48 protein-coding genes, 2 tRNA genes, 3 rRNA genes and 1 pseudogene (2 of these 54 only partly in view) are annotated in these 57671 nt (G+C 39.0%); 38 read left to right on the top strand and 16 right to left on the bottom strand.

Going from position 1 to position 57671, the window contains the following annotated elements; genetic code table 11:
- The 3 genes and pseudogenes from ACN19N_RS02765 to trxA all read right to left on the bottom strand — a co-directional run.
- Positions 1-106, bottom strand: a pseudogene (locus tag ACN19N_RS02765) (hypothetical protein) (its annotated part extends 95 nt beyond the left edge of the window); the annotation flags it as partial.
- A gap of 392 nt (positions 107-498) precedes the next feature.
- The gene (rho, locus tag ACN19N_RS02770) at positions 499-1767 is read right to left on the bottom strand and encodes a transcription termination factor Rho (protein ID WP_269229623.1); all 1269 of its coding nucleotides are present in this window, start codon (positions 1765-1767) and stop codon (positions 499-501) included.
- Positions 1768-2093: 326 nt separating this feature from the next.
- A complete protein-coding gene (gene trxA, locus ACN19N_RS02775; RefSeq protein ID WP_004675702.1) occupies positions 2094-2420 on the bottom strand; it encodes a thioredoxin in 327 nt (108 codons plus the stop codon).
- Positions 2421-2693: 273 nt separating this feature from the next.
- Here trxA and ppx point away from each other — a divergent pair, with 273 nt between their 5' ends.
- From ppx to ACN19N_RS02800, 5 genes are read left to right on the top strand one after another with little or no spacing between them, the layout of a single operon-like run.
- Positions 2694-4214: an exopolyphosphatase gene (gene ppx, locus ACN19N_RS02780; RefSeq protein ID WP_005214561.1), complete on the top strand. Its 1521-nt coding sequence runs from the start codon at positions 2694-2696 to the stop codon at positions 4212-4214.
- Between the two features lie 33 nt (positions 4215-4247).
- Positions 4248-5072 (top strand): acetyl-CoA carboxylase carboxyltransferase subunit alpha, encoded by an 825-nt coding sequence (locus tag ACN19N_RS02785; protein ID WP_269229625.1) that lies wholly within the window; start codon positions 4248-4250, stop codon positions 5070-5072.
- 56 nt (positions 5073-5128) lie between these two features.
- Positions 5129-6400: a tRNA lysidine(34) synthetase TilS gene (gene tilS / locus ACN19N_RS02790; protein ID WP_269230398.1), complete on the top strand. Its 1272-nt coding sequence runs from the start codon at positions 5129-5131 to the stop codon at positions 6398-6400.
- 3 nt (positions 6401-6403) lie between these two features.
- Positions 6404-7243, top strand: a complete 840-nt coding sequence (gene proC, locus ACN19N_RS02795; protein ID WP_269229626.1) for a pyrroline-5-carboxylate reductase — start codon at positions 6404-6406, stop codon at positions 7241-7243.
- 16 nt (positions 7244-7259) lie between these two features.
- Positions 7260-7829: a YggT family protein gene (locus ACN19N_RS02800; RefSeq protein ID WP_004664238.1), complete on the top strand. Its 570-nt coding sequence runs from the start codon at positions 7260-7262 to the stop codon at positions 7827-7829.
- A gap of 61 nt (positions 7830-7890) precedes the next feature.
- Here ACN19N_RS02800 and polA read toward each other — a convergent pair whose 3' ends face one another.
- On the bottom strand, positions 7891-10656 hold the full coding sequence (polA, locus tag ACN19N_RS02805) for a DNA polymerase I (RefSeq protein ID WP_420001926.1): 2766 nt from the start codon (positions 10654-10656) through the stop codon (positions 7891-7893).
- A gap of 189 nt (positions 10657-10845) precedes the next feature.
- Here polA and ACN19N_RS02810 point away from each other — a divergent pair, with 189 nt between their 5' ends.
- Positions 10846-13722 carry a DUF2339 domain-containing protein gene (locus ACN19N_RS02810; protein ID WP_420001927.1) on the top strand — a complete coding sequence of 959 codons (2877 nt, stop codon included), beginning with the start codon at positions 10846-10848 and terminating at the stop codon, positions 13720-13722.
- On the opposite strand, the gene ACN19N_RS02815 is transcribed toward ACN19N_RS02810, so the two are convergent.
- Positions 13723-14640: a mechanosensitive ion channel family protein gene (locus ACN19N_RS02815; protein ID WP_269229629.1), complete on the bottom strand. Its 918-nt coding sequence runs from the start codon at positions 14638-14640 to the stop codon at positions 13723-13725.
- Positions 14641-14649: 9 nt separating this feature from the next.
- Positions 14650-15471: a hypothetical protein gene (locus ACN19N_RS02820; protein WP_269238503.1), complete on the bottom strand. Its 822-nt coding sequence runs from the start codon at positions 15469-15471 to the stop codon at positions 14650-14652.
- Between the two features lie 93 nt (positions 15472-15564).
- Here ACN19N_RS02820 and gspE point away from each other — a divergent pair, with 93 nt between their 5' ends.
- Positions 15565-17055, top strand: a complete 1491-nt coding sequence (gene gspE, locus ACN19N_RS02825; RefSeq protein ID WP_420001928.1) for a type II secretion system ATPase GspE — start codon at positions 15565-15567, stop codon at positions 17053-17055.
- A 64-nt stretch (positions 17056-17119) separates the two neighbouring features.
- On the opposite strand, the gene ACN19N_RS02830 is transcribed toward gspE, so the two are convergent.
- The 7 genes from ACN19N_RS02830 to ACN19N_RS02860 form a co-directional block, all read right to left on the bottom strand.
- A complete protein-coding gene (locus ACN19N_RS02830) occupies positions 17120-17554 on the bottom strand; it encodes an organic hydroperoxide resistance protein (protein WP_420001929.1) in 435 nt (144 codons plus the stop codon).
- Between the two features lie 88 nt (positions 17555-17642).
- Positions 17643-18080 carry a MarR family winged helix-turn-helix transcriptional regulator gene (locus ACN19N_RS02835; protein ID WP_420001930.1) on the bottom strand — a complete coding sequence of 146 codons (438 nt, stop codon included), beginning with the start codon at positions 18078-18080 and terminating at the stop codon, positions 17643-17645.
- Between the two features lie 80 nt (positions 18081-18160).
- Positions 18161-18514 (bottom strand): DUF4951 domain-containing protein, encoded by a 354-nt coding sequence (locus tag ACN19N_RS02840; RefSeq protein WP_269238501.1) that lies wholly within the window; start codon positions 18512-18514, stop codon positions 18161-18163.
- Between the two features lie 202 nt (positions 18515-18716).
- Positions 18717-19541 carry a carbon-nitrogen hydrolase family protein gene (locus ACN19N_RS02845; RefSeq protein WP_293739776.1) on the bottom strand — a complete coding sequence of 275 codons (825 nt, stop codon included), beginning with the start codon at positions 19539-19541 and terminating at the stop codon, positions 18717-18719.
- A gap of 28 nt (positions 19542-19569) precedes the next feature.
- Positions 19570-20091 (bottom strand): STAS domain-containing protein, encoded by a 522-nt coding sequence (gigB, locus tag ACN19N_RS02850; RefSeq protein WP_241336410.1) that lies wholly within the window; start codon positions 20089-20091, stop codon positions 19570-19572.
- A 102-nt stretch (positions 20092-20193) separates the two neighbouring features.
- Complete coding sequence (gigA, locus tag ACN19N_RS02855; protein ID WP_269230399.1) at positions 20194-21162, bottom strand: RsbU family protein phosphatase GigA; 969 nt, start codon at positions 21160-21162, stop codon at positions 20194-20196.
- Positions 21163-21293: 131 nt separating this feature from the next.
- Positions 21294-22178, bottom strand: a complete 885-nt coding sequence (locus ACN19N_RS02860; protein ID WP_269229636.1) for a VacJ family lipoprotein — start codon at positions 22176-22178, stop codon at positions 21294-21296.
- 562 nt (positions 22179-22740) lie between these two features.
- Here ACN19N_RS02860 and ACN19N_RS02865 point away from each other — a divergent pair.
- The 14 genes from ACN19N_RS02865 (at position 22741) to hisC (ending at position 36799) form a co-directional block, all read left to right on the top strand.
- A 16S ribosomal RNA gene (locus ACN19N_RS02865) occupies positions 22741-24278 on the top strand.
- 59 nt (positions 24279-24337) lie between these two features.
- Positions 24338-24414, top strand: a tRNA-Ile gene (locus ACN19N_RS02870).
- 36 nt (positions 24415-24450) lie between these two features.
- A tRNA-Ala gene (locus tag ACN19N_RS02875) sits at positions 24451-24526 on the top strand.
- Between the two features lie 367 nt (positions 24527-24893).
- Positions 24894-27784: ribosomal RNA gene (locus ACN19N_RS02880) — 23S ribosomal RNA — on the top strand.
- Positions 27785-27958: 174 nt separating this feature from the next.
- Positions 27959-28073 (top strand): 5S ribosomal RNA (gene rrf / locus ACN19N_RS02885).
- The 16S, 23S and 5S rRNA genes sit together here with 2 tRNA genes alongside, the layout of an rRNA operon.
- Before the next feature lie 146 nt (positions 28074-28219).
- Positions 28220-28837, top strand: a complete 618-nt coding sequence (locus ACN19N_RS02890; RefSeq protein ID WP_269229637.1) for a hypothetical protein — start codon at positions 28220-28222, stop codon at positions 28835-28837.
- A 292-nt stretch (positions 28838-29129) separates the two neighbouring features.
- A complete protein-coding gene (locus ACN19N_RS02895; RefSeq protein ID WP_420001931.1) occupies positions 29130-30578 on the top strand; it encodes an RNA polymerase factor sigma-54 in 1449 nt (482 codons plus the stop codon).
- Positions 30579-30744: 166 nt separating this feature from the next.
- Entirely contained in the window at positions 30745-31086 is a 342-nt protein-coding gene (hpf, locus tag ACN19N_RS02900) for a ribosome hibernation-promoting factor, HPF/YfiA family (protein WP_005158799.1), read from the top strand.
- Between the two features lie 135 nt (positions 31087-31221).
- Positions 31222-31473, top strand: coding sequence for a BolA family iron metabolism protein IbaG (ibaG, locus tag ACN19N_RS02905; RefSeq protein WP_004663844.1), 252 nt, complete (start codon positions 31222-31224; stop codon positions 31471-31473).
- Between the two features lie 6 nt (positions 31474-31479).
- Positions 31480-32739: a UDP-N-acetylglucosamine 1-carboxyvinyltransferase gene (murA, locus tag ACN19N_RS02910; RefSeq protein WP_269229639.1), complete on the top strand. Its 1260-nt coding sequence runs from the start codon at positions 31480-31482 to the stop codon at positions 32737-32739.
- On the top strand, positions 32736-33425 hold the full coding sequence (gene hisG / locus ACN19N_RS02915; RefSeq protein WP_004663840.1) for an ATP phosphoribosyltransferase: 690 nt from the start codon (positions 32736-32738) through the stop codon (positions 33423-33425). Before murA ends, hisG begins: the two co-directional genes overlap by 4 nt.
- A 140-nt stretch (positions 33426-33565) precedes the next feature.
- A complete protein-coding gene (locus ACN19N_RS02920; protein WP_420001932.1) occupies positions 33566-34228 on the top strand; it encodes a DUF4272 domain-containing protein in 663 nt (220 codons plus the stop codon).
- Between the two features lie 131 nt (positions 34229-34359).
- Positions 34360-35649 carry a histidinol dehydrogenase gene (gene hisD / locus ACN19N_RS02925; protein WP_420001933.1) on the top strand — a complete coding sequence of 430 codons (1290 nt, stop codon included), beginning with the start codon at positions 34360-34362 and terminating at the stop codon, positions 35647-35649.
- A gap of 64 nt (positions 35650-35713) precedes the next feature.
- Positions 35714-36799 (top strand): histidinol-phosphate transaminase, encoded by a 1086-nt coding sequence (gene hisC / locus ACN19N_RS02930; protein WP_420001934.1) that lies wholly within the window; start codon positions 35714-35716, stop codon positions 36797-36799.
- 13 nt (positions 36800-36812) lie between these two features.
- Here the strand turns inward: hisC and pabB are convergent, their stop codons facing one another.
- Positions 36813-38162: an aminodeoxychorismate synthase component I gene (pabB, locus tag ACN19N_RS02935; protein ID WP_420001935.1), complete on the bottom strand. Its 1350-nt coding sequence runs from the start codon at positions 38160-38162 to the stop codon at positions 36813-36815.
- Positions 38163-38680: 518 nt separating this feature from the next.
- Here pabB and ACN19N_RS02940 point away from each other — a divergent pair.
- From ACN19N_RS02940 to ACN19N_RS02965, 6 genes are all read left to right on the top strand, one after another.
- Positions 38681-39670 (top strand): DUF6160 family protein, encoded by a 990-nt coding sequence (locus tag ACN19N_RS02940; protein WP_420001936.1) that lies wholly within the window; start codon positions 38681-38683, stop codon positions 39668-39670.
- Between the two features lie 271 nt (positions 39671-39941).
- Complete coding sequence (locus tag ACN19N_RS02945) at positions 39942-40775, top strand: C39 family peptidase (protein ID WP_046740010.1); 834 nt, start codon at positions 39942-39944, stop codon at positions 40773-40775.
- Positions 40776-40820: 45 nt separating this feature from the next.
- Positions 40821-41936 (top strand): hypothetical protein, encoded by a 1116-nt coding sequence (locus ACN19N_RS02950; RefSeq protein WP_269239079.1) that lies wholly within the window; start codon positions 40821-40823, stop codon positions 41934-41936.
- Between the two features lie 12 nt (positions 41937-41948).
- Positions 41949-43613 (top strand): OmpP1/FadL family transporter, encoded by a 1665-nt coding sequence (locus tag ACN19N_RS02955; protein ID WP_171249222.1) that lies wholly within the window; start codon positions 41949-41951, stop codon positions 43611-43613.
- Positions 43614-43624: 11 nt separating this feature from the next.
- On the top strand, positions 43625-44878 hold the full coding sequence (gene filE / locus ACN19N_RS02960; protein ID WP_420001937.1) for a putative pilus assembly protein FilE: 1254 nt from the start codon (positions 43625-43627) through the stop codon (positions 44876-44878).
- A gap of 19 nt (positions 44879-44897) precedes the next feature.
- Positions 44898-46910: a hypothetical protein gene (locus ACN19N_RS02965; RefSeq protein WP_420001938.1), complete on the top strand. Its 2013-nt coding sequence runs from the start codon at positions 44898-44900 to the stop codon at positions 46908-46910.
- Between the two features lie 38 nt (positions 46911-46948).
- Here the strand turns inward: ACN19N_RS02965 and ACN19N_RS02970 are convergent, their stop codons facing one another.
- A complete protein-coding gene (locus tag ACN19N_RS02970) occupies positions 46949-47497 on the bottom strand; it encodes an NUDIX hydrolase (RefSeq protein WP_269229648.1) in 549 nt (182 codons plus the stop codon).
- 120 nt (positions 47498-47617) lie between these two features.
- On the opposite strand from ACN19N_RS02970, the gene ACN19N_RS02975 reads away from it, so the two are divergent.
- From ACN19N_RS02975 to ACN19N_RS03010, 8 genes are all read left to right on the top strand, one after another.
- Positions 47618-48232: a CoA pyrophosphatase gene (locus ACN19N_RS02975; protein WP_005218190.1), complete on the top strand. Its 615-nt coding sequence runs from the start codon at positions 47618-47620 to the stop codon at positions 48230-48232.
- Positions 48233-48268: 36 nt separating this feature from the next.
- Positions 48269-48799, top strand: coding sequence for a gamma carbonic anhydrase family protein (locus ACN19N_RS02980; RefSeq protein WP_269230401.1), 531 nt, complete (start codon positions 48269-48271; stop codon positions 48797-48799).
- Positions 48800-48940: 141 nt separating this feature from the next.
- A complete protein-coding gene (gene tsaB / locus ACN19N_RS02985; protein ID WP_269239082.1) occupies positions 48941-49639 on the top strand; it encodes a tRNA (adenosine(37)-N6)-threonylcarbamoyltransferase complex dimerization subunit type 1 TsaB in 699 nt (232 codons plus the stop codon).
- Positions 49640-49647: 8 nt separating this feature from the next.
- Positions 49648-50469, top strand: coding sequence for an undecaprenyl-diphosphate phosphatase (locus ACN19N_RS02990; RefSeq protein WP_087536804.1), 822 nt, complete (start codon positions 49648-49650; stop codon positions 50467-50469).
- Positions 50469-51278, top strand: a complete 810-nt coding sequence (locus ACN19N_RS02995; RefSeq protein WP_269239083.1) for a class I SAM-dependent methyltransferase — start codon at positions 50469-50471, stop codon at positions 51276-51278. Before ACN19N_RS02990 ends, ACN19N_RS02995 begins: the two co-directional genes overlap by 1 nt.
- A gap of 202 nt (positions 51279-51480) precedes the next feature.
- Positions 51481-52926, top strand: a complete 1446-nt coding sequence (locus tag ACN19N_RS03000; protein WP_269239084.1) for a C13 family peptidase — start codon at positions 51481-51483, stop codon at positions 52924-52926.
- Positions 52895-53734 carry an S-formylglutathione hydrolase gene (fghA, locus tag ACN19N_RS03005; protein ID WP_269239085.1) on the top strand — a complete coding sequence of 280 codons (840 nt, stop codon included), beginning with the start codon at positions 52895-52897 and terminating at the stop codon, positions 53732-53734. The genes ACN19N_RS03000 and fghA overlap by 32 nt, the downstream gene beginning before the upstream one ends.
- Positions 53735-53869: 135 nt before the next feature.
- Positions 53870-54292 (top strand): hypothetical protein, encoded by a 423-nt coding sequence (locus ACN19N_RS03010; RefSeq protein ID WP_269239086.1) that lies wholly within the window; start codon positions 53870-53872, stop codon positions 54290-54292.
- A gap of 197 nt (positions 54293-54489) precedes the next feature.
- Here the strand turns inward: ACN19N_RS03010 and ACN19N_RS03015 are convergent, their stop codons facing one another.
- The gene (locus ACN19N_RS03015) at positions 54490-54765 is read right to left on the bottom strand and encodes a DUF2218 domain-containing protein (protein WP_269239087.1); all 276 of its coding nucleotides are present in this window, start codon (positions 54763-54765) and stop codon (positions 54490-54492) included.
- 186 nt (positions 54766-54951) lie between these two features.
- Between ACN19N_RS03015 and rpe the strand changes: the two genes are divergently transcribed.
- The 3 genes from rpe to ACN19N_RS03030 form a co-directional block, all read left to right on the top strand.
- Positions 54952-55638 carry a ribulose-phosphate 3-epimerase gene (gene rpe / locus ACN19N_RS03020; protein ID WP_241336964.1) on the top strand — a complete coding sequence of 229 codons (687 nt, stop codon included), beginning with the start codon at positions 54952-54954 and terminating at the stop codon, positions 55636-55638.
- Positions 55639-56005: 367 nt separating this feature from the next.
- Positions 56006-56425, top strand: a complete 420-nt coding sequence (locus ACN19N_RS03025; RefSeq protein ID WP_420001939.1) for a hypothetical protein — start codon at positions 56006-56008, stop codon at positions 56423-56425.
- A gap of 68 nt (positions 56426-56493) precedes the next feature.
- Positions 56494-57671, top strand: the 5' portion of a protein-coding gene (locus ACN19N_RS03030; RefSeq protein ID WP_420001940.1) for a copper resistance system multicopper oxidase. 712 nt of this gene lie beyond the right edge of the window; the window shows 1178 of its 1890 coding nt (coding positions 1-1178); the start codon lies at positions 56494-56496; the stop codon falls past the right edge of the window.

Genomic DNA, 57671 nt, shown 5'->3' on the forward strand with positions numbered 1-57671 from the left:
CAGCAGCGTTAGCATCAGCAGCAGGAGCTTCTTCTTTCTTAGAGCAACCAACGAAAGCTAAAGTAGTAGCAATAGCAGCAGCAACAGCGAATTTTTTGAATAACATGGCATCACTCTCATAAAATTGTGAGATTAAAAAAAACCTAGAGTTAGTCTGTTTGTGCTTTTATTATTCCTAAACGCTTTAGGTAACAACGCAGGGAGCAGCCTAACTGGTCTGTCGCTATCCTATCAAAGCAGATCATGAATTACTACTGTTCTGTCCAACAAAACAACAAAAATGGGCAGAATTTGGCTATTTTTTGATAGAAAAAAACTATGGAAATTAAGATTAAAATCGGTATTTTATGGTTTTTATCATTGTAATTAATTTTAAATTTATTAAAAACAATGGTTTATTGTTTTATTGGAATTTTAAAATAATCTGTAAATATTATGTAAGTTTGTCAACCAAATAAAAAAGGCTACCATAAAAGTAGCCTTTTTAATCCACTAATCTTATGTAGATGCTTTACGTTTCATTTGATCAAAGAAGTCATCATTAGTTTTGGTTTCCTTCATACGATCTAATAAGAATTCCATTGCAGCAAGTTCATCCATAGGGTGAAGCAATTTGCGTAAAATCCAAACTTTGCGTAAATTTTCTTCACCCATTAGGCGCTCTTCACGACGAGTTCCAGATTTTTTGATATTCATTGCAGGGAATACACGTTTCTCTGCAATACGGCGATCAAGTGTAATTTCTTGGTTACCTGTACCTTTAAATTCTTCGTAAATCACGTCATCCATTTTACTGCCTGTTTCGATCAAAGCAGTTGAAATAATGGTTAGAGAACCACCTTCTTCGATGTTACGTGCAGCACCGAAGAAACGTTTAGGGCGTTCTAATGCATGAGCATCCACACCACCGGTTAATACCTTACCTGATGATGGGATCACAGTGTTGTAGGCACGCGCAAGACGAGTAATTGAGTCAAGTAAAATCACAACGTCTTTTTTATGCTCAACTAAACGTTTTGCTTTCTCAATCACCATTTCTGCAACCTGAACATGGCGAGCAGGTGCTTCATCAAATGTTGATGCCACAACTTCACCGCGAACAGTACGTTCCATTTCTGTAACTTCTTCAGGGCGTTCATCAATCAAAAGTACGATTAAGAACACTTCGGGATTATTACGCACAATGGATTGAGCAATGTTTTGTAATAGCATTGTTTTACCCGCTTTAGGCGGTGCAACAATAATAGAACGTTGACCTTTACCAATCGGAGCAACCAAATCGACCACACGAGCTGTGAGATCTTCAGTTGTACCGTTGCCCAATTCCATAATCAGTTGTTCTGTTGGGAAGAGAGGGGTTAAGTTCTCGAATAAAATTTTATTACGCGAGTTCTCAGGTGTGTCATAGTTAATTTGATTAACTTTTAGTAATGCAAAGTAACGTTCGCCTTCTTTTGGTGGACGAATAGTACCTGTAATAGTATCGCCTGTGCGTAAGTTAAAACGGCGAATTTGAGATGGGCTGACATAGATATCATCTGGTCCTGCTAAATATGAACCAGCAGCAGAGCGTAAAAAGCCAAAACCATCTGAAAGAATTTCGAGAACACCATCACCAAAAATTTCTTCGCCATTCATGGCATGGCGTTTTAAAATGGCAAAAATAATATCTTGTTTACGGTTACGTGCCATGCCTTCAAGGCCCATAAACTCCGCAATTTTAATGAGTTCGCCAATGGGTTTTTTCTTGAGTTCAGTTAAGTTCATAAGTGGTCAGACAGAATGGAATAAGTGGAGGAGTGTTTGGAAAGAATAAAAAATCGACCGCATACATACATGCTGATGTAATTGCATAGTTACACAACCACAATTCAGTAGTCTGGTTCATTGTTTCAGAGAGAAATGTGAAAACAATTATTATTGCCGAGCGGCGATCTTATGTTTGTGTCTTGTAAGAAACGCGATGAAGTAGATTCCATTCAAAGCTTCTTGATCCAAGAATATAAGCGAAACTAAGAAATTTGTCAATTTTTACTGAGAAATACGTCGCTTAATTTAGACGTATTTCTCTTGTTTATACGGTCAAAATCTCATTAGATATTTTGATCAATAAATGCTGCAAGTTTAGAACGAGGTGCTGCGCCGACTTGTTGAGCAACAACTTCGCCATTTTTAAACATTAATAATGCTGGAATGTTACGAATGTTGTACTTCACAGCAGTGTCTTCACATGCAGTCACGTCAACTTTAACGATTTTGACTTTTCCTGCATATTCATTTGAAAGGTCTTCTAGCACTGGTGCAATGGCTTTACATGGTGCACACCAGCCAGCCCAGAAGTCAACAAGTACAGGAGTTTCAGCATCTAAAACATCTGCTTGGAAGTTTTCATCAGTTGTATTAACAATAGTCGCAGACATAAGGTTACTCCAAATTTAATAAATAAAGTGCAAATTCGTTCATCATCAGCATGAATATTACATTGCTACTTTACTCAATGTAAGGGTTTGTTCTGATTATTCAAGTTTCAAAATGAAAAGTCTAATGGATGCTCACGATGTTGATTATCGGCTTCTACAATCATTTATAGCTTAAAAGCGAAAATACGCACCTATTATTGCTTAAAATGACTTTAAAATTATTGGCGTGTGAATTACTCTAATGCGTGAATTGAGCATAGGTTTATATGAATAATGTCTGATTTTCTGATTGATGAAGAATTACTTGCTGCAATTGATATGGGATCAAATAGTTTCCACTTGGCGATTGCTCGTGTTGATCACGGTGAAGTGAAAAAAGTTGCTTCAATGTCAGAAAAAGTACAATTAGCGGCTGGACTGGATGAAAATAAAAATTTAACTGAAGCTGCGCAACAGCGTGGACTTGCGTGTTTGGCTCGTTTTGTAGGTCGTTTAAGCTCTGTTCAAGCAAATCGTCTAAGAATTGTGGCGACGAATGCTTTAAGACAAGCAAAAAATGGTCATGAATTTATTCAAAAAGCAGCTGAAATTTTACCAAAACCAATTGAAATTATTGCTGGACGTGAAGAAGCGCGTCTAATTTATTTAGGCGTTTCACACACGATGGCGAATGGTGGTCGACGTTTAGTAATTGATATTGGTGGTGGTTCAACAGAGTTCATTATCGGCGAAGAGTTTGAACCGTTACACACTGAATCTTTGCAAATGGGTTGTGTCGCTTACAGTAAAGCTTATTTTGCTGATGGTGAGATTTCAAGCAAGGCTTTTGATAAAGCTGTTGTCGCAGCGCGTAAAGAACTCTCTGCGATTGCAAATACCTATAAAGCAGAAGGTTGGGATACTGTTGTTGGCTCAAGTGGAACAATCAAAGCTTGTCGTCAAATTACTGTAAATCTTGGTTTGAGCGATGAACAAGAAAATTTAACTCGTGAAGGTTTATATAAGTTAAAAGATCGTTTGCTCAAATTTAAACATATTTCTGAAATTGATTTTGAAGGTCTACGTGAAGATCGACGAGCAGTTTTGCCAGCAGGTCTTGCGATTTTATATGCCATTTTTGAAGTTTTAGAGCTGGATAAATTGGCATATTCTGATGGTGCTTTACGTGAAGGCGTAATGTATGACTTACTTGGTCGCTTTAAACATGAAGATATTCGTGACCGAAGTGTGCAAGCTTTAATGGGACGTTATAATGCTGACCCCAAGCAAGCGGAACGTGTCGTAAATACAGCACAACAGTTATTTGATGGTGTGGCGGATGCTTTAAATTTAACGACTGAAGACAGTGACTTACTGCGTCGTGCGGCTTATTTGCATGAGATCGGCTTAGCAATTAGTCATGGTGGATACCATCGTCATGGCGCATATTTATTACAGCACTCCGATATTCCGGGTTTTTCACAAATTGATCAAAATCATCTATCTCATTTAGTTTCACATCATCGTCGTAAGTTACGTGCTGATGCAAAAAATGACGTTCTAAAAGTTGGTGGTAGTCATTTATTGTATCTGTGCTTGTTGCTTCGTCTCGCTGTTTTGCTGAACCATAGTCGTAGTGATCAGATGCTTCCTGCCATTGAACTGAGCGTTGGAAATGATCAACAATGGCAACTCAGCGTTTCTGGTGATGCTAAACAATGGCCTTTATTGGTTGCAGACTTGCATGATGAGCAAGTGCAATTTAAACATTGGGACATTGAGTTAAATATTCAGTCAGACAATTTTGTTGATTAACAATATATCCTTGTTAGGGATTATCTACGACTTATGAAAAATAAAGCGACTCAGTCCAAGGCTTGGGCTACGGTTCAAATTGCACGACATCCTGAACGTCCGCAATTTCTAGATTATGTCAGTGAAATCTTTACTGAATTTGATGCTCTTCATGGCGACCGTTTATATGGTGACGATGGTGCTATGATTGGTGGTTTAGCCCGCTTCGATGGGCAGCCAGTGATGGTGGTTGGTCAACATCGTGGTCGCAGTACGCGTGAAAAATTACAACATAACTTCGGTATGTGTAATCCAGAAGGTTATCGTAAATCACAGCGTTTACTTGATATGGCTGAACGTTTTAATCTCCCAGTATTTACTTTTGTCGATACCATGGGTGCTTATCCTGGTGTAGGTGCCGAAGAGCGTGGTCAAGCAGAAGCGATTGCAACAAGTTTAGCGCAGCTTTCTAGTTTAAAAGTACCTGTGATTGCGACTGTGCTTGGCGAAGGCGGTTCTGGCGGGGCACTTGGTATTGGTGTCGCTGACCGCGTGATTATGCTATCGCATAGTATTTACTCAGTCATTTCACCTGAAGGCTGTGCTTCGATTTTATGGAAAACTGCGGACAAAGCTGCACAAGCCAGTGAAGCGCTTGCATTAACTGCCGACAAGCTGAAAGCTTTAGGTATTGTTGAGTATGTGGTGGATGAGGGTGAGGGTGCTCACTTACAGCCTGAAAAAGTCATGCATGATTTGAAAGATGTGTTAAAACTAGCCTTAAATGAATTGCAACCGATGGATGCACAAGAACGATGCGATGCACGTTATCAACGTTTAATGAAGTTTGGCAGCAGCAATTTAGGCATCGCGTCTTAGCACAAACTCAGCATTTTTCTGAACAAACTCAATTCTTAATTGGGTGCAGCGGCGGCATGGATTCCATGCTGTTGCTGTATCTGATGTCTGAACTTTTCCCCACCCGAACCCGCGCGATATATATTGATCATCAACTTCAATCGATGAGTGAAGAATGGGGCAATTTAGTACAAAAGCACGCTGATGCGCTAAAGATTCCTTGTATTTTGCAAAAAGTCTCAGTCGAGTCAGGTAATTTAGAGCAACAAGCACGAAATGCGCGCTATCAGGCTTATTGTAGACATTTAACTGAGAATGACATTTTAGTACTCGGGCATCATCAGCAAGATCAAGCGGAAACGCTGTTATTACGATTATTTTCTGGTGCAGGTGTCAATGGTTTGGCAGCGATGCAGCAAATTGATGTTCGGCAAGATATGACCATTTGGCGACCATTTTTAGATATCAGTCGTGAGAAAATTGAGCAATGGTCACAGCAACTGGGTTTTGATTATGTGACTGATCTCACTAATTACGATACGTACTATGATCGGGCATGGTGTCGAGAAGAGTTATGGCCTGTATTAGAAAATCGCTTCCCTAAAATGCAATCAGCTATGTCACGAACGAGTTATCTGATGCAAGATGCCGCAGAAATTTTAGATGATGTGCTGCAAAGTGATTGGAAATTATGTGCAACTGAGAATGAGCTGGATTTAACTTGTCTGTTGGAATTATCGGATGCACGACAACGTCAATTACTGTCCGCTTGGGTAAAAGGTAAGGATCAATATCGCCCAAGCTACGATATGGTACAACGCTTACAACAAGAGGTTATTCTGGCAAAGCCAGATGCCCAGGCAATTTTACATATCAATCAACACTATTTTGTTCGCTATCAGAAAAAATTATATCGTTTAACTCACAACCAATTATATGCAGAAAAACAATCTACCATTCTCCCTGCATTATTAGAGCGATATGAAATGGGTGAAACGATCAAAGTTGCGGCTGGAACGTTTAAAATCGAATCTCAAGTGATTGGGTTTTCATCCCAGCTTTTAGGGCGAGAGTTAAAGCTGCTGAAACGCCTAGGGGGGGAAAAAATTCATCTCTATGGTCGTGTTGGACATTGGCCACTGAAAAAAGCCATTCAAGATGCACAGATTTTGCCTTGGTTACGTCATACAATTCAAATATTAGTCGTAGATAATGTTATGCTTGGGGTTTTTAGCCCAAAGGGTTTTTGGTTGGCGCAATCTGATTATTTAGAACAGGGCGGTTGGCAACCAAGTTTAATTTCTGACTGCAATGACTTTTTTCAGCAGTCTTTTTCATATGATGAGTAGGACATGGCGACAACATTGAATCAAAATATTTGTTTTATTGGTGGTGGTAACATGGCGCAAGCCTTGATTGGTGGGCTACTTTCTCGTGGTTTACCGACGACCCGCATTACCGTTTCTGATCCAGTCGAGCAAATTCGTCACATCTTAGAAGAAAAAAATATTCAAACCACAACAGACAATGTGGACGCAATTAAAAATGCGGACGTTGTGGTATTGGCGGTTAAACCCCAAGTTTTGGCAACGGTATTACAACCATTAAAAGACTTATTGTCAGATAAACTCGTGATTTCAATTATTGCAGGTGCTGAAATTCAAACGATTTCAGATTTAATTGGTGGTAGTCAGCGTATTGTTCGTGTAATGCCAAACACGCCAGCACTGGTACAAACGGGTGCGCATGGTATTTATGCATCTGAAGCAGTAAATGCTCAAGATCGTGAATTAACCAGTCAAATTTTGGCTGCGACAGGTTTAACCATTTGGGTAGACAATGAAGCGCAAATTGATGCAGTAACCGCAGTCTCTGGTTCTGGTCCAGCCTATTTCTTTTACTTGATGGAAAGTATGATTCGTGCAGGTAAAAACTTGGGCTTAGATGAGAAAGTCGCGACAGCATTGACCCTGCAAACAGCGTTGGGTGCGGCACAAATGGCGATTACTAGCTCAAATTCTCCAACAGAATTACGTAAAAATGTGACTTCTCCAAATGGTACAACGCAAGCAGCTCTAGAAGTGTTTGATCGTGCGCAGATTTCACAAAATATTCAAGCAGCGCTTGCAGCAGCTCAGAAGCGTAGCCAAGAGCTTGCACAAGAGTTGAGTGACAAGACTAAATCGGTTTAAGTAGGATAAGACAATTATGGGTGCAAGTTCTGCGCTAATTTTTGGTGTTTTGATCAATGTTGCAATTTTATTGGTCTTTTTCCGTTTTTTAATGCAATTAGCGGCAGTCAGTCCATACAATCCTGTGGTCCTTTCAACCGTGAAAGCGACCAAGATTGTTGATGTTTTTAGCCGTATTTTTCCCACTCTAGGCAAGGGGCGTGTTAATTTAGCCGCAGTTGCTTTGTTGGTGGTATTGTACTTACTGAAAATTTTTGGGTTGATGTATTTGTCAGGACAAATGCCACATAGCGCAGTGTATCTTGTGATCACGACATTTGTGACGATGATCCAAGATTTAATTCGTTTCTGTCGTTATTTGATTTTTGCAACAATCATTTTGAGTTGGGTGGTGATGTTTACGCAGTCACGATCACCTTATATTGAAGTGATTCAGGAGCTTGCAGAACCTTTACTTGCCCCATTTCGTCGTCTGTTACCGAATATGGGGATGATTGATTTATCTCCAATTTTGGCTTTCTTAGCTTTATATATTGCTGAGATCTTAATGAATGAAGCAGCTAAAGTTCTTTTAACAGGTCTTTAATCTGCTTCAAAAATAAAAAAAGGATTGTGTAAAACACAATCCTTTTTTTATTGCTCACGTATTAGTGAGCAGCATCCCAGTTAAGGCCCTGTCCAACTTCAACCACAAATGGCACTGAAATTTCCAATACAGACTGCATCACTTTAGTAATCTGTTTTGAAAGTTCATCCGCAATGGCGACATCTGCTTCAAATACCAATTCATCGTGAACTTGTAATAACAGCTTAGCCTGATCTTTTGGTAGGACTTTATCAACTGCAATCATGGCAAGTTTAATGATATCAGCAGCACTTCCTTGCAATGGTGCATTGATTGCTGCACGTTCAGCTGCCTGTTTGATCATTTTATTGGTTGCCATAATGTCGGGCGTATATAAACGACGACCTAAAATGGTTTCAACAAAGCCTTGTTCACGTGCGATCTGGCGAGTACGTTCCATATAGTCAAGTACACCCGGATAGCGTTGGAAATAACGTGCAATATAGCTACGAGATTCTTCGCGTGTAAAACCCAGTTGACGTGTAAGACCAAACTCAGACATTCCGTAGAGTAAACCAAAGTTAACGGCTTTGGCTTGTCGACGTTGATCATGGGTGACATCTTCAATTGCAATTCCCAATACTTCTGATGCGGTACGACGGTGTACGTCTTGACCTTGTTGGAAAGCATGGACTAAAGCATCATCCTGAGAGAAATGTGCCATTAAGCGTAGCTCAATTTGTGAATAATCGGCTGCGAGTAATACACGACCTTCAGGCGCAATAAATGCTTTACGAATCTGACGACCAATTGGTGTACGAATTGGAATATTTTGCAAATTTGGATCAGTGGAAGATAAACGCCCAGTTGCCGTGAGTGCTTGGTGATAACTAGTATGTACACGATGCGTTGCATCATGTGATTGCTCGATCAAGCGATCAGTATAAGTATTTTTGAGTTTTGCTAATCCGCGATGTTCTAAAATAACTTCAGCTAAGGGATGTTCAATTTTCTCTAAAATACTTTCACTGGTACTGTATTGACCCGTGGCAGTTTTCTTACCACCTTTAAGTCCAAGCTTATCAAATAGGACTTCACCCACTTGTTTAGGTGATGCGATATTAAATGCTTCACCTGCTAATTCCGTTGCTTGGTTTTCTAAAGTTTGAATCGTTTCAGAGAACTCAACACTGAGTTGATCCAAAAATTGATGATCCAGTTTAATTCCATCTTCTTCCATACCTGTGAGTACACGAGCAACAGGCATTTCGATGTTATGCAAAATATTGACCAGTTCAGGATGGCTTTGCAGTTTTGCTTTTAAGACCTCATAAAGACGATAAGTGACATGTGCATCTTCAGCAGCATAATGTGCCGCTATTTCTAATTCAATTTGATTAAAGGTTTTTTGCTTTACACCTTTACCTGCGATTTGTTCAAAAGTAGTGGTCAAATGGCTGAGATAAACACGTGCTACATCATCCATCCCATGACGAGTTGCCGCTGCATTGAGTACATACGAGGCAAGCATAGTATCGAAATACCAGCCTTGAATCGTGATACCGTGATTAGCAAAAATATGCGCATCATATTTTAAATGATGACCAATTTTCTTGATTTGCTCATTTTCTAAAATTGGTTTGATCTGAGCTAATAATGTTTCACGATTCAGTTGTTCAGGGGCACCTTCATAATCGTGTGCAACAGGAACGTAATAAGCATCTTTGGCATCAAATGCGACCGAGAAACCCACCAGTTCAGCGATACGATAATCTAGGTTGGTGGTTTCCGTATCAATCGCAAAATGATCGGCTTGCTGCATACGTTGTAATAATGCATCCCAATCTTGTTGGTTCAATACCGTATGATAAGTCGCATTACCGAGTTGATCATCTTGACTGGAAAGGCTGGCATGATCTTCGGCAATCACTTGCTCAATTTTCTGTTCGGCTTTGACAATACTTTGAGATGTTTGTTGGTAAGCTGAATTATTTGGATTGTTGGGATGGTCTAAAGATTGTAATTGGTTACGGAATTCTAGTTCTGTATAGAGGTCACGTAATTGATCTACATTTGGATTGGCGAGTTTAAGGTCATGCCAATCTAAAGCTAAATCTAGATCACAGACAATACTGGCCAGTTGATGGTCAATCTTAATATTCTCTAAATTGTCTTTAATATTTTGGCTGATTTTGCCTTTCAGTTGATCAACATTGGCAATAATATTATTTAATGAACCATATTCAGTCAGTAGTTTTGCGGCAGTTTTTGCGCCTACACCTGGCACTCCCATAATACCGTCAGAAGCATCTCCCATTAGGGTGAGATAATCAATAATTTGATGTGGATGCACACCGAATTTCTCAAGCACCCCCGCTTCATCCAAAACACGTTCTTTAAAACTATCTTCAAGTTTAACGTGTTCATTAACCAATTGTGCCATGTCTTTGTCACCTGTTGAGATTAAGACATGGTGACCTTCAGCCAATCCACGTTTAGTGAGTGTGCCAATAATATCATCGGCTTCTGCACCCGGAAGACTATACAGAGGAATGCCTTGAGCTTTGATCAATGCATGTAAATAGGGAATTTGTTGAGATAATTCCTCAGGCATGCTTGGGCGATCACCTTTATAAATAGGTGATAATTTGTGGCGGAAAGTTGGTTCTGGTGTATCAAAAATCACAGCCATATGAGTAGGCTGAGTACGACGCATTAACTTTTGAATTGCTGAAATTGCGCCACGGATTGCGTTGGTGTGTAAACCTGTAGAGGTTGTTAATGGCGGTAAAGCGTGAAAAGCACGAAATAAAAAATAAGACCCGTCAACCAAGACAAAAGGTGGCATTATGCAAATCCTTATGATGAACTAAATGCCATTTTACGTGAAAAAGTAGTGGCTGTCCTTGTTGTCTTCTAGAGCAGTGGCAAACTGTGTCGCGTTAAATAATTGCAGTATTTTGTATGTAAAAATGGCTGCTTATCAAGTGATCAAGTAAGATAACTTAAATGAAGGTGTCATAATTGATCTAAGTCTATGTATAAAAAAAATAAACAGGGAATTATTATCGTTTTAGTTGCTTTGACGGTGCTGCTTGCTTGCGCAATTGCATTTCAATGGCATGGAGCGATTGTTGCTGCAACAATTGGATTAACTGTTGTTATTGTGCACGTTATTTCAGAAATTCATCAGCGCTTACGCCAGCTAGAGCAGGCCGCGCCAAGTTTTTTTGCACAATCAGCGAATATAAATGGGCAAAAAATTATTATTTATGCTGCGGCACTCGTGGCACTTTTTGCTTACGCCAATACGTGGATGTGGTTAGCTGGCGGTGCATTATTGGTATTAATGCTATGTTTAATCCAAACGATCAGTGCATTTCAAACTCGACTGACTCATTTAGAACAATATGCAAATGTAGAGACTGACATAGAGGCTTTAGCTCAGCAAAAGATCAACGCCCAAAATATTGAACGGTATCTTGATGAAGCCAAGAAGACAGAAACTCAGACACCAGTTTTTGAACAACATCCTGCGTGGATGAAAGCTGATTATCAGGCGATACCAAATCAAAATAGTCAGTCACCTGTTGATTTTGAGCATCAAGCAACAACTCAAACAGTATCCTGGTGGCAACCTGCACTTGATTGGATGATGCATGGCAATCCAATTTTACGCGTTGCAGTTGCAATATTAATGGTTGGCGTGGTGTTACTGTTACGCTTTGCTAGCGAGCATTGGCAATTAAGCTTGGGTGTGAAACTGAGTTTTATTGCTGTTGCTGGTGTTATTACGACCATTGCAGGTTATTTACTACAAAAGAAAAACCAATTATTTGCTGTAGCTTTACAAGGCGTTGGTTTGGCAGTCGTTTTTTTGACCTTGATTTTCTCGCATCACTTCGCCGTGATTGCTAGCTTAAGTACAGCGAGTATTTTATTTGTAATTCTATTATTAGCGACGGTCTATCTCAGTTTAAAACAGCAAGCCTTGTATTTAGCGATGTTAGCTTTGAGCATGGCATATCTTGCACCACTGGTGATTCCACAAAATCATCCTGATGTGATTTTCTTATTTGGCTATTACTTTTTAATTAATTTAGCTGTTGCTGCGGTTAATTTTATTCAGCCGTGGAAAATTTTGCATCAAATCGCATTTTTTGCCACCATGTTTATCGGTGGCGCAACGATTGGGATCTATGCAAAAACATATCAGTTTGACACCTTGGATATGATCTTATGGCTGCATATTGCTTTATTCATTTGGTTAAGCATTCGCTATAGCCAACTAATGTTACGGACACAAACTCAAGATACAAGCATTGATCAGACAGTTCCTCAAAGTCATCAACGTTTACAGCCTATCTTAGATGTTGGGCTTATTTTTAGTGTTCCCGTACTTGGTTTTTCCTTGCATGCATATTTAATGCATAACTCGACTCAAGCATTAACTTGGGGAGCTGTTGCATTAGCCATTGTGTACATCGCATTAAATCTATGGATTAAACGTCAACATCCGCAATTATCTATCTTGGCAAAAAGTTTCTTTATTCTTGCAGTGGTTTTTACGGCATTAATTTTCCCATTGGCTAAAGGGGCACATTGGACTTCAACGGGTTGGGTGATTCAAGGTACAGCATTAATTGTCTGGGGAGTAACTGAACGTTATCGTTTAAGTCGTTATGTGGGTGTTGTATTGGTGCTTTTAAGTTCAGTGGCACTTATTTTCCAAGTTTGGTCAAATGACCACTTTCCGATACTCAGTACAGTCATCTATGCAATCGCTCAGTTTATTTCAGCTTACTATTTATTAAATTATCAACAAGTTGAAAAATATTTTAGTGCTCGAATGCTCAGTGGAATTTTTTTAGCATTGGGCATGTATGCAGGAGCGATTGCAGGCGTTGAATTGATACAGTGGCAACAATATGGACTGAGCCCATATTTAGCAATAGCAGTTTTATTATTGGCTTCTTTCAGTCTAGTCGTTCACTTCACATCAAGATTACAGTGGGACAATGTACAGCTGATCTTATTGGGGAGTTTATTATTTCTGCTTTATGGTGAAAGTTTTGCAGAGAATGTGTATTCCGTGTTGCATTGGTCGAGTAAGTTAAATCAAGTCAGCTTTGCGGTTGCTTCGGTTGTATTGGCTCTAATGTTAATCACTTTGAAGAGTACTATTTCAAAGGAAAAACTTATTATATGGTCAAGCTTATTGTGGTTAAGTTTGGCGAGTATTGGTTTGGCGGTTTTCCCAATTATGCCATTGATTGGATTAGCCCTCATTCCAGTGTTGTATGGAATATTTTTAATAACCACTAAAAATACCCAACTTCTACAACAAATACCCGTGCTTAGTTTAAGCCTAGTTTGGTTAATCCTGATTAGTTTAGATATACATTCTGCTGAACAATATTATTTTTTACCTTTATTAAATCTTACTGATATTTTCTCCTTATTGATCTTCATCGGACTGATTTGGACAATCTACCATTATAAGTTGAGTGATGAGCATTCAATAGAATGGGGCTTTAAAGTCACCACTATTTTAGTTGGCTTATTGGTTTTGAGTAGTATTGTTGTACGTGCGATGCATCATTATCTTGGGACGCCACTATGGGGTATCGAGATTTGGTCGAATGGCGATGTGCAGTTGAGTTTGACTTTGTTGTGGGTGATTTTGGCTTTTGTTCTGATGACATTTTCAAGTCGCCGTCATATTCGACAAATCTGGTTTGTTGGAGCTGCATTATTGGCAATTGTCGTCGCTAAATTATTGCTGCTTGATCTATCGCAAAGTGGCACATTGACTCGTGTCATTTCATTTATTGGTTCAGGTGCAATCATGCTTGTGATTGCTTATCTTGCACCGTTACCACCAGCACTTGAGGAATCTGAGAAAGAGAGTTGATTATTTCTCTTTCTCCGCTTTTTTCAGTTCTTTTTGATTTGCATATTGATCAACTTCGTCATCCTCTAATGGTAAAGGGCGATCAATTAAGCCCATTTTAGGTACAGGAATTTCAATTTGATTTTCTAAGAAACCATTACGGACACGTTCTTGCATTTCATCGCGAACTTTCAATGCATTTTCCTGTCTACACCATACCGCAAAAAGGAGTTCAATCGATGACTCCCTAAATGCTGTTACGGTAACGGTTGCTTTCGGATCATCCATGACCAAAGGATATTTAGCAGCAACATCTAAAAGTACTTGTCGTACTTTGATAATGTCTTCATGGAAATTGATCGCCAATGTAATTGGAATACGCCGTATTGGGTATTTTGATAAATTCATGACGGGTGTTCGAATCAATTGTTCGTTTGGTAGGCGAATATACACATTATCTAGTGTTAGTAATTTAACTGAGAGGAGGTCAATTGAAATGACTTGTCCTTCAATCGTTTGTCCGCGAATTAAGGTAATTTGAATCGTATCACCAACTTCAAATGAACCTTCTCCGATCAAAAATAAACCACTGATCAAGTTGGTTGCCGATGTTTGTGATGCAAAACCCAAAGCAACGGTCAGAATTCCTGCTGCACCCAAGAACACGCTGAGTTTAAATCCAGCCTCTCTTAAGCTGGTCATAATAAATAACAGGAAAATAAAATAAAAAATCCCTCTACGCCATAGCAAGCGTTGATGGGCATTAAAACGATTTCCAATTGTACGAATGAAGGCATTCGATACCAGTCTTGCGATTACAAAACCAATAAACGCTAAAATAATCGCAACAACGATTTCACTTAAGCGTTCGAAGTTAATATTGGTGAAAATACTGGTGAGGCTACTAGCAACATCCTTGGGAATATTTGAGTCGGGCATAGCAACCTCTTAAAAGAATGAATCAAACATATTGAATAAGGTACTGCCAGGCGCACGAGGAGGATGTACATAAATCACTTCACCCGCTTGAGTTGGGGTTTTATTCTCAATCCGAATACGTGCTGGATGATCTGTCCCTTCGTAATAGACTTTGATTTGTGAGGTCCATAAACGACCTGTACTTTCACTATAAAATAAAGGCAACGCAGGGACCGGGACATTCATACGGTCAAAACGCAATTGGTGATGACTGGTATTGTGGAACTCAATTGGAGTTACCGCACGGAAAGCACGCGGTTTGAGTAGATTCAAATCAATACGACCATCTACAGAAGTTGCGTAGCAGATCTCACCATTTTGTGGGTCTTTACCAAACCAAGTGTCTTTCGGTTGAATCACGGGAATATCAAATAAGGGCTCAGAAAGACCGTCAACCAAACCCGCAATCCACAAGGGTGTACTGATATATAAGGTTCCACGCTGGCCGGCAGGAATATAAATCGGGTCAACAGGTCGAATCACCACTGAGCGATCCGCCAAGCGAGGCATCAAATGAAAGATGCCATTGGTTTTGTGAAACATATAACGTTCAATTTTTGCAGGAGGTGGCATGGCAAATTCAATATCATTCAATATTCGCCACTGCTGCTCGTAGTCATACTGAAATTGAGGGCGATGATATTCCAAACGCCACTCTTTGATGCCGCGAGTGAGACGAAAGAGCAATGAACCGAATTGCCACGCTTTGGCCTGTTGAATTTCGAATTGTTGTTCGCCCCACCATTTCAAAGTGTCAGAATGGGGAGCTTGATATTGATTATTTTGAGACAAGATGCAAAATTCCTGTGTGAGTATGCTAAACAGACTTCACGCTGTAATCTGCTTAGAGTACACTCAATACTTTCTCTTATCATTATTTGTGTGATGCAAATACTTAAACAAATACAAATTCCTTATAGTTTTGCTAAACGACATGGCGTTTTATTACGTTATGAAGGTGACCAAATTTTTATTGTGCGACGGAAGGACACCGCGCGTATTGCTTTGCAGGAAGCACGTCGAATTTTGGGGAAATCGGCTCACGATCAATTATGTACTGATCAAGAGTTCCATGCTCTATTGAGTTCGAGTTATGCAGGGGATACAGGTGAGTCACAACAAGTGGCTGCGGGTCTAGAAGATCATCCAGATTTATTAAGTTTGGCAGACCAAGTGCCTGAAGCTGAAGACTTGATGGATCAAGAAGATGATGCACCAATTGTTCGCCTAATTAATGCCTTATTGTCTGAAGCGATTCGTGTCAGCGCATCTGATATTCATATTGAAGCCTTTGAGAAAAAACTTTCGGTACGATTACGTGTAGATGGTCAACTGCGTGAAATTGTACAGCCACGCCGTGAACTTGCGCCATTATTGGTATCACGTATTAAAGTCATGGCGAAACTGGATATTGCTGAAAAGCGAGTTCCACAAGATGGGCGTATTTCATTACGTTTAGCGGGACGTGAAGTGGATGTACGTGTATCGACTTTACCTTCTTCGCATGGTGAACGAGTGGTCATGCGTTTACTAGACAAGCAAGCTGGGCGTTTAAACATGACTCATCTTGGTTTAATGAAAAATGACTATGAGCGTTTAACGCAATTGGTACATCGCCCACATGGCATTATCTTGGTGACAGGCCCAACAGGTTCGGGTAAAACCACAACCTTGTATGCTGCATTGTCTGATCTTAATGACAATACACGTAATATTTTGACCGCCGAAGATCCGATTGAATATCAATTGGAGGGGATTGGTCAAACGCAGGTCAATACTAAAGTCGATATGACCTTTGCACGTGCATTAAAAGCGATGCTACGCCAAGATCCAGATGTGGTGATGGTGGGTGAGATTCGTGATCTTGAAACTGCTGAAATTGCGGTACAAGCCTCTTTAACGGGTCACTTAGTGCTATCAACACTGCATACCAATACGGCAATTGGTGCGGTAACACGTTTAAAAGACATGGGGATCGAACCATTCTTGTTGGCAAGTTCTTTGATAGGTGTTATTGCGCAACGTCTTGTTCGGACCTTGTGTCCACATTGCGTGACTTGGCGAAAAGCTGATGATTTTGAGCGACAAGTGTTTCAGCATCTCAAAGTTGATGAATATATGCAGTTGCCTGAACCGCATGGTTGTGAAAAATGTTCACATGTTGGCTTTAGCGGACGAACTGCAATTTATGAAATTGTGCCAGTAGATGAGTCGATGCGCCGTTTGATTCATGGTAATGCAGCTGAATTTGAGTTGGAAAATCATGCGCGTCGTCATGCAGCTTCGATTCGTGATGATGGTTTGCTCAAGGTTCTAGCAGGTAAAACCACATTAGAAGAAGTATTGCGTGTGACCAACGAAGCGGCTGAAGAATAATTAAGTTAAGCCCTTAAATAAAAAAACAGCATGGTGATCCATGCTGTTTTTCTTTGCGAAATGCTTATTCTGTGGTTACGATATTAAAATTCACATCAATATTGCCACGAGTCGCGTTTGAATATGGGCAAACAATGTGCGCTGCGGCAACCAATTGTTCAGCTTCAGCTTGTTCTATACCAATCAGATAAACATTTAAAGTGACTTCAATACCAAAGCCATTTGGAATTGGACCAATTCCCACTTCACCTTCAACATAAGCATCTTTCGTAATTTTGAATTTATCTCGATTTGCAACAAATTTCATTGCACCTAAGAAACATGCTGAATAACCCGCCGCAAAAAGCTGTTCAGGATTGGTAACTTCACCACCAGCACCGCCCATTTCTTTTGGAACACCTAATTTTACATCTAAGACACCGTCTGATGAAGTTGCACGACCATCACGACCACCTGTAGCTTTTGCTTTTGCGCGATAAACGACTTGTTCTAGAGACATGATTTTTATTCCTGAATAAATATTGTGTACAATTAAATCGTACACGATGTATTTGGGAATGCAAGTTATCGATTTGTAAACTTAGGTTCTATTGCGTGAGATGGTGACGTAATGTCGCAAGCTGATCTTTAAGCTCTGTAAGTGATGCGGTTGAACAGGCCGCTGCTTCTGAAATTTTGGATGGAATATCGACTGCTTCTAATTTTAAAGTATGACCTTGTAGTGTAAGAGAAATAATAACCTGTCTTTCATCTTCGACTGAGCGTTTGCGTGAAATTAGTTGTGAGGCTTCAAGTTTTTTTAATAATGGAGTGAGTGTGGAAGATTCTAAAAATAATCTTTCACCGATCTTAGAAACACTGAGTTGATCCCTTTCCCAAAGCACTAACATTACCAGATATTGAGGGTAAGTTAATCCGAGAGGAGAGAGCAATTGACGGTAGACTTGATTTAAGGCAAGGTTGGTTGAATAAATCAGAAAACAAAGCTGATTATCTAATCGTAATTGCTGATGTTCATCACCCATGCGCTTCTCAAACAGTATATTCATCTGATCAGTATATCGTGATCTGCTTATGATTAGTTACGCAGATTTTACATCAATAATTACCAAAGCTCAGCGATTTTTTTCATCAAACGCGCTCTATAACGTGCCGTTGGATTATTGGGATTATTGAGCGCTTCTTGTTCATAATATTGTTGCCATGCAACAATCATGTCTAAGGTTGCACCTTTTTGTTTGATAATGATGACATCCTCTCGCTGAATATTATCTAATCGTTGTCTCGCACCTTCAGCCCCAGTACCCCAACCAATCACCCATTGCCCAAAAGAATTTAGCGATAAATTTTGTGGCGTGGACAAGGTACTTTGTGAACTGGTATTGGTTTCAACTACGGCTGCATGAAGTTGTGCAATTGCCCCTATAAAAAATAAAAAAATGAAAATTACTTTAAACATAAATCAAACTTAATACGAATTAATTGAGGATATTACATCACGTATAGAATATGACCATTTGATCTTGTTCTACCATGATAAATAAAGCCTATTAAATCATGATCCTACAAAACATACATTTATGAAAATTGACTATAACAGTCAAAGTGATGCCATATGAGGATAAATTGAACAAAAGTGTGCTCAGATAAAACGATTATTTTTAATAATTGATAAGTTTACGATGCTGCATCAATGGCATTGCTAGTCGAATATTATTTTGTTCTGCTAGGTCAAATGAAGATGTAATTAAACCATGTCCTTCGGCCGTAATCATTTCTAATAGTTGCCCTCGGCTATTTGTAATTCCTGCATGACCCCAAGTTTGACGCTGTTCACCATGCCAGCCTTGCTGAGCTGCACCAAGCACATAACATTGGCTATCCATTGCACGTGCTTGTAATAGTAATTGCCAATGAAGTTGTCCTGTGGTGTAAGTAAATGCAGCAGGTGCAGTTAAAATATTTGCCCCTTGCTGACGTAACATTAGAGCAAGTTCTGGAAAGCGTAAGTCGTAACACACCATCAGACCAATATTGCCAAACGGTGTTTTGGCAACAACGACTTTATCGCCTGCTTCAAAGAATTTTGACTCTTGATAGCCACCTACAGCATCACTGACCTGAACGTCAAATAAATGGATTTTGTCATAACGCGCTTCAGTTCTTTCAGGGCTAATGCATAAACTGACGGTTCGAACTCGACCATCATCAATGATTGAACCATCAGGACGAAACGGGCAAGGGAGAGTACCCGCGATAATCCAAATTTGATAACGATGAGCGAGTTGTTCTAAACGCTGTTGAATGCTCTCGAATTGCGCAGCAGTTTCACGCTGTTTTCCTGCTGCAAAACAAACAAAATTTTCTGGAAAAACAATTAACTCCGCCGCTTGAGCCTTACTTTGCTGAATCAATGATTCAATGACAAGGAAATTTGCTTCAATGTCATTTTGAGAATTCATTTGTACAACAGAAAGTAAGGTCATATCGGCATCAAGATTGGGTTTTCAACAATTATGCATTTTGTTTTTGTGAATCAAGAGATAAGCACTCTTGTTCTTTTTGCAATTGCTTCACAAGAGGCTCAAACATATTTTGGTTGTTTTCATTTAAACGCATCAATGTTTTGTGTGCATCAAGTACAGTATTGAGCATTGCACTATGTGTTACATGCTCTTCAGTCAGTTCTAAAGTGCATACACTTGGATCACCGCAGTAATTTAAAATTACAAATACCTGACCTAGCCCCATACTATTGGCTAAGGTGGTGATATCTGGATTTGTCGAAAGCATAACAGCTTGAATATGATGAACTTGTTTAAGCTTAAGACCTAGTTTTGCAAGTACACCCAAGACCGTGCTGTCAATAAATGTAGTTTCAGTTAAATCAACAATTGCACCGACAACATTCTGTTGCTGTTCAATTTTGTTGAGTAACTTGTCTAAACTTATACAAGAGTGAGCGCGCACTTCGCCAATAAGCTTGAAAATATGCGTTCCGTTCAAACTTGCATATTCAACATGACCTGTTGACATATAAATGCCATTTTCAGAGAAAGGATATAAAATTATCCCATAGTGATATTCTAGACACAAGTGGTTGGATGCTGTGATCTAATTAAAATATTGATTTTAGGGTTAATTCATTCGGCATATGCTTAAAATAGCAATGTCATCAGCAACATGATCTGGTGCTTTGAAAGCGTCATGCTGAAGATGTTCGACCAATTGATTAAATTGATCATTCAAACCGCCATCAAATGGTTCAAGTGCACCATCAGAACATAATATAAAACGAGCATTACGACTCAATGTACAACAATGTTCTTCAACTTCTAGCTCTTCAGTAAGACCTAATGGAAAGCTACTTGTTGTAAGGATTTGTGGAGGTTGGTTGGGCTCAAAAATAATTGGAGGAGGGTAGTGACCAGCGCTAGACCAACATACTTCATGGGTTGATAAGTTTAATATTCCTGCAACCATAGTAATATGCTTTTCAATATTTTCTTGTACTAACATTGCATTTAGTTTTTGAATCAATTGACTAGGTGTTTTTGATCGGCCATGAAATGCCGCCATCCAAGATGTCAGTAAACTACTTGTTACCCCATGACCTGAAACATCTGCTAAATAAAACAAGACTTCATCATCATTTAACCTCCAGTAATCATACCAATCTCCTGACAGATAAGCGGATGGCTGAAAAAATGATTCAAATTGATAGTTTGGTAATTCGATCGGGTTTGGTAATAATCTTTTTTGTAGTTCTGCGGCAGAAGGTAAATCTCTACTATCTTGATTACGTTTATATTGAGCATCGATTTTAAACAATGAATGAACAGGATTTTTGGGTAATTCACTCCAAATCCATCCTGCCAACGCACCCATTTCCCATGCTTGAGCTAATGCAGTTCCTTCATGTTCAAAAGCAAGAACAATTGTAGGCAATTTCCATTGGTATTTTAAAAAATCTTGTACATCGGCAATAGCAATTATCGTTTGATCATACAAATCTAAATCATCAATATGAATGATTTGTAAACTCGGTAACTCATTTAGTGCTTGGTCTAAATAAGATATTGAGCGTGTGGGTTGAATAAAATACATAGATAAGTAGCCGACCTTTTGTATTTGTATGATCATTTTTTAATTCATCATAGATGAAATATGATGAAAAACATAGTATTGCTAAAACTTTAAATTAATACATAAGTCTATCATTTAAAGTTCCTCAGAGATTATTTGTCATCACCTGATTGATCGTTATTGTCATTTTCGTCACTTACAAATGAAACATCTGCCGAATCTCCATGCTTTTCAGCAATTTGGAAGGCTTTACGTTGTAAGTAAAAATCACGGATCATTGAATATTTATCACCTTTTAAGCTTTCTTCAATATCCAAAATTTGTGAGCGAGCATCAATTGCTTGTAATAAATTAGTAGACCAATAAATACCTTCTTGATCATCTAATAAATATTTTTGTGGGCGACCAAAACGATCTGTTGCTAAACCAAAACCGTCACGGAATGTGCTTGGACCAAAAAATGGCAGCATCACATAAGGACCTGATGGTACACCGTAGTAACCTAAAGTGACGCCAAAACTTTCCTCTTCAGTGGTTAGGCCTAAACGACGAGCAGGATCAGAAAAACCTAGTGTTGTAAGTGTATTAATCGTGAAGCGACCTAATGTCTTGGCAGCGCGAGTTGGTCGTCCTTGGATTAATTGGTTGACTGCATTCCAAGGTTCACCTAGATTTTTTCTAAATTGGCGATAAGGGGTACGGACTTCTTCTGGAACTTTTGCTACATACTGTATTGCAATAGGTTTTAATAAATTACGATCCAAAGCATCATTTAAAGCAAAGATCTGTCTATTTAATGGTTGTAAAGGATCTTTTACAGCATCAGGTTGAGCAGCGTTTGCATTGACCTTTAAATCATTTCTAGTGATATGTTTTAAATCTTTTATGGCTTGAATAGTCGATGTCGATTGTTGATTGTTGGTATTTGCCACTGAGCTTGTTTGAATAGATGGCTCGTTTTGAACTTCTTGTGCTAATACAGGTGAGCATGCTCCAGCGGTTAACAGCCCAAGCAAGATATAATTTGAGTAATGCATATAAGTCCTTCATCGCCATTAGAGCGAAATACAGTCATTAGAATGATTGCGCTGCATGACGCAAAACATAGATATGAGGTATACAGTTTAGTTGTTCTCTTATTATTAAAACAAATTCGGTCGAAAAATATAAGAAAAATTGTGATTTTGGTTTAAAAACGTTCACTTAAATAAAAAGATTAGGAAATGGGGTTGCACCTGATGTGAAATGCTGTAGAATGCACATCCATCGGCGGTGATGCAGATAAAAACTTGTTGAGAAACAAGGATTTGGCTAGAAGGGTTAGATTCTTGGATTGATTGGTAGGTTTAAAAAATATCGAAATTACCTGTTGACTTTAGTTTAAATTAGAGTAACATAGCCGACCTAGCTTGATGATGACGAATCATCGAGAAGATCATTAAGAGAATAGAAGAACAACTTGTGTGGATTTTTACTGGTTGATCAATCGAAAATATTTCATTGATTGAATGGTAGAAATTTCTCGAAGTTTATTTGAGCGAATTTTTAGTCAGAAAATTGATGAGCCAAGATTTGTAGCCATAAGCTACTAATGATTTTAAACTGAAGAGTTTGATCATGGCTCAGATTGAACGCTGGCGGCAGGCTTAACACATGCAAGTCGAGCGGAGATGAGGTGCTTGCACCTTATCTTAGCGGCGGACGGGTGAGTAATGCTTAGGAATCTGCCATTTAGTGGGGGACAACATTCCGAAAGGAATGCTAATACCGCATACGTCCTACGGGAGAAAGCAGGGGATCTTCGGACCTTGCGCTAAATGATGAGCCTAAGTCGGATTAGCTAGTTGGTGGGGTAAAGGCCTACCAAGGCGACGATCTGTAGCGGGTCTGAGAGGATGATCCGCCACACTGGGACTGAGACACGGCCCAGACTCCTACGGGAGGCAGCAGTGGGGAATATTGGACAATGGGCGGAAGCCTGATCCAGCCATGCCGCGTGTGTGAAGAAGGCCTTTTGGTTGTAAAGCACTTTAAGCGAGGAGGAGGCTACTAGTATTAATACTACTGGATAGTGGACGTTACTCGCAGAATAAGCACCGGCTAACTCTGTGCCAGCAGCCGCGGTAATACAGAGGGTGCGAGCGTTAATCGGATTTACTGGGCGTAAAGCGTGCGTAGGCGGCTGATTAAGTCGGATGTGAAATCCCTGAGCTTAACTTAGGAATTGCATTCGATACTGGTCAGCTAGAGTATGGGAGAGGATGGTAGAATTCCAGGTGTAGCGGTGAAATGCGTAGAGATCTGGAGGAATACCGATGGCGAAGGCAGCCATCTGGCCTAATACTGACGCTGAGGTACGAAAGCATGGGGAGCAAACAGGATTAGATACCCTGGTAGTCCATGCCGTAAACGATGTCTACTAGCCGTTGGGGCCTTTGAGGCTTTAGTGGCGCAGCTAACGCGATAAGTAGACCGCCTGGGGAGTACGGTCGCAAGACTAAAACTCAAATGAATTGACGGGGGCCCGCACAAGCGGTGGAGCATGTGGTTTAATTCGATGCAACGCGAAGAACCTTACCTGGCCTTGACATACTAGAAACTTTCCAGAGATGGATTGGTGCCTTCGGGAATCTAGATACAGGTGCTGCATGGCTGTCGTCAGCTCGTGTCGTGAGATGTTGGGTTAAGTCCCGCAACGAGCGCAACCCTTTTCCTTATTTGCCAGCGAGTAATGTCGGGAACTTTAAGGATACTGCCAGTGACAAACTGGAGGAAGGCGGGGACGACGTCAAGTCATCATGGCCCTTACGGCCAGGGCTACACACGTGCTACAATGGTCGGTACAAAGGGTTGCTACCTAGCGATAGGATGCTAATCTCAAAAAGCCGATCGTAGTCCGGATTGGAGTCTGCAACTCGACTCCATGAAGTCGGAATCGCTAGTAATCGCGGATCAGAATGCCGCGGTGAATACGTTCCCGGGCCTTGTACACACCGCCCGTCACACCATGGGAGTTTGTTGCACCAGAAGTAGGTAGTCTAACCGTAAGGAGGACGCTTACCACGGTGTGGCCGATGACTGGGGTGAAGTCGTAACAAGGTAGCCGTAGGGGAACCTGCGGCTGGATCACCTCCTTAACGAAAGATTGACGATCGGTAAGAATCCACAACAAGTTGTTCTTCGAAGATGTATCTGAGGGTCTGTAGCTCAGTTGGTTAGAGCACACGCTTGATAAGCGTGGGGTCACAAGTTCAAGTCTTGTCAGACCCACCAAATCTGAAAGATATATCGTTCATTAAGTGATAAGCTGGGGACTTAGCTTAGTTGGTAGAGCGCCTGCTTTGCACGCAGGAGGTCAGGAGTTCGACTCTCCTAGTCTCCACCATGTACTTTACAGAGTACAAGCTAAGAAGATTATAGAGTTTAGTGAATACAGTCTAATTTGACTGGTTTATTAATCTCTGTGATTTATCACAGTTTACTGCAAGCTGACGAGGCTGTAGTTAATCATTAACAGATTAGAATTTGAGTCTGAAATAAATTGTTCAAACTCGATTAAATAGGAAGATAACAAGTAATTGTTAAATTAATATTTAATCTGAGAACTAGCAAAAACACTGAATCAAGCGTTTTGGTATATGAATTTAGATTGAAGCTGTATGGTGATTAAGTTCACAGACAACGAATAGTAGCAATTAAGTTTGCAACGCTAACACTGACTTGTATGTGTTAACGACTGTTTGGGGTTGTATAGTCAAGTAATTAAGTGCATGTGGTGGATGCCTTGGCAGTCAGAGGCGATGAAAGACGTAATAGCCTGCGATAAGCTCCGGGGAGGCGGCAAATATCCTTTGATCCGGAGATTTCTGAATGGGGGAACCCACCCGCTATAAGGCGGGTATCATAAGCTGAATACATAGGCTTATGAAGCGAACGAGGGGAAGTGAAACATCTCAGTACCCTTAGGAAAAGAAATCAATTGAGATTCCCTTAGTAGCGGCGAGCGAACGGGGAGCAGCCCATTAAGTTGTGTGTGTTTTAGTGGAACGCTCTGGGAAGTGCGAACGTAGAGGGTGATATTCCCGTACACGAAAGGGCACACACAATGATGACGAGTAGGGCGAGGCACGTGAAACCTTGTCTGAATATGGGGGGACCATCCTCCAAGGCTAAATACTCCTGACTGACCGATAGTGAACCAGTACCGTGAGGGAAAGGCGAAAAGAACCCCTGTGAGGGGAGTGAAATAGATCCTGAAACCGCATGCATACAAGCAGTGGGAGCCGACTAGTTCGGTGACTGCGTACCTTTTGTATAATGGGTCAGCGACTTATATTCAGTAGCAAGGTTAACCGAATAGGGGAGCCGTAGAGAAATCGAGTCTTAATAGGGCGTTTAGTTGCTGGGTATAGACCCGAAACCAGGCGATCTATCCATGAGCAGGTTGAAGGTTGGGTAACACTAACTGGAGGACCGAACCCACTGTCGTTGAAAAGCCAGGGGATGACTTGTGGATAGGGGTGAAAGGCTAATCAAGCCTGGTGATAGCTGGTTCTCCCCGAAAGCTATTTAGGTAGCGCCTCGGACGAATACCATTGGGGGTAGAGCACTGTTTCGGCTAGGGGGTCATCCCGACTTACCAAACCGATGCAAACTCCGAATACCAATGAGTACTATCCGGGAGACAGACTGCGGGTGCTAACGTCCGTAGTCAAGAGGAAAACAATCCAGACCGCCAGCTAAGGCCCCAAAATCATAGTTAAGTGGGAAACGATGTGGGAAGGCATAGACAGCTAGGAGGTTGGCTTAGAAGCAGCCACCCTTTAAAGAAAGCGTAATAGCTCACTAGTCGAGTCGGCCTGCGCGGAAGATGTAACGGGGCTAAAACTATGTGCCGAAGCTGCGGATTTGACATTAGTCAAGTGGTAGGGGAGCGTTCTGTAAGCCGATGAAGGTGTATTGAGAAGTATGCTGGAGGTATCAGAAGTGCGAATGCTGACGTGAGTAACGACAAAACGGGTGAAAAACCCGTTCGCTGAAAGACCAAGGGTTCCAGTCCAACGTTAATCGGGGCTGGGTGAGTCGACCCCTAAGGCGAGGCCGAGAGGCGTAGTCGATGGGAAATTGGTTAATATTCCAATACTTCTGTGTAATGCGATGAGAGGACGGAGAAGGTTAAGTCAGCCTGGCGTTGGTTGTCCAGGTGGAAGGTTGTAGGCATGTATCTTAGGCAAATCCGGGGTACTCTATGCTGAGAACTGATAGCAAGCTGTACTTGTACAGTGAAGTGGCTGATACCATGCTTCCAGGAAAAGTCTCTAAGCTTCAGTTACACAGGAATCGTACCCGAAACCGACACAGGTGGTCAGGTCGAGTAGACCAAAGCGCTTGAGAGAACTCTGCTGAAGGAACTAGGCAAAATGGTACCGTAACTTCGGGAGAAGGTACGCTGCTGACGGTGATGGGACTTGCTCCCTGAGCTATTGGCAGCCACAGAAACCAGGCCGCTGCAACTGTTTATTAAAAACATAGCACTCTGCAAACACGAAAGTGGACGTATAGGGTGTGATGCCTGCCCGGTGCTGGAAGGTTAATTGATGGGGTTAGCGTAAGCGAAGCTCTTGATCGAAGCCCCAGTAAACGGCGGCCGTAACTATAACGGTCCTAAGGTAGCGAAATTCCTTGTCGGGTAAGTTCCGACCTGCACGAATGGCATAATGATGGCGGCGCTGTCTCCAGCAGAGGCTCAGTGAAATCGAAATCGCTGTGAAGATGCAGTGTACCCGCGGCTAGACGGAAAGACCCCGTGAACCTTTACTGCAGCTTGACATTGAACTTTGACCTTACTTGTGTAGGATAGGTGGGAGGCTTTGAAGTTGGAACGCTAGTTCCAATGGAGCCGTCCTTGAAATACCACCCTGGTAATGTTGAGGTTCTAACTCTGCCCCGTAATCCGGGGCGAGGACCATGTCTGGTGGGTAGTTTGACTGGGGCGGTCTCCTCCTAAAGAGTAACGGAGGAGTACGAAGGTGCGCTCAGCGTGGTCGGAAATCACGCGTAGAGTATAAAGGCAAAAGCGCGCTTAACTGCGAGACCCACAAGTCGAGCAGGTACGAAAGTAGGTCTTAGTGATCCGGTGGTTCTGTATGGAAGGGCCATCGCTCAACGGATAAAAGGTACTCTGGGGATAACAGGCTGATACCGCCCAAGAGTTCATATCGACGGCGGTGTTTGGCACCTCGATGTCGGCTCATCTCATCCTGGGGCTGAAGCAGGTCCCAAGGGTATGGCTGTTCGCCATTTAAAGAGGTACGCGAGCTGGGTTTAGAACGTCGTGAGACAGTTCGGTCCCTATCTACCGTGGGCGCTGGAAATTTGAGAGGATCTGCTCCTAGTACGAGAGGACCAGAGTGGACGAACCTCTGGTGTACCGGTTGTGACGCCAGTCGCATCGCCGGGTAGCTATGTTCGGAAGGGATAACCGCTGAAAGCATCTAAGCGGGAAGCCTACCTCAAGATAAGATTTCCCTAGGAATTTATTCCTCTAAAGAGCCGTTCGAGACTAGGACGTTGATAGGTTGGGTGTGGAAGCACGGTGACGTGTGAAGCTGACCAATACTAATTGCTCGTGAGGCTTGACTATACAACACCCAAACAGTTGTTGTATTCAAGATAAATTCAATACATAACTTGATTTAGTGTGAAAACTAGTTAAAATGCTGAACACAAAGTTAGACTCAATATCTAATCCGTTAATAACTCATTTGGAAAAAGCCTTGGCATAGATAAGACCAAAGCAAGTATCCATAAACAGTTTGCTGGCGACAATAGCAAGAGTGAACCACCTGATCCCTTCCCGAACTCAGAAGTGAAACCTCTTAGCGCTGATGGTAGTGTGGCGTTTGCCATGTGAGAGTAAGTCATCGCCAGCTTTTAATTCTAAAACACCCCCTCTGCTAATGCAGAGGGGGTGTTTTTTATTGGGTGGGGAAAATAGACTAAAAAATGATAGCGTAGAAAACATCGTAAATTTAGAATTATGGTACATTTAAAAATAAGTATGAGGAAAAGTATCGACATGATGTTTTTAATTTTCACAATATTTTGTGTATGTGTTTTTTATCAAATTTGTGTTTATATTAATCGTAGAGAAAGAATAAAAACCAGAATACCACATAAAAAGAAGGTTGTATTTGAAAGAAGATCCATTCCTCCCATAGATGAAAAAATGCAGTTAGTAAATGAATCAGCAGCAATTAATAATCAAAATTATATAGAAAAAATAGATCAAGTACTTAAAGATTTGGAGGATAAAGGTGAGGTAATACTTATTTCAACTAATCCAAAATATATACCAAAATTTATATTTCATTCAATAGTTGAGGAGGTGTTGAAAGATCGGTACAGTGATTTTTTAATTGAATCTGATATACCTTATTTATTAGAAAGGGTTGCTCAAGAAGTAAGCTTAATATTCTCTGAGGATATAAAAAATGCGGAAAGAATAGCAAATGAGTTTTATCATAAATTATTATATCGCTATACTATGGTTCAGGTTGCAGAGATCATACATCATGAGACTCCTTTTGAGATAGCATTAAGAGCATTCTATAGTATAGAGTTGAAAAATATAGATAATCGAGATTTTAATTATCTGGACTGGAGAAAGCAATACTACATGAAGTTGAGGGGGTGAATCTATTCTTATGTGTCGGTGAAAAAATGTAAGAAAATTATCATTTATTAGCGTATCGATGTTAATTATAATAAATTTATCCTCTTAGCTAAAAGGAGGGTGGGAAAGATATTTATTTTTTACGTTAATTTTAACAATTAAGACACTTTTTGATGAGCTTTATCACCCTACTTACCATCAGAATGAAAAAGAAAAATAGGTAAAGATACCTTTTCTATAGGTTTTTGTATTTTTTTATGCTATAAATCTTCTTGCAGGCATGTTTTTTGCTTGTTTAAAAAGGGGTTTTAGTATGAAGCTATCTGTAGGGTTGAAAGTTGCGAATAGTTTATCGTTAACCCCTCAATTACAGCAGGCAATTCGTTTACTACAACTTTCTAGTTTGGAATTGGAGCAAGAAATACAAATTCAATTAGATAGTAATCCGTTACTGGAAAAAATTGAAGAAAATAATACAACAGAAAGTTTATCTACTTCAGAGATCAATGAGTCAGGAGATTTAACAACTGAACTTAATGCAGACCATTTACCAAATGACTTGCCTGTTGATACCGAATGGGATGATATTTATACACATCAATCAACTGCATTAGCGTCACCAGAATATGAGGAACGAGAGGATAATCGTCAAGTTCAATTGAGCCTAAAAGAACACATTTTAGAGCAAGTAAATTTATTACATTTTTCCACAGTAGATAAATTAATTGCTTATTGCATCGTTGATTCTTTAGATGATAAAGGGTTTTTAGATGCTGAATTAGCTGATATTTTGCTTGCAGTTACTCGGCTATTACAGGAAATGGAGAGTGCTGATGAGGTTGAAGAAGATGAAATTATTGTTGTTTTAAAACATATTCAACGTTTAGATCCAATTGGAGTGGGTTCTCGAAATTTAGCAGAATGTTTAAAGATCCAATTAGAAGTCATAGATCAAAAAAAATCATACTTAGCTGAAGCAAAGTGTTTACTGAAGTATTATGAATTATTAATAGCAAATGATCTAAATAAACTATTAAAACAAACAGGTTTGTCTAAAGAGCAGTTGAAAGGTGCTGTTGATTTATTAAAAACATTAAAACCATATCCAGGATTAGAATTTAGCCAACAAGAATCTGAATATCAAGTTCCTGATGTTGTGGTTTCCAAGAAAGATCAGCATTGGCAAGTCCAGCTTAATCCCGATGTTATGCCTAAATTAAGGATTAATTCTTTTTACTCAAATATGATTCGTCGTGCTGATCAGAGTGATGATAATGTTTATTTACGTAATCAAATGCTTGAGGCGAAAAATTTTATTAAAAGTATAGATGAACGGCATAAAACATTACTCAAAGTTTCAACTTGTATTGTGGAACATCAGCGAGCTTTTCTTGAACAAGGACCTGAGGCGATGAAACCTTTAGTTCTCCGTGATGTTGCGGAGGAAGTTGAATTGCATGAGTCTACTGTTTCACGTGTAACAACCAATAAGTATATGCTTACGCCACGTGGTTTATTTGAATTGAAATACTTTTTTTCAAGCCATGTTGGAACGACGACAGGTGGGGAAGCATCTTCAACTGCGATTCGGGCAATGATTAAAAAATTGGTTTCGAATGAAAATCCGCGTAAGCCTTTGTCTGATAATGCAATTGCGGAAATGTTGAAAGATGAGGGCATTGAAGTAGCTCGACGTACAGTCGCAAAATATCGCGAATCGTTACATATTCCATCGTCTTCAGAAAGAAAAGTCTTGATCTAAATTTCAAGGTGTGACTATTCTAAGCGTTCATTATGACGAAATAATGAATTTTTCAATAATCACTAAAGGAATCGTTCGGATGATTTAATGGATGTTGAATCTTGATATGCATTAAATTTGCTTGGGCGATTCTTTGTATCCTTAGAAAAAGGTGAGGGATAGAATTATGCAAATAACGATTCGTGGACACCATTTAACCATTACGCCTGCTATTGAAGAAAATATAAAAATGAAATTTAGTCAAATGACTAAGCATCTAGATCAAGTGAATAGTATGCAAATCAAATTGGCTAAAGATCATCAAATTGATAGACGTTCTCATAAAGGGAGCTCTAATCATATTGCTGAGGCGATTATTCGCTTACCGGGGATTGAACTGTTTGCGCAGGCGACAGCAGATGATATGTATACTTCGATTAATAAATTAACAGAAAAACTGAAAAGACAGCTTGCAAAACATAGAAAAATACAGTGTTCTTATCAACATGAGCTAGCAATTTTAACTTAAGTTTTTTTATTAAAAGAGGCTTTACAAATAGCCTCTTTTTTTTATCGATAAAAAAAGAAACGGCTTACTGAATTATCTGAAAAAGTTATAGTAAAATGTATGGTTTGACGCCATGGTTGTATAAGAGGTCTAGTAATGAATAGTGAGCAGCTCACGCAAATTTTAAAAGAAGCTTTCCCTGAAGCAGAAGTAGCAGTGAGTGGCCAAGCTGGGAAATTCGACCTTCGAATAGTTGATGATCAGTTTGATGGCAAACGTACGATTACTCGTCAACAAGCCGTATATGCACCATTAAACTCTTATATCGCAAGTGGTGAAGTGCATGCAGTTACGATTCGCGCAATGACAAAAGACGAATGGCGCAAAGCAAGCCTTTTCGGAGCTTAAATATTAATGGATAAATTTTTAATTACGGGCGGTGTTAAGCTCGAAGGCGAAGTACGTATTTCTGGTGCTAAAAATGCAGCTCTGCCTTTACTTGCTGCAATGATTCTTGCAGATTCTCCGATTACTTTAACGAATGTACCTCATTTAAAAGATGTGAACACCTTAGTGAAGCTGATTGCTGGCTTAGGCGTTACAATGAGCTATGAAGGAGATACGGTTCGTGCGGATGCGTCAACATTAGATAATCAGTTTGCACCTTATGAACTTGTGAAAACTATGCGTGCATCAATTTTGGTACTTGGTCCACTATTGGCTCGCTATGGGAATGCTAAAGTTTCATTACCTGGTGGTTGTGCGATTGGTTCACGTCCTGTCGATCAGCATTTAAAAGCATTGGAAGCTTTAGGTGCGCAGATTGAAGTTGAAAATGGTTATGTCCATGCTTCTGTTGATGGTCGCTTAAAAGGTGGCGAAGTTATTTTTGACATGGTCACTGTTGGTGGCACTGAAAATATCTTGATGGCTGCTGTATTGGCTGATGGTGTGACCACGATTCGTAATGCTGCTCGTGAACCTGAAATTACTGACCTTGCACAAATGCTCATTAAAATGGGTGCCAAGATTGAAGGTCTAGACACAGATACATTGGTTGTAACAGGCGTTGAAAGTTTACATGGCTGTGAATATGCGGTTGTTGCTGATCGAATTGAAACTGGTTCATATTTAGCTGCTGCTGCAATTACAGGTGGTCGAGTTAAAACCACGCATACGGACCCAGCATTGTTAGAAGCAGTATTGGATAAGTTTGAAGAAATGGGTGCAGAAGTGACCCGTGGTGATAATTGGATTGAACTAGATATGCAAGGTAAACGTCCTAAAGCTGTGAGCTTTAGAACTTTACCTCATCCCGAATTTCCAACTGATATGCAAGCACAGCTTATGGCGGTCAATGTGATTGGTCGTGGTTTTGCAACGATTTCAGAAACAATTTTTGAAAATCGTTTTATGCATGTTCCTGAATTGTCACGTATGGGCGCAAATATTCAAGTGGAAGGGCATGATGCAGTCATAACTGGTGTAGATAAATTGCAAGCTGCTCCTGTAATGGCGACTGATTTACGTGCATCATTTTCTCTTGTTCTCGCTGCATTAGTCGCAGAAGGGGAAACCTTAGTTGATCGTATCTATCATATCGATCGTGGGTATGAACAAGTTGAAGAAAAGTTACAAAGTTTAGGTGCTCAGATTAAGCGAGTAAAAGGATGAATGACTTAAGAAACGATGATCCAAATTTTGATGTAATGGGTAATTTTGATCATGGTTTAACCTTAGCACTCAGTAAAGGTCGTATCTTAAAAGAGACATTACCTTTACTTGAGAATGCGGGTATTAATTTATTAGAAGATCCTGATAAATCACGTAAATTAATTTTCCCAACTACACATAAAAAAGTACGTATTTTGATTCTTCGTGCTTCTGATGTACCGACGTATGTGGAGAACGGTGCAGCAGATTTTGGTGTAGCGGGTAAAGATGTGCTGATGGAACATGGCGCCCAACATGTGTATGAGTTACTTGATCTAAAAATTGCAAATTGTAAATTGATGACTGCTGGTAAGGTTGGCATGGAACGTCCGAAAGGGCGTTTAAAAATTGCAACTAAATATGTGAATCTTACTCGTCAATACTATGCAAGTTTAGGTGAGCAAGTTGATGTGATCAAACTTTATGGATCTATGGAGCTTGCACCTTTGGTTGGGTTGGGTGATTACATCGTCGATGTGGTTGATACAGGTAATACTTTACGTGCCAATGGTTTAGAGCCATTAGAAGAAATTTGCAAAGTTTCTTCTCGTTTAATTGTCAATAAAGCGAGCTTTAAACGTAAACAAGCCGTGTTAAATCCAATTTTGACGCAACTTGAAGAAGCTGTGAAATCACGTTCAGTATGATTTCGTATGATGATTCAAAAAAACCGTTCTTTTGAACGGTTTTTTTTATCGCTTAATTTTCTGATTAAGGGAAAGAGTGTCTTCCTTTCAGATTTGGCTGTGTGCTAAAAGGGTTTATCGTTTTGTGACTAGAGATAAGAATGAAAACGCCCTTACAGCGTAAACAAGAGTCTATTTTAAAATTACAAGCACAATCTATTCCTTACATCGAGTGGTTGCCGCATATTGAATCGGTTGATGAAGTTATAGCCCGTTCAGTTGAAAGTATTGCCAAACGAGCAATTGCGTGTTTGATCATTATCCAAGTGGCATGTGATTTAAACAATCAGCAATTTGATCAAGAAACTAAAGACTTTATTGTTGATTTGCTAAATAAATTTGAAGTATTTGATGAGCTAACCCTTAAAGAACGAAATATTTTAAATCAAGAAGTTTCTCAACAAGATGTCGTGAATATGATTTGGAAATATGAGGCTTACTGGGTTTTACTTTGGGCACTCGGAATTGTGAAAGAACTCAATTATCCAAATGAAATAGCAGATTGTGATTTTGCAGTTCAGGTGGTTTGTGCTTGTCGCTCATTTGATGAATTTATGCTGCAAGTTGAGTTAAGAAATTTGGATGAAATTTTAGATCAGGCAGATTTGACCTATCGTTATGATTGGGCATGCGTAGATGCTCGTTTAAAACAACAAGATGCGCCTGAAAATTTAAATGCTTCAGTTGTTGTGGAACGTCACGGTGCTTTGAATTGGCTAATACAGCATGATGGAGATTGGGATAATCCAGACTTAAATACATAAAATTTAAAATATTTAAATCTAAAAATGATTTTTCCTATTAAAGCAGGTGGAAATGCCGATGTTATCTTGCCCACAAGCGTGTTGAAAAAGAGTAAACTTAGCCTTCTCTTATTCGCCTTGTGGGTAAATTGATGCGACGTTTATCGACTCAGGATCAAAATTTTAAACAGGCATTTGCTGAACTTTTAGCATTTGAAACTGTGAATGATCCTCAATTAGTACAAACTGTAGACCAAATCATTGCTGATGTTCGTCAGTATGGTGATGATCATGTACTTAAATTAACACAACAGTTCGATCGACATCCAGCGCATCAATTCTCGGATTTGGAACTGACCCAAACTCAACTTAAAACTGCATTTGAAGGCTTAAGCATAGAAATTCGTGAAGCCTTAGAATTGGCTGCAAAACGTATTCGTTCTTTCCATCAGGCACAAAAGCAGGAAGGTTGGACTTATGTTGATGATCTGGGGAATACCTTAGGTCAGAAAGTCACACCACTTGATCGCGTCGGGATTTATGTTCCTGGTGGATTAGCCTCTTATCCATCATCTGTACTTATGAATGCTTTACCAGCACATGTAGCAGGGGTTCCTGAAATTATCATGGTGGTTCCAGCGCCCAATGGTGAATTGAATCCATTGGTGTTAGCAGCTGCATATTTAGCAGGGGTAAGCCGTGTATTTACGATTGGTGGCGCTCAAGCCGTTGCCGCGTTAGCTTATGGAACGCAAACCATTCCAGCTGTCGATAAAATTACAGGACCGGGGAATCGTTTTGTAGCAGCAGCCAAACGTGCAGTCTTTGGTCAGGTAGGTATTGATATGATCGCAGGACCTTCGGAAATTTTGGTATATGCCGAAGGGGAAAATAATGCTGAATGGTTGGCTATGGATGTGTTGTCTCAAGCTGAGCATGATACGGTTGCACAAGCCATTTTTATTACACCAGATGAAGCACTTTTAAATGCTGTCGAAACAGCCATTGAAAAACATTTAAGTGAATTGCCAAAAGCAGAAATTGCTCGAACTTCGATTCAAAATCGTGGTGCATTGGTACTGGTAAAAGATCGTGCGGAAGCGATTAAACTGATTAATCAGGTTGCTCCAGAGCATTTAGAATTATGTCTTGATGATGCTGAATTAATGAGCCAAGAGATTCGTCATGCAGGTGCGATCTTTATGGGGCGTTATACGCCTGAAGCGATCGGTGATTATTGTGCAGGCCCAAATCATGTTTTACCGACTTCGGGTACAGCGCGTTTTTCTTCACCGCTCGGCGTTTATGATTTCCAAAAACGTTCAAGTTTAATTATGTGCTCGCAAGAGGGCGTTAAAACTTTGGCTAAAACAGCAGATGTATTGGCAGTTGAAGAAAATCTTGATGCCCATGCACGCTCGGCACGCTATCGCTATCAATAACCGATTCGAAGAATAGATAGGGGCTGATAGAAGCCCCTTTTTTGAGATATATGAGAGTAGAACAATGACGTTTACAACAGAACAAATGCGTTTTTGGAGTCCAGAAGTTCGTGAGCTTGAGCCATATATACCGGGTGAACAGCCTAAGATTCAGAACTTACTAAAACTCAATACTAATGAAAACCCATATCCACCATCACCTAAAGTTGTGGAGGCAGTTCAAGCAGTTTTAACTCACCAAGCTGATGCTTTACGCTTGTATCCAGATCCAGATGCGATGGCTTTAAAGCAGGCAATTGCTAAACAGCAGCATGTTGATGTTACTCAAGTCTTTGTCGGTAATGGTTCGGATGAAGTTTTAGCGCATATTTTTAAGGCTTTTTTTATTCAGAAAGAGCCAATCCTCTACCCAGATATTACCTATAGTTTTTATCCTGTTTATAGCCAGTTTTTTGCAACGAAAACCAAGCAGATTCCATTGAATGACAAGTTCGAAATTGATGTTTGTGATTATGCACAGGAAAATGGCGGTATCATCATTACCAATCCGAATGCGCCAACCAGTATTGCATTAGGATTAGCGCAGATTGAGCAAGTACTTAAAACAAATCCTGATCGAGTCGTGGTGATTGATGAAGCTTATGTCGATTTTGGTGCAGAGTCAGCGGTACAATTGGTCAATCGTTACGAAAATTTAGTTGTTTGCCAAACAACATCTAAATCACGTTCATTAGCTGGTTTACGTGTTGGATTTGCGATTGCTCAATCTCATTTGATTGCAGCACTTGAAGCTGTAAAAAATAGCTTTAATTCCTACCCAATTGATCGTTTTGCGATTGCCGCGGCGGTAGCCTCATTTGAAGATCAAGCTTATTTTGAAGCGCAATGTGCCAAAGTGATTGAGAGTCGAGAAAAATTAGTTGGTGATCTCACGGCTTTAGGTTTTGATGTATTGCCATCGAAAGCCAATTTTATTTTTGCCACACATTTAGAATATGATGCTGCTCAACTGGCTCAACAATTGCGTGAGCAGGGCGTGATTGTGCGTTATTTCAATAAGCCACGGATTAATCAATTTTTACGTATTACAATTGGTACAGATGAACAAAATCAACGTCTAGTGGATACGCTTAAAACGCAAATTTTATAATTTGTAGAAAAATTTAGTTCTCAGATTTTTGCCATGTATTGAGCAAATCAAGCATGGCAGAAATTTTATCAAAGCATTCCTGATATTCAGCTTCTGCATCAGAGGCGATGGTGATGCCTCCACCTGCCCACATCGATAATTGATCCTGATATTTTTGAATAGTACGGATTAAGATATTCCAGCAACCTGTTCCATCAAAATTAAAATAACCCAAACTTCCACAATATGCGCCACGTGGAGTACCTTCTAATTCATCAATAATTTGCATAGCGCGAATTTTCGGTGCCCCTGTAATTGAACCACCCGGAAGGGCGGACAATAACATTTGCATAGGGTTTACTTCTTTTTTTAAGGTTGCAGTGATTTCACTGACCATATGATGAACTTGGTTGAAGCTTTCAATTTCGAAAAGTTTTGTAGTTTCTACAGATCCTGTTTCAGCATAAACACTTAAATCATTCCGAAGTAAATCAACAATCATCACATTTTCAGCCTGATCTTTTTCAGAGCGGCTGAGCTGATCTTTAGATTGTTGGTCTTGCTCGGCATCATCAAAACGAGGCATTGTACCTTTAATTGGTCGTGTTTTAATTTTTCGATTTGTTTGAAACTCGACAAACAATTCTGGAGAACAGCTGAGTAGCTCAAAATCATGTATCTTGAGATAGGCAGCATAAGGTGCATGGGTGAGCGCCCATAAATCCTGTGCTCGATCTAATAATGAGCCTTCTGTTTTTGCAATAAACTCTTGAGTTAAATTAATCTGGTAGCAGTCACCAGCTTTGATATATTCCTGCACTTGATTAAATGCATGTAGGTATTGTTGCTTAGACCAGCGCGGATAGCATTTTTCTAATAATGAGAAAGGTGTTTTTTGAATATTGGTTGATTGATTGATTAGATTTATGACATTTTGATAAATACTTTCAGCTTCATTTTCATCACTATAAAAATACCAAGCATCATCCTGAAACTTTAAAAAAGTCGAATATAGACCTAAGAAAATACTGGGTTGATTTCGTGAAACCATGTTTATAAATTGATTTGCACTATAGTCATAGCTAAAAAAGCCAATATATCCACCACCAAAAGTAGTTTTCATTGAACTTTGTGAATGGGATTGAAAATTTAAAAAATCGCTAATAGGTAAGGTTGCTTGTTCATTCTTATATTTATTAAATTGAGTTTTACAAAATTTTTTGAGTTTTGACTGTTCTAATACTAAAAATTCTTGAGGCAAAAAACCAATTGTCGGAGTGTGATTGTCATATAAATAAACTAAACCAGTGAGTTCATTCAGTTGTATAAGAAGGTCAAATGCAGAGGTGAGTTGCGTGTCAAGTTTTTGCTGAAAATGAGACATATAACAAAAATACATTCATATACATTTGGAAGATATAATTGTACTACAATCATCTAAACTCTACTGATATTTATCCTGTAGATAAAAGTTGAAAAATATTTCTGAAATGTATTGTGATTCTGTCTACTGAAATTGTAAAACAAGTTGTAATTTTCATGAATTGGTTTAAGAAAGCGCAATTGTTTACATTTTGCAGTGATTTGGGCGGATGATAAAAGGTTTAAATAGGATATTTGACTATGATTTTCTAAAAATTCTGATTGAAAAACTATAGTGCTTTCCATATGTTAGAGCATATAAATTAAAGTGGTGCACGAAAAAAGTATTATGCCGTTTGTCGGGTTATTTATAAAAATCGATTAACAGTAGTTGAACATAAAATAACAAACCTGTAATTTAGTACTTGCTAAACGAACTACTCAAGGATTGGAAGTTCAAGTTGTCATTAAGAAAAAAACGACCGTGGACAGTTTAGAGTAGTGACAGTCAAAAAATAAATGCTCTTGGGAGAGTGCTCAATGAAAATGTTTACTAAACTAGCTTTAGTTTCTTCAATGGCGATTAGCGCGAATGCAATGGCAATGCAGTCAATGGATGATGCTGCACTAAGCGCTGCAACGGGTCAAGACGGTATCAATATTGGTATTGGTATTTCTAAAATTGAAATTGATAAAGTTTTAATTCACGATAACGATGGTTTGACAAATACTACATTAGGCGGTACTAGTACTGCTGGTGCAATTGTAATTCAAGGAAACGGTACAGGTCTTACTGCTACTAAAGGTGTTGTAATTACAGCTCCAATGTTGAATGCTACTACTGTTGATAATACTCGTGCTTTAGCATCACATAATCTTGCTGACCTTACAATTGATACAGATGCTGGTACTGGTACAAATGGTGCTTTCCTTAACGTTGCAGCAGCTGTTTCTGGTTTAGATATCTACATCGGTGAAATTGGTGTGTCTGGCTCTAATGCAGCAAGCACTACAGTTCGTCGTGGTAATGATACAACTAACTACAACGCAATTTTATCTGGTTTAACAATCAAAACTGGTAAAATGGATGCAAATATTCAGCTAGGTGCTGCTCCACAAGGTGCGATGATTGTATTAAATACAACTATGCAAGGTGGTTTAGAGATTAAAAACCTAGGTATTGTTGATAGTTCAACTAAACAAGGTACCGGTGATGGTACAGCTACTAACCGTGCTGCTGGTCAAATTTACCTTGAGAGCATCAAAGTTGCTGATGCTAACGCTGCAAACTTAACTGTTAATGCTGCTGTAAGTGTTGTTGGTAAAGAAGACACTAATAACGGTTACTTACGTATTATCACAGGTTCTGGTGCTACTACACCTAAAACTGATATGTACATCAAAGGTGTTCATTTAGGTAGCCAAGCAGCGGCTTCAATTGGTGATGTAGAAGTTCAAGGTTTACAAACTTACTACTTCAACGGTACTGCAAATGTTCAAGGTTCTATGATCACTATTTCTGGTCACTAATCTTGTAATAAAAAAAAGCGCACTTGTTGCGCTTTTTTTATTTGAAATAAGTATTTTTATGCTCTAAAACTTAGAATAATTTTGCTAGAGTACAATAAATTACTTAATGGCAACTAATTTTTATTAAAAAATACATTTCGTCAAAAAAAACTAAAAAAAAGCTGTTTTTTTTTATAAAAAAAGGTATCTTCAACATGCAGGGATGAGGTGTTTACGGACACTAAAATAAAATGAATAAGGCAAGTTGTGCCACTGTTAGAAAAAGAGACTTATGTTAGAGATCGCTTTAGGCTCAGCATTGATGTATTACTTTACAACGCAAGCCTTCGAAATAGAAAAAAAACCAGAGGGGACTGTATATTATACAGAGACCTTAGATTCTCGTAATCCTTCTTTTACACGTAATCATCGTGAGGCGGTCACAATTAAACCTGCTATAGAAGATCAATTTCGAGGAATTGTACGTCAGGCGTATGATTATAGTTGTGGCTCGGCAGCATTAACTACGTTGTTAAATGGCTATGGTGGTTTACGTTTGACTGAACAACAAACGATGACAGGTTTGCTTCAGTATGGTGAGTATCAGCGTATTATTGAGCGCCGTAGTTTTTCTCTGTTAGATATGAAGCGATTTGTTACTGCACTTGGGTTGAATAGTGGTGGGTATCGAGGGGAGTTTTCAGATTTAACCAGTTTAAAACAGCCTGCAATTGTTCCTATTACTTATGCTGGTTTTAAACATTTTGTTGTATATAAAGCATATAAAAATGGTCGAGTTTATGTGGCTGATCCATCATTAGGCAATATTAGTTTTGATGAAATTCGCTTTAAACAGATTTGGGATAATAATACACTTTTCATTGTAGATATTCCGGAAGAGTATCGTAAAAACTTATTAGCGTTGCAAGACTCAGATATGCGCCATGTAGAAGATGCAACTGTTAATAAATATGCTCTTGCGGAAATTCAGTTCCCGACACAAAAGTTTGAACGTATGGCCGATAAAGCATCAACAATGCGCCGAGTATTAGATGCAGACCCTACTTCCGCTACTTACAATCAACCAATTACGACTTTTATGCGCTTATATTACAAGCGGAAGTAATTTAGAAATCATTAAAATTAATGTATTAATAGGATGTAACGCAAAATGAAAAGTCCATGGATGAACATCAGTGTGTTGGCATTAAGTATGAGTGCGATTACAACAACACTTTATGCTGAAGAACAGAAATCAACGGAAGTTCAAACCGAACAAACAGCGCAAGTAGATCAAGCTACAGATGCAGTGAAAGATGACTCCAATGTAAAAGCTGGTGAAAGTCAAGCAACACAAGCAGCAAATGCATTACAAAAGCAAGAAGGTGATGCGACTAAAGAAACAAATTTACAAGAAGTATTTACATCTAACGAACGTCAATATTCATTGATAAAAAAAGGCGTTATTTCTTCTTATTATGACATTGATTACACATACTATCGAGATAGTAGACTAGATCTTGCTACAGGCGATAGTACAAGTGCTTTACAACGCTTACGTGTTGAAGAAGATGCAAACCATACACTTACAAATACATTTACGACACAATATGGTTTACTTGATAACTTGACCTTATCAGCATCTATTCCTCTCATAGCAAAAAAAGATTTATTACAGCAAAAAACAGCCGCAGGTTTAGGTGATATTTCTTTTGGAGCTCGTTGGGAACCGTTTCCTTTAAAACAAGGGCGTCTTCCGTTGGTTTTATTTGGTAATTTATCAACTAAAACTGGTGATAGTCCTTATGAAATTGGTATTGATGAGCTGTCAACTGGTAAAGGTTATTATTCTGTTGGTTTTGGTGCAAGTACTCGCAAATACATCGATCCTGTTGTGCTTTTTAGCTCAGTATCGGCGAACTATGGTCTGAAAGAATCTGGACTTAACCAATTACGCGGAAACAGAGTGTTGGAAAGTTTTGATCCAGGTTTAAGTGGTGGTTTTTCATTCGGATTTGCATATTCGTTTAACTACGACGTATCACTCACAATGTCCTATCAGCAAAGTTTTAACACTGGTGCAAAATTCTACTTCAAGAATGATGAAAGTTATAAATCGGCTGATCAAAGTAGTGCGATGCTTTCTTTTGCCTTAGGAGTTAGAGTCTCACCTGAAACAATTGTCAATGGTACAGTTGGTATTGGTTTAACGGAAGATGCTCCTGATGTATCTCTAGGATTATCTTTCCCACTCGATATTATAGGTTTTGGCAAAAAAGTTCGTTAAGGAGATGTAATGGTGAAATACCTAAAATTATGTCCTTTAACGGCAGCAATTTTTTTAGCTAGCTTATCTAATATTGCTAACGCACAATTAGGACAGGACTTATCTGTAGATTTACGTTCATTATCATTAGGAAATGCAGTTACTGCTGATCCACCAGGGATTAGTGCTGTACATTTTAATCCAGCAGCATTAGCTAAGATTGATGGGTTACAAACTGATGTGCAAGGTATTTTAGCTAACTTTGCTATTCAACGTGAGTATTCAGCTCCTGCTGGTTATAATGTTTTTGGTTATTCCGATGATCCATTGGTTTGTAATGATGGACCAGAAGTTAGAACTGGAATTTGTACAGACTTTAAAGGAACAGTTCACGGGGACGTTGAATACGCAAGTATTTATGTACCGATTCTTAAAAAAATCGTAGATTTAGGACCTAATTCTCCATTAGCCGCACCAACTGCTGCGATTGCTTATAAGCCACCGGGTTCCAAAGTAACCTATGCGACAGCTATGTACGCACCATTAGTTGCAGGTTTTGGCGCAGAAGATGGTAATCCAAGTAATTATATGGGTCAACAAGTTGCATTAGAGCGTATTACCTATTTATCCCCATCTTTTGGCTATCAAGTGAATGATCATTTATCAGTTGGTGCATCCTTTGGTATGTCTTACCAAGCGATCGCACTTAAAACGGATCTACGCTTTCCAAATGAAATGATTGGTGTATTGCGAATGGTAGATGAAGTGGTATGTACTCCATTTAAGAATAATGGGGATATTATCACCGATTTACTATTATTTGGTATTTGTAACGCCAAAGAAGGTATGAACCCGTTTAGTAAAATGGGGGCAATGGATGTATCTTTAGAGCAATCATTAAGTCCAAGTTATAATTTGGGCGTATTATGGGAGCCAACCGATGATTTTAGTTTTGGTATGGTCTATCAAAGTGAAGCTAAAATGCGATTGCGAGGTAAATATTTAATTAATAATGCGACAGCTCCACAACAACTCGTAGCTGGTTTAAATTCGTCAGCAACTGGTCAAATTCTTGCGGCAATTCTTGGCTTGCCTGGGTATGTTCCTAATGTGGAATCTGGTTTAGTTGCCATGGATTTTAAATATCCACAACATTTTAAAGCGGGTATAAAATATAAAATATTTCCCGACTTGCAAATGAATTTTGATCTCGGTTGGACCGACTTCGCTGCGTGGGATAAGTTTAAGTTTGAATTTGATCGACAAATATCATTATTAAAGGTTGCTAAACTTTTGTCTGCTGATGTGACGGATCGTTCTTTAGCTTTACCTTTAAAGTTTCAATCATCTTGGCGTTGGGGAATCGGTTTTGAGTATTCTGCAACTGATCGATTGAAGTTACGCATGGGTTATGAGCCTCGCACGAGTTCGATTCCTGACGATAAACGAAATACGATGGTACCTATTAATAATGCTCAATTATTTGGTTTAGGTGTCGGTTATCGATTTGATCAAGATACAGATTTAGATCTTTCAATTGGCTTCTTACGCAGTCGTGATGATATTCCTGCAAATACTAGTAGTCTTGCAAATAAAACAGGGGTTGATAATATTTTATTAAATCCATATGCAGGCTTAGATATTAAAACCAATACTAAGGTAACTTTGCTTGGTATCAACTATAGAACAAAATGGTAATGTTAACGACTATGATATTGAAACAATCTAAGCTTGCAATAGCTGTAATTATTACTGTTATTGCAAGTACTTCGGTTGTATATGCAGATGGTTTTTATACAATTATTGGCCCTGATGGAAGACCAATGATTATTCCTAAAAAACCAACAGAAAATGAGAATAGAACAGATAAGGTTATAAGTTCTACTCATGTTGATTCTTCGGCAGCATCAGAAAAAAATCTACCAGTTAGAAATAATGTCAATTTAAATTTACCAACAATACCAATGTCTAAGCAAGATGCTGTTAAGAATACAGCTAAAATGCAATCATCTTCAGAATCAAAATTAGCTTCTGAAGTAGTTAATCAACCAAAATCTCAAAATTTTATAAATAATTCAAAAGAAATAATTGATGCCAATACTAATAAAAAGGTAACACCAAAATTAAATGTTGCTAGTAAAAGTCTAACTACTATTGAGGCAGAATCATCTGCTTCATCTGCTTCATCTGCTTCATCTGCTTCATCTGCTTCATCTGCTTCATCTGCTTCATCTGCTTCATCTGCTTCATCTGCTTCATCTGCTTCATCTGCTTCATCTGCATTCATACAAGTAGATGGTATTGAATATGTCAATAATGAATATTTAGAAGATCAGGAATTTAATTTAGAGGGTAAAAAGCGCTTTTATAGTATGCCTGATGGTACAGGACGTATAGAGACGATAGAGCGCAAAAAAGGTGTAAGTCGATCAATTCTGGATAAAATGTTAAAAAAATCAAACCAGAGTCTAAATTCAATTACTTTATCTAATAATTATGTTCGTTTATCTGCACAAGATTTATCTCTGGCATTTGAGAATGATCGTTGTTTCTTAGAAAGTTATAGTAAAAATAAAACAATCAAGAGTTTAGTTCCTGAAAAAGAAATTGGCTTATGGCCTCGGAAACCTATAAAAGAAAAATTTGAATATGAATTGGTTAAGCTTGATCAAAATATTCAATATATGCAATTTGATTCTTATGCATCTAATACTGATAAACCAACATATTATTGGCCTTTAGTGATTTTTTTAGATAAGTCTGGTTGTATATTAGAAGGCGTGAGTGGATTTAAGAATCAGAAGATTCCAGCAACATTATTACAACATGCAGCTCTTCAAGGTGTAATTAAGATACCGCCTAAAAGTTATTATATGATGATGACTCCATTAGCATCAGCCGTGGATGTTCCAGAGCAGGAACTTTCAAATCAAGGACAGATTAAGATTGCTGCTTTACAGTAAGCATTAATAGGATGAACCCATGACAAATAACAAAATTTTCTTACCCTTTGCTTTAACGACATTAGTAGCATTATTACAAGGCTGTGGAGGCGAGAGTACAAAAATTAATGAAGATCCAAATAAAGGGGTTAGTGGCGTAACAACTAGTACGAGTTGTACGCCTACAAGTAGCGACTGTCTACCCTTTGCCATGGATTATCCTATTTCTGGTTTAAATTTTGATTGTAGTAGCGATAAGGCAAATCACTTTGCAACTAAACTTGATTCAAATGCTGTTGGGGGAGCTTGTAAATTAGGCGACACCGCAACTTTTTATATACAAGGTAAAGATGCTAGGAAAATTAACCTTGGTATTGTGAAATTAGATGATATTTCTAAGATTAATGACTTAAGGTATCCAGTACCACGCCTTCGAGTCATTGATTTAGCAAGCGCATTAACAGGAAAAATGCCAACAGCACTTGATCCAAATGATGAGACTATTCGTGTAGCGATAGCATTAATAAAAATTTTCCATAGTATTGGTCTTGAGCAAGAAGATAATGCTTTGGGGGATATTCAACCTACTCAGATTACTAACGAAAAGAAAGATCTATTATCTCAATTAACTAAAGATATTGGTGTTGCTGAACTGAGTAATGGTTCTTACGTTGATATATTAAAGCCATGGTTAAGTGTTAGTAATGTAACAGATGAACAAGCGATGGTGCTGCTTCAGCGTCTCTTAAATTTATCTAATGCAGGTGTATGGCAAACAACAATACCTTTCTTAAAGGCGGGTACAATTACACCTTCAGTTAAGACTCCAGATGGCTTTTTTGGTTGTAATCAATCAAATTATAATGATTGTGTTAATCCTGATAAAGGTAATGACCTTATACATTCGATGGGGGAAGTCTTTTTACTTACAGATCGACAAGGATATACAATAGGAACAGGCCAACAATGGCGAGGTCCTGCAAGTTTTATAGAGGGTAAACTTTATCCACCATCTGTATTAATTACTAAAGTCAAAGCTCAAAAAGTACAAATTAATCCTCAAAATACGTGGTTGAATCCTATTAATCGTGAAATAAACTCTAACCAACCGCTGCGTTTTGCTTTGACAACTAACCCATCAGAAGACTTAAAATTTAAGCAAGGTAAGTTGATTAATGGTCATACAATCCCTGGGACAGAATATATTTATAGACTGCTATTAAATGCTAAAGATACAGACTCAGTAAATACAGCACATTTGGGGAAATGGGAGCAAGCTATAGATAGTCGAGCTTATAATGGAAGTTTAGAAATTTATAAAGCAAACCCACCAAGTTACTTAGGTAAAGATGTTTTTAAAACCAGTGCAAATGTAAAAACAAATCAAAAATATATTTTCCCTTTATATGCGACTCTAATATTTGGTTTCTCTGATAATAGTATTCCTGACTCAGAAAAAATTAAATTAGGGATTGTAATTGACGAGAATGGTGATATCCGAACTGATATTCGTAAAAATTCTACATCTAGTGATATGTCCGGAGAGTGTGCAAAAATCCAATCTATTAATTCAGATGGGACGATCACTGATGAGTTTGGAGAAACTCAATATCGTATAGGCTCTACAGGAGCAACCTCTTTTACACCTACAAGTAAATCAGTATCTGTCCGAGCAATTTTATCTAATCCAAAATTTGGTGTATTAAATGGTGCTATGTTTGGATTAAATGTTGGTGTTATTTATAATGAAACGATTAAAGCTATTGGTGGCGCTAAAATTAATATTCACAATTTATTAAGTGATGCCCCACAAAAAGAAATAACATTAACTGACTTTACTGAGACAAGTAGTACAGTATATTGGTCAAACACTTATGCTTATTATCAGGGTGTGTATGTAAATCTATACGATAATTTAAAGGATACGGATAAAAATAATTATGTTAAACCAACAGACGAAGATCGTAAAATGGCTAAACGCTGGACTGGTCCAGTGACTATTCAACTAGCGGATCAAAATTTAAATGCATGTAAAGCTGTTAAAATAAAATAAGAGTTAAATAAAAAGACCGCGATAAGCGGTCTTTTTATTTAACCTGTATGATCTAAACGTGTACCTAATGTTTCTAAATGAGAAGGAAATAATCCTAGTTTACGATCTGAGAAATAATGTTTTAAAGTTTGTTCTACACTTGGAAATGCGAGTTCTGTCCATGGTATATCATGTTCTTCAAATAAACGGCATTCGAGACTTTCTTCTCCAGCTCCAAAAACACCATCTTTTAATTGTGCTTTAAATAGAACATAAATTTGCCCGATACGTGGAATATTATACATACAGTATAGTTGTTCAATATCAACTTCGGCTTCAGCTTCCTCACGTGTTTCACGTGCAGCGCCTTGCTCCATGGTTTCAAATAATTCCATGTAACCCGCAGGGAGTGTCCATAGTCCATAACGAGGTTCTATAGCACGTCGACAAAGTAAAACTTTGTCATCCCAAATGGCTAATGCTCCACAAATGACTTTCGGATTTTCATAGTGGATATTGCCACAGTGTGTACAGACAAGCCGTGTTTTATGATCGCCTAGCGGGATTTTTGCTTCAGTTTGATGTCCACACGCAACGCAAAAGCTCATAATTATCATCAACCATAGAGATAACTCAGCATAACTGAATTTTTATCACTTCGCATCATGATCTATGATTGTGATTGAAATTTCAGTTATGATGATTTGTAAGGAAAATGAGAAAAAGAGATGAGTCATATGGAAGAACCATCGTTAATACAGCTTTTACAACAACGGTTGCGTTTTTCCAAACGAATCCAACAAGCTGATGCAGCGGTTTTAATTGCAATTACACAAGAACAGCAACCTAAGGTCTTACTCACACGTCGTTCAATCCATTTATCTCAACATGCAGGTGAGGTGTCTTTTCCCGGAGGAAAGCGTGATCCAAGTGATACCAGTAATATTGTAGTTGCTTTACGTGAAGCACAAGAAGAAACAGCACTTAATCCTTTCGATGTCAAACTGTTAGGTGATTTACCGATACAACGTGCGCGTAGTGGTTTATCTGTGAAACCGATTGTAGGATTAATTCCCGCAGAAGTAGATCTAATTGCGCAACCTACAGAGATAGATCGTATTTTTTTTGCACCATTGCAGCAGCTAATTGATGCACCGCCTTTACCCTATGAAGTGCGTTTAGCTCGACAATCAATTTATTTTCCGAGTATGCAGGTTGAAAATGAGATCGTATGGGGCTTAACCGCTCGAATGTTAGTATCATTATTTCAGTATGGGCTAGGACATCAAAAAAAATGGCCTTTTTTAGTTAATCCTCCTCATTTTGGATTATCTAAATTCTAATCACGTCTTATTAAAATAGAGTAGTATTTTGTCATGATGTACACTTATCAGGGATTGAGCCCTAAAGCATTACATGAACCTTGGGATGGCTGGATTGCACCGAATGCAACGGTGATTGGTCAAGCTGAATTAGGTCGCCAAGTCAGTATTTGGTTTGGTGCGGTTGTAAGAGCTGATAACTGTAAAATTCGGATTGGTAATTTCTCGAATATTCAAGAGAATGCAGTTTTACATACTGATGCAGGTATTGAACTGAATATTGGGGATTATGTGACAGTCGGTCATCAAGCAATGTTGCATGGCTGTACAATTGGAGATAATTCTTTAATTGGTATCAATGCTGTAGTTTTAAATAATGCGGTGATTGGTAAAAATTGTATTATCGGTGCAAATGCATTGATTCCTGAGGGTAAAGTTATCCCTGATAATTCTGTGGTTATGGGGTCACCAGGAAAAGTGATCAAAACATTAGATGAGCATGGCGCTGCACGGTTACGCTTGAGTGCTTTACATTATGCGGAACATTATAAAAATTTCTTAACATTGGAAGAATTTAGCTTCGAATGATTTTAAGCTAAACTCGATTTAAATTTAGCCAAGTATAGACTTGGCTTTTTTGTATCTAGCAAAAGCCAATAACTCGCTTAGGGCGCTTGAGTGGGGTATGATACTCGACGTTTTTTATCTCTTTTAAGCTAAGGTTTTTGCATGAAGTTGCTTGCATTGGAAACTGCAAATGAGCACTGTTCTGTTTCATTGATTGATGATGTTGAAGAACTCTATTTTCAATTAGATGAGCGACCAAAAGCACAAACCCAAACGATTTTGCCTTTAACTGAGCACGCTTTACTGCAAACTCAAACTCAGTTAGCCGATTTAACCGCAATCGCGTTTAGTCGTGGGCCAGGTTCATTTAGTGGTGTGCGTATTAATGCTGCGGTTGCTCAAGCTTTGGCATGGTCACAAGATTTACCTGTTATTCCTGTATCAAGTTTGCAAGCGTTGGCGCAAGCTGCATATCGTTTAACAGGATTACAGCAGGTTACAGCTGTTTTAGATGCGCGTATGCAAGAAGTTTATATTGCTAATTTTAGTCTAGATGAAGATGGGATTATGCATGCTGTCGATGAAGAAAAATTATTAAATTTTGAACAAGCGACCGCATATCGTAAATTTACGGCGATTGGCTCAGGTTCAGAATTGATTAAGCCAAGTCAAATAGACTCGCAAGAGGCTTCCATTCTAAAAACGTCTGCAACAGAAATTCGAGCAACTGCGCAGGATATTGCAACCATTGCGCGAATTTATGCTGTACAAAAAAAATGGGTTGATGCTGAACATGCACTACCTGTGTATTTACGTGATGATGCATGGAAAAAAATTCCAGAACAAAGTAAAGCGAATTAAGGTTAATTATGGATCTTTTATTGCTATTTAAAGCAGCAATTATGGGTTTGGTGGAAGGGATTACTGAATTTCTACCGATCTCAAGTACAGGGCACTTGATTCTAGCAGGGCAGTTGCTAGATTTCTGGACGCTTGAAAAGCGAGAAATGTTTGCTGTTGCAGTACAAATTGGTGCAATTGCAGCGGTAATCTATGAATATTGGGGCAAGCTGTGGGGCGCATTAATCGGAGCACTCACAGGTCAAGAACAAGGTCGCCGTTTAAGCTTGAATTTAATTATTGCTTCTATTCCAATTGTGATTATTGGCTTGACCTTTGGCGATGTGGTAAAGGCTTATTTGTTTAATGCAGTTACGGTAGCAATTGCGCTCATTGTTGGTGGTTTCATTATTTTATGGGCTGAACGCCGTCAGCATAAAATTATAAGTCCTGAAGTCGAGGATTTGACCTTCAAGCAAGCAACGCTGATTGGTTTGATTCAATGTTTTGCTTTAATTCCAGGGACTTCACGTTCTGGTTCAACCATTATCGGCTCATTATTTTTAGGTATTTCACGTAAAGCAGCGGCTGAATTTTCATTCTTCCTTGGTATTCCTGTATTGATGGGTGCAGGCTTACTGGATATGTATAAAATGCGTCATGAATTACATAGTAATGATATGGCCATTTTAGCAGTTGGAATTATTGTTGCCTTTGTTTCAGCTTTAATTGTGATTCGTGCATTAATTCGTTATGTCTCTAAGCATGATTTCACCGCTTTTGCTTACTACCGTATAGTCTTTGGTTTATTTATTTTGGCGACATGGTGGACAGGTTGGGTGCATTGGTAATGCAGATGATCTGTTGGTATCAGACGGAGTATGCGGAGCAATTTCAAAAACTTCAAGCTCGTTTAGCGAGTTTGGATGTCGAACTAAAAGGTCAAATCGTTGAAAAAGTGAATGCACGTTTCCTTCGTCTGAATCCAGACATGGCCTTGGTTTTAGATGAGGATGGACTCAGTCTCGCTGCGAATGGGATGAAAATGCAACCGGATTGGCGTGCTGAGATTCCTCGTTTAAAGCGCGCTAGTCTGAAATCGGAAATGATTGCAAGAGCATGTCAATTAGGTGAAAAACCTAGCTTAATTGATGCAACCGCAGGCTTAGGTCATGATAGTTTATTGATGGCTTATCTCGGTGCTAATGTCCGTTTGGTTGAACGTCATCCGATCCTATTTGTGTTATTGGAATATACGAAAACTCAAGCGGAACACGATCCATTTTTGCAGTCTGTTATGCCACGGATTCAACTGATTTATGCTGATTCAACTGATTATTTAAATGGATTAAAGCAGCGAGATGAACAGATCGATGTCGTTTATTTAGATCCGATGTTCCCACAGCGAGATCAAAACCACCAAGCACAGAAGAAACAGGCGCAGGTCAAAAAGCAAATGCAATTATTGCATATGTTATTACCTGAAGATGGTGAAATGGATTTAGGTGATGAATTATTGCATCTTGCCAGTAAAATCGCTAAACGCGTTATTGTAAAACGACCCCGACATGCTGTTTATTTGGCCGATCAAGCTCCAGATCATCAATGGCTAGGTGATGCTTGTCGTTTTGATGCATATTTTCCCAAAAGTTCAACTTAACTTTTATCCAAGTGATTGTTTAGCTTAGGTGAATGCTCGGTAAAGATTTGTGATATAGTGCAAAAGCATGATTGATAAAAAATTCTTGTCGAGCTTAAATGAAGGAAAGACATTGTTCCTTTTAGGAAAAGTCATATTCATTTTATAAAAGATAGACCTATTCTCAATCTAAGCTTGAAAAGAGAAATACCCGAAGAACTTTATGATCGACCTCAAACCCTCCATTAATATCTGGCATGATTTTAAAAGTAACCAAATTGCTGGAATGTGGTTGTTCCTTGGGTCTAGACGTTCCTTACAGATTGTTCATCCATCAATTACGCAGCTCATTATTTGGGGTATTTTAGGTGGTTGTACCAACTCACTTTATAGCTGGTTGGTGGCAGGGCAAATTGGTGAGTTCAACCCTCAAGGTTTGATTGGTTATGCACTTTGGCCTTTTATTGCCTTAATTGTGGGGATTTTCCTTTCGCAACGCATGAATCAAGCCCGTTTAATGCTTGTACCCGCATTATTATGGTTAGTGCTTGATACCAATATCCTATTATTACAGTGCTTGATCCAATATTTAGGTTCAAATGGCTATCTAAATTTCATTCCCGATTCAATCTATAATGGTTTCTTACCGCCATTATTTGTTGGGCTATTTGTTTGGCAAAGTTTGGCTGTGATCTGGGTATTTTCACGGGCATTAAATTGGCCGTGGTGGGAGCGTGCTTTAGTTTTTATTGCGACTATTGCAACAATGGTGGTTTGGCAGCTTTCGGTAAAAGATCAACCGATTTGGAAAGTTGAAGAAACACCACCAAGTTTTGCTGAAGATGCTTTTTATGCGCAAAGCCATGTGTTGGACAAAGCTTTAGATCAAATCCAATATGGTGATATTGCGAAAAGCCATTGGTATTTTATGGGCGTAGCTGGGGATAGCTACGCTGATGTTTTCAAATCTGAAATTGAACGCATTAGAGAGCAATTTGATACTCGTTTTGGAACGTTTGGACGTTCCATTATGTTGATTAACAATCCTGCGACACGTTTAGATGTTCCAATTGCATCTAAAACCAGTATTGAATTAGCGTTGCGTCGGATTGGTCAGCAGATGAACCGTGATAGCGATGTATTATTTCTTTATATGACATCCCACGGTGAGCGTAATCACTTTGAAATTGAAAATGCACCATTAGAACTAGGGCAAGTCGATCCAAAATGGCTACGTGAAACGCTTGATAAATCAGGGATTCGTTGGCGAGTCATTGTTATTTCAGCGTGTTATTCGGGGAGTTTCATTCCTGCATTACAGTCGCCTGAAACTTTAATTATTACTGCTTCAGCAGCAGATAAAACCTCTTTTGGTTGTAATAATGAAGCGGATTACACTTATTTTGGTCGTGCTTTCTTTGATTTGGCGATGCGTGAACAATCCTCAATAAAAAAAGCATTTGATCAGTCTAAACAAACTGTGACACAGTGGGAAACTGCGCAAGGATTTGAACCATCTGAACCGCAATGGGCCATTGGTCGTAACATGGAATTGATGTTGCCACAACTTGAGCCGTATTTATTCCCAACACAAAATATCACAACAACAGACATTACAAAAACACAGGATAATCAACATGCAGCTACTGCAAAAAAATCGTTGTTTTGAGGGTGAACAGCGTATTTATCAATTGGAATCACAGCATCTTAAAGGTCTAACCAAAGTTGGAGTGTATTTACCTCCTGCTGCTTTAGAAGGAAAGCCTTGTTCAGCATTATTCTATCTTGCAGGTTTGACTTGTACTGAAGACACCTTTGCGATCAAAGCTCATGCACAGCGTATGGCTGCTCGACTGAGTCTGATTTTAATTAGCCCTGATACTTCTCCACGTGGAGAGGGCGTTGCACAGGGTGATCATTGGGATATTGGTCAGGGTGCAGGCTTTTATATCAATGCAATTCAACAACCTTGGGCTGAACATTACCAAATGGAGTCTTATTTGGTTGATGAACTCTACGCACATGTTTTACAAGCATTTCCAATTATCGAAAGTCAGATTGGAATTTTTGGACATTCAATGGGTGGACATGGTGCATTAACCTTGGCATTTAAATACCCAGAGCAATTTAAATCGGTTTCAGCTTTTGCTCCGATTTGCGCGCCAAGTATTTGTCCGTGGGGAGAAAAGGCATTTAGTCACTATTTAGGTGCAGATCAACAGCAATGGTTAGCGCATGATGCAACCACTTTAGTTCAGCAAAAAGGTGGAATTTTTGAGGAAATTTTAATTGATCAAGGTCTAGAAGATCAGTTTTATGCTCAATTAAACCCTGAAAAGTTTAAGCAAGCTTGCTTGGATGCAGGGCAACATTTAACTTTACGCCAGCACAAGGGCTATGATCATGGGTATTACTTTATTCAAAGTTTTATTGATGATCATTTGCAATTTCATGCGATTCAGTTAGAGAAGCATTAAAACTATTTTGTAGTCTATTTGATATGTGGGTTAAATTGTTAGATAGAGTAATGCCACGAAATGAGAAGAAAAATTGTGCAGTATACTTTTAATCATGTGGCAGTTATGCCATATAACTGTAGTTAGGTCTATTCAATGACGATCATGCGCTTACCAATCTTGCTTTTCATCTTAGCTACCACACCCGCTTGTGCAACTCAAAGAGCAGACTTCCACACACATGAAGGCGGCTTGCGAGAATCACTCGCTGTTAACATTTCATACCCAAGCCCTGCCACAGCATTAGCCGCCCTCAGAGCAAAACCTAACGTTACTACCGAAGAAAATGAGGAATGGTTTGTTCTGAATGACAAGGCTGAGAATTCGCTTTGGAGCATTACAAAACCTAGCCATTTCGCACACCCAACGGCTGTCCTACGCCACACCTATGAGAAAGATGGGCGAGTATTTATTGGTATGGACGTAAAGTGTGGGAACTCTAAGGAAAACTGCGATCGCGTTGTGCAGCAATTCATCGAGCTCAATAATAAGATTTATGACCAGTTCAATGTAAAATAGGTCTAACAAGTCGTTTAGGATGGACGCTTCAGCATACCCCCTTAACTGCGATGTTACGGCTTATTAATAAAGATATGACATCAGGAATTTTTGAAAAATTTGATAGCTTTGGGATTAAGAATGACCACTTACAGTTCCATGCCATGCAACTAGAAAAAGTTGCAGGTTAAAAAAAGAAGCTCGATTGAGCTTCTTTTTTAATGATGCTGCCATTCAACAATAAACTCTTGTTGTGCCATACGATTTAAATGATCAATAACCACCTGTTCTAGACGAGCAACATCTTCTTGCTGATTTTCAATCAATACATCTAAATGCTGTTCTTGTGGTATAAGCGTCACCGTTGCTGTCGGCATAAAAATTTTTGAGTATGCTTCTGTTTCAGCCACTTCAAATTTATGCTTCCAGTGATTGAGCAAGCGCTTACTAATTCGTTTTGCTTCATCTGTTGTAATCTGTGTTGTGCTATTCATGTCTTAAGGTCATATTCTACTTTTTTCATTGTTAAAAATAACAAAATCATCTGAGATTAAAAATAGTATTCATGCAACGTGATGTTGCAAGTTTGCAATGCTGTAATAATGACTTTGTAACAAACCTAAGTGCGATGAATTTGCTATAATCTCCAGATTATTTTCTTAGAGTTTGCCAGGTCACCCATGTCCAAGCCTTATTTAATTGCTCCTTCGATTTTATCTGCTGATTTTGCACGTTTAGGTGAAGATGTAGAAAAGGTTCTAGCTGCGGGTGCAGACGTTGTGCATTTTGATGTGATGGATAACCATTATGTACCAAACCTTACTTTTGGTGCGGGCATCTGTAAAGCATTAAAAAGCTATGGAATTAAAGCACCGATTGATGTGCATCTGATGGTTTCTCCAGTTGATCGTATGATCGGTGATTTCTTGGAAGCAGGTGCAGACATTATTACGTTCCATCCAGAAGCAACAGATCATATTGATCGTTCTTTACAACTGATTAAGGCAGGTGGTGCAAAAGCGGGTTTAGTGTTTAACCCAGCAACGCCGTTACATTATCTGGATTATGTTTTGGATAAAGTTGATCAAATCCTGTTAATGAGCGTAAACCCTGGTTTCGGTGGGCAAAAATTTATTCCAATGACCTTGGAAAAATTGCGTCAAGCGCGTCAAATTATTGATGCGAGTGGTCGTGATATTCGTTTAGAAGTTGATGGCGGTGTTGGTCCTGCAAATATCCGTGAGATTGCTGAAGCGGGTGCCGATATGTTCGTTGCAGGGTCAGCGATTTTTGGTCAACCCGACTATAAGACGGTAATTGATCAAATGCGTGCAGAGTTGGCGAAAGTTGGTGCAACAGAAGTTTAGTGTTTTCATCCTATTTTTCACATAAATTTGTGGATAACTTTGTTTATAACTGGGTGGATAACCGTGTTGATAAGCAGGTGGATAAGGTGTTGTTAAAATAAACAAAATGATTTCAGTTGTTTATATTCACAGCAAAATGATGAAAAAAAGGACAAATTTTTGTCCTTTTTTTGTGCGCTAAGCGATTTATTTTGCTTTGTTTTTGCCCATTAGTGATCTGATATTTTATTGTTCAATAAATTGGCAGCTTGGTTATGTAGGTGTGTGAAATTAGCATAATTTGAACATAAAGTAGATTGTGCATAACATAGAAAGAAATTATGCTAAGTAAATCGCATTCATTTGATGATTGATCCAAGGGTATTCAGTGCAACTTCATAAACAATACAAGCATTTATGGTTTGTATTCCTGATGATATTTTTCATTGGGGGAAGTGGTGTGGCTGTTGCAGCAGTTCAAGAAGTTCGATTGGATCAAAAAACGTCAATAGTGCAAACCATGCCGTGTCACGATCAGCAAATGATGGATCAACATCATCAAATGCAAATGTCACATGATGTGACCAATGTGGTTAAATGCCATGATGGGCAAATACAAGATCAGCAACATTGCCCTGATTGTAATAATATTTCACATTGCCAAACGATTAATTTTGCACCCGATCAGCAGATTCCAAGCTTGTCTGGCTCGCCGTTTTTAGAACTGAGCAGCTATAAAAATACAGCGTATCAAGCTCGCCATCTTGCGGGTTATTGGCAAGAAATTTTACGTCCTCCTAAAACCTAATCTGTTTTACAGGCTCTTTATTTTGTTGAAAAGAGCAATTTGAATTGTTAACAGATTAGGAAAATATCATGTCCTCAAAAATATATGCTGGTGTCGTTGCTGGCTTAAGTCTATTTTTTGCACCTTATAGTTTGGCTGCAATCAAAGAATATCACCTGAATATTAATCAAGGTCTCGTCAATGTGACAGGAAAGCCTGTGCAACGTATGACGGTCAACGGTAAATTTATTGCTCCGCTTCTTGAGTTTGAAGAGGGGGATGAAGCAGTGATTTATGTGCATAACCAGCTGAAGAATCAAAATACTTCTTTACATTGGCATGGTCTGCTTTTACCTGGGCTCATGGATGGCGTTCCTGGCTTTAATGGCTTTAAAAGTATCAAGCCGAATGGCAGTTTTGAGTATCGTTTTAAAGTTCGACAAAATGGGACTTATTGGTATCACGCACATAGCAAAGGACAGGAACAAGATGGCTTATATGGTCCTTTGGTAATTTATCCGAAAGGTAAGCAACCTGTTGCTGTACATGAAAAAGCTGAGCGTGATTATGTGGTGATGTTGTCTGATTTCCATGAAACAGAAAGTGACAAGATCATGGCAAATTTGAAGAAGTCGGCTGAGTATTACCAAAACCAACGTGAAACGGTAAGTGATGTCTGGAAGCAGGTCAAACAAGACGGTTTAAAAGCAACTTGGAAAGATCGTTCGATGTGGAACCAGATGCGGATGCTCAAAACCGATTTATCAGACATTACTGGTTATATTTTCTTGGTGAATGGGAAAACACCTCAACAAAATTGGACAGGTGCTTTTAAAACGGGTGAAAAGATTCGTTTGCGATTTATTAATGCTTCAGCGATGTCTTTTTTTGATGTACGTATTCCAAACCTAAAAATGACTGTGGTTAGTGCCGATGGTCAGCCGGTACAGCCTGTTCCCGTAGATGAATTCCGTATTGGTACAGCAGAAACTTATGATGTATTGGTTGAACCTGAACAAGCGCATTATCAAATTGAAGCTGAATCAATCGACCGTTCTGGTTTTGCAATTGGGTCATTGCAGAATGAACAGGTGAGCAATCCAACCTCAGTGCAAATCCCAAAATCACGCTCACGTGCTTTATTAAGTATGGAAGATATGGGCATGGATCATGGCGCGCATGATCAAATGAATATGCCGAATATGGATCATAAGCAATCACAAGTACCACATGAAAAAGTGATACCTGTACCAACATCAGAGATCAC

The sequence above is a fragment of the Acinetobacter sp. LF10 genome (assembly GCF_048585715.1).
GTDB lineage: Bacteria > Pseudomonadota > Gammaproteobacteria > Pseudomonadales > Moraxellaceae > Acinetobacter.

What these genes read in the sequence shown, in the direction of transcription:
- rho (WP_269229623.1), bottom strand. Translation starts at nt 1,767, where the DNA reads ATGAACTTAACTGAACTCAAGAAAAAACCCATTGGCGAACTCATTAAA.
- trxA (WP_004675702.1), bottom strand. Translation starts at nt 2,420, where the DNA reads ATGTCTGCGACTATTGTTAATACAACTGATGAAAACTTCCAAGCAGAT.
- ppx (WP_005214561.1), top strand. Translation starts at nt 2,694, where the DNA reads ATGTCTGATTTTCTGATTGATGAAGAATTACTTGCTGCAATTGATATG.
- ACN19N_RS02785 (WP_269229625.1), top strand. Translation starts at nt 4,248, where the DNA reads ATGAAAAATAAAGCGACTCAGTCCAAGGCTTGGGCTACGGTTCAAATT.
- tilS (WP_269230398.1), top strand. Translation starts at nt 5,129, where the DNA reads ATGGATTCCATGCTGTTGCTGTATCTGATGTCTGAACTTTTCCCCACC.
- proC (WP_269229626.1), top strand. Translation starts at nt 6,404, where the DNA reads ATGGCGACAACATTGAATCAAAATATTTGTTTTATTGGTGGTGGTAAC.
- ACN19N_RS02800 (WP_004664238.1), top strand. Translation starts at nt 7,260, where the DNA reads ATGGGTGCAAGTTCTGCGCTAATTTTTGGTGTTTTGATCAATGTTGCA.
- polA (WP_420001926.1), bottom strand. Translation starts at nt 10,656, where the DNA reads ATGCCACCTTTTGTCTTGGTTGACGGGTCTTATTTTTTATTTCGTGCT.
- ACN19N_RS02810 (WP_420001927.1), top strand. Translation starts at nt 10,846, where the DNA reads ATGTATAAAAAAAATAAACAGGGAATTATTATCGTTTTAGTTGCTTTG.
- ACN19N_RS02815 (WP_269229629.1), bottom strand. Translation starts at nt 14,640, where the DNA reads ATGCCCGACTCAAATATTCCCAAGGATGTTGCTAGTAGCCTCACCAGT.
- gspE (WP_420001928.1), top strand. Translation starts at nt 15,565, where the DNA reads ATGCAAATACTTAAACAAATACAAATTCCTTATAGTTTTGCTAAACGA.
- ACN19N_RS02830 (WP_420001929.1), bottom strand. Translation starts at nt 17,554, where the DNA reads ATGTCTCTAGAACAAGTCGTTTATCGCGCAAAAGCAAAAGCTACAGGT.
- ACN19N_RS02835 (WP_420001930.1), bottom strand. Translation starts at nt 18,080, where the DNA reads ATGGGTGATGAACATCAGCAATTACGATTAGATAATCAGCTTTGTTTT.
- ACN19N_RS02840 (WP_269238501.1), bottom strand. Translation starts at nt 18,514, where the DNA reads ATGTTTAAAGTAATTTTCATTTTTTTATTTTTTATAGGGGCAATTGCA.
- ACN19N_RS02845 (WP_293739776.1), bottom strand. Translation starts at nt 19,541, where the DNA reads ATGACCTTACTTTCTGTTGTACAAATGAATTCTCAAAATGACATTGAA.
- gigB (WP_241336410.1), bottom strand. Translation starts at nt 20,091, where the DNA reads ATGTCAACAGGTCATGTTGAATATGCAAGTTTGAACGGAACGCATATT.
- gigA (WP_269230399.1), bottom strand. Translation starts at nt 21,162, where the DNA reads ATGTATTTTATTCAACCCACACGCTCAATATCTTATTTAGACCAAGCA.
- ACN19N_RS02860 (WP_269229636.1), bottom strand. Translation starts at nt 22,178, where the DNA reads ATGCATTACTCAAATTATATCTTGCTTGGGCTGTTAACCGCTGGAGCA.
- ACN19N_RS02890 (WP_269229637.1), top strand. Translation starts at nt 28,220, where the DNA reads ATGATGTTTTTAATTTTCACAATATTTTGTGTATGTGTTTTTTATCAA.
- ACN19N_RS02895 (WP_420001931.1), top strand. Translation starts at nt 29,130, where the DNA reads ATGAAGCTATCTGTAGGGTTGAAAGTTGCGAATAGTTTATCGTTAACC.
- hpf (WP_005158799.1), top strand. Translation starts at nt 30,745, where the DNA reads ATGCAAATAACGATTCGTGGACACCATTTAACCATTACGCCTGCTATT.
- ibaG (WP_004663844.1), top strand. Translation starts at nt 31,222, where the DNA reads ATGAATAGTGAGCAGCTCACGCAAATTTTAAAAGAAGCTTTCCCTGAA.
- murA (WP_269229639.1), top strand. Translation starts at nt 31,480, where the DNA reads ATGGATAAATTTTTAATTACGGGCGGTGTTAAGCTCGAAGGCGAAGTA.
- hisG (WP_004663840.1), top strand. Translation starts at nt 32,736, where the DNA reads ATGAATGACTTAAGAAACGATGATCCAAATTTTGATGTAATGGGTAAT.
- ACN19N_RS02920 (WP_420001932.1), top strand. Translation starts at nt 33,566, where the DNA reads ATGAAAACGCCCTTACAGCGTAAACAAGAGTCTATTTTAAAATTACAA.
- hisD (WP_420001933.1), top strand. Translation starts at nt 34,360, where the DNA reads ATGCGACGTTTATCGACTCAGGATCAAAATTTTAAACAGGCATTTGCT.
- hisC (WP_420001934.1), top strand. Translation starts at nt 35,714, where the DNA reads ATGACGTTTACAACAGAACAAATGCGTTTTTGGAGTCCAGAAGTTCGT.
- pabB (WP_420001935.1), bottom strand. Translation starts at nt 38,162, where the DNA reads ATGTCTCATTTTCAGCAAAAACTTGACACGCAACTCACCTCTGCATTT.
- ACN19N_RS02940 (WP_420001936.1), top strand. Translation starts at nt 38,681, where the DNA reads ATGAAAATGTTTACTAAACTAGCTTTAGTTTCTTCAATGGCGATTAGC.
- ACN19N_RS02945 (WP_046740010.1), top strand. Translation starts at nt 39,942, where the DNA reads ATGTTAGAGATCGCTTTAGGCTCAGCATTGATGTATTACTTTACAACG.
- ACN19N_RS02950 (WP_269239079.1), top strand. Translation starts at nt 40,821, where the DNA reads ATGAAAAGTCCATGGATGAACATCAGTGTGTTGGCATTAAGTATGAGT.
- filE (WP_420001937.1), top strand. Translation starts at nt 43,625, where the DNA reads ATGATATTGAAACAATCTAAGCTTGCAATAGCTGTAATTATTACTGTT.
- ACN19N_RS02965 (WP_420001938.1), top strand. Translation starts at nt 44,898, where the DNA reads ATGACAAATAACAAAATTTTCTTACCCTTTGCTTTAACGACATTAGTA.
- ACN19N_RS02970 (WP_269229648.1), bottom strand. Translation starts at nt 47,497, where the DNA reads ATGAGCTTTTGCGTTGCGTGTGGACATCAAACTGAAGCAAAAATCCCG.
- ACN19N_RS02975 (WP_005218190.1), top strand. Translation starts at nt 47,618, where the DNA reads ATGAGTCATATGGAAGAACCATCGTTAATACAGCTTTTACAACAACGG.
- ACN19N_RS02980 (WP_269230401.1), top strand. Translation starts at nt 48,269, where the DNA reads ATGTACACTTATCAGGGATTGAGCCCTAAAGCATTACATGAACCTTGG.
- tsaB (WP_269239082.1), top strand. Translation starts at nt 48,941, where the DNA reads ATGAAGTTGCTTGCATTGGAAACTGCAAATGAGCACTGTTCTGTTTCA.
- ACN19N_RS02990 (WP_087536804.1), top strand. Translation starts at nt 49,648, where the DNA reads ATGGATCTTTTATTGCTATTTAAAGCAGCAATTATGGGTTTGGTGGAA.
- ACN19N_RS02995 (WP_269239083.1), top strand. Translation starts at nt 50,469, where the DNA reads ATGCAGATGATCTGTTGGTATCAGACGGAGTATGCGGAGCAATTTCAA.
- ACN19N_RS03000 (WP_269239084.1), top strand. Translation starts at nt 51,481, where the DNA reads ATGATCGACCTCAAACCCTCCATTAATATCTGGCATGATTTTAAAAGT.
- fghA (WP_269239085.1), top strand. Translation starts at nt 52,895, where the DNA reads ATGCAGCTACTGCAAAAAAATCGTTGTTTTGAGGGTGAACAGCGTATT.
- ACN19N_RS03010 (WP_269239086.1), top strand. Translation starts at nt 53,870, where the DNA reads ATGACGATCATGCGCTTACCAATCTTGCTTTTCATCTTAGCTACCACA.
- ACN19N_RS03015 (WP_269239087.1), bottom strand. Translation starts at nt 54,765, where the DNA reads ATGAATAGCACAACACAGATTACAACAGATGAAGCAAAACGAATTAGT.
- rpe (WP_241336964.1), top strand. Translation starts at nt 54,952, where the DNA reads ATGTCCAAGCCTTATTTAATTGCTCCTTCGATTTTATCTGCTGATTTT.